The organism is Massilia sp. H6 (assembly GCF_024802625.1).
GTDB lineage: Bacteria > Pseudomonadota > Gammaproteobacteria > Burkholderiales > Burkholderiaceae_D > Telluria.
On sequence record NZ_CP103371.1, the window covers coordinates 3,538,324 to 3,594,995 of the forward strand.

At 65.4% G+C, this 56,672-nt stretch carries 51 protein-coding genes and 1 other RNA gene (2 of these 52 only partly in view); 26 read left to right on the forward strand and 26 right to left on the reverse strand.

All coding sequences use genetic code 11. The features are described from left to right. Positions 1-176: the start of a methyl-accepting chemotaxis protein gene (locus NRS07_RS15940; protein ID WP_259208649.1), read on the reverse strand. The gene continues 1,117 nt to the left of window position 1, outside the view; only the first 176 of its 1,293 coding nucleotides appear in the window; the start codon lies at positions 174-176; the stop codon falls past the left edge of the window. Positions 177-543: 367 nt separating this feature from the next. On the opposite strand from NRS07_RS15940, the gene NRS07_RS15945 reads away from it, so the two are divergent. Continuing rightward, positions 544-729 carry a hypothetical protein gene (locus NRS07_RS15945; RefSeq protein ID WP_259208651.1) on the forward strand — a complete coding sequence of 62 codons (186 nt, stop codon included), beginning with the start codon at positions 544-546 and terminating at the stop codon, positions 727-729. 54 nt (positions 730-783) lie between these two features. Here NRS07_RS15945 and NRS07_RS15950 read toward each other — a convergent pair whose 3' ends face one another. Continuing rightward, the gene (locus NRS07_RS15950) at positions 784-1,101 is read right to left on the reverse strand and encodes a hypothetical protein (RefSeq protein ID WP_259208654.1); all 318 of its coding nucleotides are present in this window, start codon (positions 1,099-1,101) and stop codon (positions 784-786) included. Positions 1,102-1,439: 338 nt separating this feature from the next. Here NRS07_RS15950 and NRS07_RS15955 point away from each other — a divergent pair, with 338 nt between their 5' ends. Continuing rightward, complete coding sequence (locus NRS07_RS15955) at positions 1,440-3,734, forward strand: glycogen-debranching protein (RefSeq protein ID WP_259208657.1); 2,295 nt, start codon at positions 1,440-1,442, stop codon at positions 3,732-3,734. 66 nt (positions 3,735-3,800) lie between these two features. Here NRS07_RS15955 and lpdA read toward each other — a convergent pair whose 3' ends face one another. From lpdA to aceE, 3 genes are all read right to left on the reverse strand, one after another. After that, positions 3,801-5,609 (reverse strand): dihydrolipoyl dehydrogenase, encoded by a 1,809-nt coding sequence (gene lpdA / locus NRS07_RS15960; RefSeq protein ID WP_259208658.1) that lies wholly within the window; start codon positions 5,607-5,609, stop codon positions 3,801-3,803. Between the two features lie 12 nt (positions 5,610-5,621). Then, positions 5,622-7,268 (reverse strand): dihydrolipoyllysine-residue acetyltransferase, encoded by a 1,647-nt coding sequence (gene aceF, locus NRS07_RS15965; protein WP_259208662.1) that lies wholly within the window; start codon positions 7,266-7,268, stop codon positions 5,622-5,624. A 73-nt stretch (positions 7,269-7,341) separates the two neighbouring features. Further along, positions 7,342-10,047: a pyruvate dehydrogenase (acetyl-transferring), homodimeric type gene (aceE, locus tag NRS07_RS15970; protein ID WP_259208664.1), complete on the reverse strand. Its 2,706-nt coding sequence runs from the start codon at positions 10,045-10,047 to the stop codon at positions 7,342-7,344. A 293-nt stretch (positions 10,048-10,340) separates the two neighbouring features. Between aceE and folD the strand changes: the two genes are divergently transcribed. The 7 genes from folD (at position 10,341) to NRS07_RS16005 (ending at position 18,523) form a co-directional block, all read left to right on the forward strand. After that, positions 10,341-11,249 (forward strand): bifunctional methylenetetrahydrofolate dehydrogenase/methenyltetrahydrofolate cyclohydrolase FolD, encoded by a 909-nt coding sequence (gene folD / locus NRS07_RS15975; protein WP_259208666.1) that lies wholly within the window; start codon positions 10,341-10,343, stop codon positions 11,247-11,249. A 29-nt stretch (positions 11,250-11,278) separates the two neighbouring features. Continuing rightward, a complete protein-coding gene (locus NRS07_RS15980; protein WP_259208668.1) occupies positions 11,279-13,354 on the forward strand; it encodes a M3 family metallopeptidase in 2,076 nt (691 codons plus the stop codon). 56 nt (positions 13,355-13,410) lie between these two features. Then, the gene (locus NRS07_RS15985) at positions 13,411-13,836 is read left to right on the forward strand and encodes a DNA polymerase III subunit chi (RefSeq protein WP_259208669.1); all 426 of its coding nucleotides are present in this window, start codon (positions 13,411-13,413) and stop codon (positions 13,834-13,836) included. Further along, positions 13,833-14,213, forward strand: coding sequence for a hypothetical protein (locus NRS07_RS15990; protein WP_259208672.1), 381 nt, complete (start codon positions 13,833-13,835; stop codon positions 14,211-14,213). Before NRS07_RS15985 ends, NRS07_RS15990 begins: the two co-directional genes overlap by 4 nt. A 64-nt stretch (positions 14,214-14,277) precedes the next feature. Beyond that, positions 14,278-16,416, forward strand: coding sequence for an NHL repeat-containing protein (locus NRS07_RS15995; RefSeq protein WP_259208674.1), 2,139 nt, complete (start codon positions 14,278-14,280; stop codon positions 16,414-16,416). Between the two features lie 170 nt (positions 16,417-16,586). Beyond that, positions 16,587-17,312 (forward strand): SIMPL domain-containing protein, encoded by a 726-nt coding sequence (locus NRS07_RS16000; RefSeq protein ID WP_259208675.1) that lies wholly within the window; start codon positions 16,587-16,589, stop codon positions 17,310-17,312. A gap of 80 nt (positions 17,313-17,392) precedes the next feature. Next, positions 17,393-18,523, forward strand: a complete 1,131-nt coding sequence (locus tag NRS07_RS16005; RefSeq protein WP_259208677.1) for a branched-chain amino acid ABC transporter substrate-binding protein — start codon at positions 17,393-17,395, stop codon at positions 18,521-18,523. A 65-nt stretch (positions 18,524-18,588) separates the two neighbouring features. Here NRS07_RS16005 and NRS07_RS16010 read toward each other — a convergent pair whose 3' ends face one another. After that, the gene (locus tag NRS07_RS16010) at positions 18,589-18,897 is read right to left on the reverse strand and encodes a c-type cytochrome (RefSeq protein ID WP_259208679.1); all 309 of its coding nucleotides are present in this window, start codon (positions 18,895-18,897) and stop codon (positions 18,589-18,591) included. Between the two features lie 174 nt (positions 18,898-19,071). On the opposite strand from NRS07_RS16010, the gene NRS07_RS16015 reads away from it, so the two are divergent. The 3 genes from NRS07_RS16015 to lgt all read left to right on the forward strand — a co-directional run bounded on the left by NRS07_RS16015 (position 19,072) and on the right by lgt (position 21,080). Further along, positions 19,072-19,296 carry a TIGR04438 family Trp-rich protein gene (locus NRS07_RS16015; RefSeq protein WP_259208683.1) on the forward strand — a complete coding sequence of 75 codons (225 nt, stop codon included), beginning with the start codon at positions 19,072-19,074 and terminating at the stop codon, positions 19,294-19,296. A 78-nt stretch (positions 19,297-19,374) separates the two neighbouring features. Continuing rightward, the gene (locus NRS07_RS16020) at positions 19,375-20,268 is read left to right on the forward strand and encodes a LysR family transcriptional regulator (protein WP_259208685.1); all 894 of its coding nucleotides are present in this window, start codon (positions 19,375-19,377) and stop codon (positions 20,266-20,268) included. 2 nt (positions 20,269-20,270) lie between these two features. Continuing rightward, positions 20,271-21,080, forward strand: a complete 810-nt coding sequence (gene lgt / locus NRS07_RS16025) for a prolipoprotein diacylglyceryl transferase (RefSeq protein ID WP_259208687.1) — start codon at positions 20,271-20,273, stop codon at positions 21,078-21,080. Between the two features lie 12 nt (positions 21,081-21,092). Here the strand turns inward: lgt and NRS07_RS16030 are convergent, their stop codons facing one another. The 3 genes from NRS07_RS16030 to NRS07_RS16040 form a co-directional block, all read right to left on the reverse strand. Then, positions 21,093-23,258 carry an ATP-binding protein gene (locus NRS07_RS16030; protein WP_259208690.1) on the reverse strand — a complete coding sequence of 722 codons (2,166 nt, stop codon included), beginning with the start codon at positions 23,256-23,258 and terminating at the stop codon, positions 21,093-21,095. A gap of 84 nt (positions 23,259-23,342) precedes the next feature. Further along, entirely contained in the window at positions 23,343-23,690 is a 348-nt protein-coding gene (locus NRS07_RS16035; protein ID WP_259208692.1) for a hypothetical protein, read from the reverse strand. A gap of 102 nt (positions 23,691-23,792) precedes the next feature. Then, positions 23,793-24,248, reverse strand: a complete 456-nt coding sequence (locus NRS07_RS16040; RefSeq protein WP_259208694.1) for a DUF305 domain-containing protein — start codon at positions 24,246-24,248, stop codon at positions 23,793-23,795. Between the two features lie 197 nt (positions 24,249-24,445). Between NRS07_RS16040 and NRS07_RS16045 the strand changes: the two genes are divergently transcribed. From NRS07_RS16045 to NRS07_RS16065, 5 genes are all read left to right on the forward strand, one after another. Next, on the forward strand, positions 24,446-25,741 hold the full coding sequence (locus NRS07_RS16045; protein ID WP_259208697.1) for a cytochrome c: 1,296 nt from the start codon (positions 24,446-24,448) through the stop codon (positions 25,739-25,741). Then, on the forward strand, positions 25,738-26,229 hold the full coding sequence (locus NRS07_RS16050; protein ID WP_259208699.1) for a (2Fe-2S)-binding protein: 492 nt from the start codon (positions 25,738-25,740) through the stop codon (positions 26,227-26,229). The genes NRS07_RS16045 and NRS07_RS16050 overlap by 4 nt, the downstream gene beginning before the upstream one ends. Continuing rightward, positions 26,226-28,430 (forward strand): molybdopterin cofactor-binding domain-containing protein, encoded by a 2,205-nt coding sequence (locus tag NRS07_RS16055; RefSeq protein WP_259208702.1) that lies wholly within the window; start codon positions 26,226-26,228, stop codon positions 28,428-28,430. Before NRS07_RS16050 ends, NRS07_RS16055 begins: the two co-directional genes overlap by 4 nt. Positions 28,431-28,568: 138 nt before the next feature. Then, entirely contained in the window at positions 28,569-29,438 is an 870-nt protein-coding gene (locus tag NRS07_RS16060) for a hypothetical protein (RefSeq protein ID WP_259208704.1), read from the forward strand. Further along, positions 29,435-30,010, forward strand: coding sequence for a hypothetical protein (locus tag NRS07_RS16065; protein WP_259208706.1), 576 nt, complete (start codon positions 29,435-29,437; stop codon positions 30,008-30,010). The genes NRS07_RS16060 and NRS07_RS16065 overlap by 4 nt, the downstream gene beginning before the upstream one ends. A 48-nt stretch (positions 30,011-30,058) precedes the next feature. On the opposite strand, the gene NRS07_RS16070 is transcribed toward NRS07_RS16065, so the two are convergent. From NRS07_RS16070 to NRS07_RS16090, 5 genes are all read right to left on the reverse strand, one after another. Further along, positions 30,059-30,862 carry a sulfite exporter TauE/SafE family protein gene (locus NRS07_RS16070; protein ID WP_259208708.1) on the reverse strand — a complete coding sequence of 268 codons (804 nt, stop codon included), beginning with the start codon at positions 30,860-30,862 and terminating at the stop codon, positions 30,059-30,061. Beyond that, positions 30,862-31,332 carry an EVE domain-containing protein gene (locus NRS07_RS16075; RefSeq protein ID WP_259208709.1) on the reverse strand — a complete coding sequence of 157 codons (471 nt, stop codon included), beginning with the start codon at positions 31,330-31,332 and terminating at the stop codon, positions 30,862-30,864. The genes NRS07_RS16070 and NRS07_RS16075 overlap by 1 nt, the downstream gene beginning before the upstream one ends. Positions 31,333-31,408: 76 nt before the next feature. After that, a non-coding RNA gene (ssrS, locus tag NRS07_RS16080) (6S RNA) lies at positions 31,409-31,590 on the reverse strand. Positions 31,591-31,634: 44 nt separating this feature from the next. Then, positions 31,635-31,946: a cell division protein ZapA gene (locus NRS07_RS16085; protein ID WP_259208712.1), complete on the reverse strand. Its 312-nt coding sequence runs from the start codon at positions 31,944-31,946 to the stop codon at positions 31,635-31,637. Continuing rightward, positions 31,943-32,227: a hypothetical protein gene (locus tag NRS07_RS16090; RefSeq protein WP_259208714.1), complete on the reverse strand. Its 285-nt coding sequence runs from the start codon at positions 32,225-32,227 to the stop codon at positions 31,943-31,945. The genes NRS07_RS16085 and NRS07_RS16090 overlap by 4 nt, the downstream gene beginning before the upstream one ends. A 361-nt stretch (positions 32,228-32,588) precedes the next feature. On the opposite strand from NRS07_RS16090, the gene groES reads away from it, so the two are divergent. From groES to NRS07_RS16120, 6 genes are all read left to right on the forward strand, one after another. After that, positions 32,589-32,879, forward strand: coding sequence for a co-chaperone GroES (groES, locus tag NRS07_RS16095; protein WP_091872698.1), 291 nt, complete (start codon positions 32,589-32,591; stop codon positions 32,877-32,879). A 54-nt stretch (positions 32,880-32,933) separates the two neighbouring features. Next, positions 32,934-34,580: a chaperonin GroEL gene (gene groL / locus NRS07_RS16100; RefSeq protein ID WP_259208719.1), complete on the forward strand. Its 1,647-nt coding sequence runs from the start codon at positions 32,934-32,936 to the stop codon at positions 34,578-34,580. Positions 34,581-34,677: 97 nt separating this feature from the next. Next, on the forward strand, positions 34,678-35,103 hold the full coding sequence (locus NRS07_RS16105) for a hypothetical protein (protein WP_259208722.1): 426 nt from the start codon (positions 34,678-34,680) through the stop codon (positions 35,101-35,103). Positions 35,104-35,145: 42 nt separating this feature from the next. Beyond that, positions 35,146-35,709 (forward strand): YdeI family protein, encoded by a 564-nt coding sequence (locus tag NRS07_RS16110; protein WP_259208725.1) that lies wholly within the window; start codon positions 35,146-35,148, stop codon positions 35,707-35,709. 66 nt (positions 35,710-35,775) lie between these two features. Further along, positions 35,776-36,246, forward strand: coding sequence for a hypothetical protein (locus tag NRS07_RS16115; RefSeq protein ID WP_259208729.1), 471 nt, complete (start codon positions 35,776-35,778; stop codon positions 36,244-36,246). After that, the gene (locus NRS07_RS16120; protein ID WP_259208730.1) at positions 36,243-36,677 is read left to right on the forward strand and encodes a hypothetical protein; all 435 of its coding nucleotides are present in this window, start codon (positions 36,243-36,245) and stop codon (positions 36,675-36,677) included. The genes NRS07_RS16115 and NRS07_RS16120 overlap by 4 nt, the downstream gene beginning before the upstream one ends. Before the next feature lie 73 nt (positions 36,678-36,750). Here the strand turns inward: NRS07_RS16120 and NRS07_RS16125 are convergent, their stop codons facing one another. After that, on the reverse strand, positions 36,751-38,388 hold the full coding sequence (locus tag NRS07_RS16125) for an alpha-glucosidase family protein (protein WP_259208733.1): 1,638 nt from the start codon (positions 38,386-38,388) through the stop codon (positions 36,751-36,753). Positions 38,389-38,647: 259 nt separating this feature from the next. On the opposite strand from NRS07_RS16125, the gene NRS07_RS16130 reads away from it, so the two are divergent. Continuing rightward, positions 38,648-40,228 (forward strand): oligopeptide:H+ symporter, encoded by a 1,581-nt coding sequence (locus NRS07_RS16130; protein ID WP_373889831.1) that lies wholly within the window; start codon positions 38,648-38,650, stop codon positions 40,226-40,228. 5 nt (positions 40,229-40,233) lie between these two features. Continuing rightward, entirely contained in the window at positions 40,234-42,960 is a 2,727-nt protein-coding gene (locus tag NRS07_RS16135; RefSeq protein WP_259208734.1) for an alpha-1,6-glucosidase domain-containing protein, read from the forward strand. Between the two features lie 18 nt (positions 42,961-42,978). Here NRS07_RS16135 and NRS07_RS16140 read toward each other — a convergent pair whose 3' ends face one another. From NRS07_RS16140 to NRS07_RS16185, 10 genes are all read right to left on the reverse strand, one after another. After that, positions 42,979-43,281 carry a hypothetical protein gene (locus NRS07_RS16140; protein ID WP_259208737.1) on the reverse strand — a complete coding sequence of 101 codons (303 nt, stop codon included), beginning with the start codon at positions 43,279-43,281 and terminating at the stop codon, positions 42,979-42,981. 89 nt (positions 43,282-43,370) lie between these two features. Next, complete coding sequence (locus tag NRS07_RS16145; protein WP_259208739.1) at positions 43,371-44,126, reverse strand: ABC transporter ATP-binding protein; 756 nt, start codon at positions 44,124-44,126, stop codon at positions 43,371-43,373. Positions 44,127-44,133: 7 nt separating this feature from the next. Beyond that, positions 44,134-44,898, reverse strand: a complete 765-nt coding sequence (locus NRS07_RS16150) for an ABC transporter permease (RefSeq protein WP_259208741.1) — start codon at positions 44,896-44,898, stop codon at positions 44,134-44,136. After that, positions 44,895-45,317 carry a cupredoxin domain-containing protein gene (locus NRS07_RS16155; RefSeq protein WP_259208744.1) on the reverse strand — a complete coding sequence of 141 codons (423 nt, stop codon included), beginning with the start codon at positions 45,315-45,317 and terminating at the stop codon, positions 44,895-44,897. Before NRS07_RS16155 ends, NRS07_RS16150 begins: the two co-directional genes overlap by 4 nt. Next, positions 45,314-45,925: an SCO family protein gene (locus tag NRS07_RS16160; RefSeq protein ID WP_259208746.1), complete on the reverse strand. Its 612-nt coding sequence runs from the start codon at positions 45,923-45,925 to the stop codon at positions 45,314-45,316. The genes NRS07_RS16155 and NRS07_RS16160 overlap by 4 nt, the downstream gene beginning before the upstream one ends. Next, positions 45,922-46,950: an ABC transporter substrate-binding protein gene (locus tag NRS07_RS16165; RefSeq protein ID WP_259208747.1), complete on the reverse strand. Its 1,029-nt coding sequence runs from the start codon at positions 46,948-46,950 to the stop codon at positions 45,922-45,924. Before NRS07_RS16165 ends, NRS07_RS16160 begins: the two co-directional genes overlap by 4 nt. A gap of 16 nt (positions 46,951-46,966) precedes the next feature. After that, positions 46,967-48,826, reverse strand: a complete 1,860-nt coding sequence (locus NRS07_RS16170; protein ID WP_259208748.1) for a glucokinase — start codon at positions 48,824-48,826, stop codon at positions 46,967-46,969. Positions 48,827-48,957: 131 nt separating this feature from the next. Beyond that, positions 48,958-50,634 (reverse strand): alpha-amylase family glycosyl hydrolase, encoded by a 1,677-nt coding sequence (locus NRS07_RS16175; RefSeq protein WP_259208749.1) that lies wholly within the window; start codon positions 50,632-50,634, stop codon positions 48,958-48,960. Positions 50,635-50,662: 28 nt separating this feature from the next. Continuing rightward, the gene (locus NRS07_RS16180; protein WP_259208750.1) at positions 50,663-52,303 is read right to left on the reverse strand and encodes an alpha-D-glucose phosphate-specific phosphoglucomutase; all 1,641 of its coding nucleotides are present in this window, start codon (positions 52,301-52,303) and stop codon (positions 50,663-50,665) included. A 104-nt stretch (positions 52,304-52,407) separates the two neighbouring features. Next, on the reverse strand, positions 52,408-53,757 hold the full coding sequence (locus NRS07_RS16185) for an MFS transporter (protein ID WP_259208751.1): 1,350 nt from the start codon (positions 53,755-53,757) through the stop codon (positions 52,408-52,410). Between the two features lie 223 nt (positions 53,758-53,980). Between NRS07_RS16185 and NRS07_RS16190 the strand changes: the two genes are divergently transcribed. Further along, positions 53,981-54,871 carry an alpha/beta hydrolase gene (locus tag NRS07_RS16190; protein ID WP_259208752.1) on the forward strand — a complete coding sequence of 297 codons (891 nt, stop codon included), beginning with the start codon at positions 53,981-53,983 and terminating at the stop codon, positions 54,869-54,871. Between the two features lie 76 nt (positions 54,872-54,947). Here the strand turns inward: NRS07_RS16190 and NRS07_RS16195 are convergent, their stop codons facing one another. Then, positions 54,948-56,672 carry the 3' portion of a DEAD/DEAH box helicase gene (locus tag NRS07_RS16195; RefSeq protein ID WP_259208754.1) on the reverse strand. 42 nt of this gene lie beyond the right edge of the window, so only the last 1,725 of its 1,767 coding nucleotides appear in the window; its start codon lies beyond the right edge, outside the window; the stop codon is at positions 54,948-54,950.

A 56,672-nucleotide genomic window follows, 5' to 3' on the forward strand; every position in this document is an offset into this window, starting at 1 on the left:
CGCAAATTGATCGCATAGCGCTGCTTGACGCTGGTGATGTTGTTAATGTGGTCGAGCGCGCGCTCGATCTCTCCCACCCGGCCGATTGCCAGGGCGGACAGGACGATTATCAAAAGTATAAAGCTGCCGCAGCCAAACGCCAGGCGGGCGCCGATGCTCAAGGGCGTTGTGATCATATTTAATCAGGCTCGAAGTCAACTGCCGAGTCGGCAAACGCAGCACAAGCGGCGCATTTATTGCCTTGCGGCAATTCTTCGACTATAGCATGGCGCCTGTGGCAATTGTCGCGACGACCACATCAAGCGGACGAAATCCGGCAGCACTGTTGCGTGGTTTCCAACAACACTGCCGGAAACACCACGATGCATTTACACGCCAGCTTCTTGCTGGGCGGCTAACATCGTTTAAGCGCAGCACGTCTAGAGGGGATTGCGTGCGCCATCGCACCGACCCCCTGCTGTGTTTCGTGTCACTCTGACATCCATCACAGGAGAATGTCATGAACAATAAAACGACAGCGGCGCTTGGCCGCGAGGAGGCAGCATGAGCAAGGCTTCACGCTACGAATGGCGCGACCAGCAAGCATCGCTGCAAGAGCGCATGAAAGGCTTCATGGAAAATCCGGGCACCGAACAACTCCAGGCCGTTCTCACCGAGATGCATGCCTACGCTGCCGCGGCGCAGGATGGGTCGATCGACATCCCAGAACGGTTCATCGCATTTAGCTGAAAGATCCGACCCGAACAATGCCGCCCCGCGCAAGCCGGGCGGCATGTTTCATTTTCAGGGCCGTGTTTCAGCCGGTGCAGGCGGTGCGTGGTGCGATTCGAAATCGAACAGGCGGCTGAGGCAATACACCTTGCGCGGAGCGCGGTGGCGTTCGTGGATCTCGCGGGTAATGACTTCGACCCGGCGCGGCTGCAGCGCCACCTGGCGTGGATCGATGGCGTTCGGCCCCTCGCCGAAACGCGCCGCCAGCTGTTGGGAAATGCTGCCATGCACGAGCAAGGGCTCGCCGTGGACCACAGTTCGGAGCTCGAAGGCGCGGGATTCGGGCAGCACGAACACCGTGCCGACGTATTCATTGCCGTGTTCATACATAGCAGTTTCTCCTGGCATTGCACGACCGGCGGCAAGTGGGCTTGCCGCCACACTGCCCCATCATAGCCGGTCGGTTCGAACACGGGCGCTGCTCACGATTGCAGGTGTTGCAGGCCCCTTGCCGCACCCGGCACAGAGCTTGCGTACTAAAACTACGACGACACAGTTGACTTACTTATGCGTCAGGAGTAGCTTCGCCTCGGTGTACTGATGAGCTACTCATGAGAGGTAGGCGAAGTACACGAAAGCTGATCAGCCGCGCATGCATGGGCTCTTACCGGGGGCAAGTACTGCACAGACTGGTTGCATATAAAACAGATCGATTTCGGAGACAAACAATGAAACTGCATCAACGCTTGCTGGCCGCCTGCATCGCCGGCGCCCTGCTCGGTGCGCCGGCCTGGGCCGCCATCAATCCAACCAAGCTCGGCGCTGCCTACGACGCCACCAAGGCCAATGTGACGTTCAAGGTGTACTCGAGCAAGGCCACCCGCATCGAACTCTACCTGTACAGCACCGCCACCGGCACTGCCGAGAAGGCACGCTATACACTGACCAATTCCGGCGGCACCTGGAGCGTGACGATTCCTACTGCAACCCTCGGCTCCCAAGGGCTGGGCGGCACGCTCTACTACGGCTACCGTGCCTGGGGCCCGAACTGGCCCTACAGCGCCAGCTGGACCAAGGGGTCGGGCACCGGTTTCGTCAGCGACGTCGATGCCGCCGGCAACCGCTTCAACCCCAACAAGCTGCTGTCCGATCCGTATGCGCTCGAACTGAGCCACGATCCGACCACGGCCACGATGACCAACGGCACCATCTATGCCAGCGGCGCCACCTACCGCAACATCGACAGCGGCACCTCGGCGCCGAAAGGCATCGTCCTGGCTGGCGACACCCAGTCGTTCGGCACCAAGCCGACGCGCGCGCTCAAGGACGATGTCGTCTACGAGGCGCATGTGCGTGGCCTGACCATGAACGACACGGGCATCGCCGCCGCCTACCGTGGCACCTACAAGGGCGCGGGCCTGAAGGCGGCCTGGCTGGCCAGCCTGGGCGTGACCGCCATCGAATTCCTGCCGGTGCAGGAAACCCAGAACGATACCAACGACAACGACCCCAACAGCAACACCGGCGACAACTACTGGGGCTACATGACCCTGAATTATTTTGCGCCGGATCGCCGCTATGCCTACGACAAGACGCCGGGCGGCCCCACCCGCGAATTCAAGGAAATGGTCAAGGCCTTCCACGACAATGGCATCAAGGTGCTGGTCGACGTGGTCTACAACCATACCGGCGAAGGCGGCGCCTGGAGTCCGACCGACAAGACCACGTATAACATCACCAGCTTCCGCGGCCTGGACAACGCGACCTATTACAGCCTGACCTCGGACATGCAGAATTCCTGGGACAACACCGGCGTCGGCGGCAACTACAATACCCGTAACACGGTGGCGCAGAACCTGATCATCGACTCGCTCGCCTACTGGCGCGACAAGCTCGGCGTTGACGGCTACCGTTTCGACCTGGCCTCGGTACTGGGCAACACCTGCCAGCACGGCTGCTTCAATTTCGACAAAATGGACGCAGGAAACGCGCTCAACCGCATCGTGGCAGAACTGCCGCCCCGCCCCGCCCTGGGCGGCAGCGGCGTCGACCTGATCGCCGAACCCTGGGCCATTGGCGGCAATTCCTACCAGGTCGGCAACTTCCCGAGCGGCTGGGCCGAATGGAATGGCAGCTACCGCGACGTCGTGCGCCAGGCGCAGAACAAGCTGGGCAGCGCGACTATCACGACCGGGCAAATGGCCAGCCGCTTTGCCGGCTCGAGCGACCTGTATGGCGACGATGGCCGCAAACCCTGGCACTCAGTCAACTTCATCACCGCCCACGACGGTTTCACACTCAAGGATTTGTACAGCTGTAACAGCAAGAACAATAACCAGGCCTGGCCATGGGGTCCGAGCGACGGTGGCGAGGACAACAACAACAGCTGGGACCAGGGCGGCATTGCGGCAGACCAGCGCAAGGCGGCGCGCAACGGCATGGCGCTGATGATGCTGTCGGCCGGCGTGCCCATGATCGTCGGTGGCGACGAGGCCTTGCGCACCATGAACTGCAATAACAATCCCTATAACCTGGATTCTTCGGCCAACTGGCAGGGCTGGACCCGCACGGCAGACCAGACAAATTTCGAGAACTTCTCGAAAGCGATGATGGCCTTCCGCAAGGCGCATCCGGCCCTGCGTCCAGCCAATTTCTACTCTAGCGTGGACAACAACGGCAACGTGATGGAGCAGCTGCGCTGGTTCAAGCCCGATGGGGGCGTCGCGGATACGGCCTATTTCAACAATACCGCCAACCACGCGATCGCCTGGCGCATCGACGGCTCCGAGCTTGGCGATCCCGCTTCGGCAATCTATGTGGCCCACAACGCATGGAGTGCGCAGGTCAACTTCACGCTGCCGTGGCCAGGTGCGGGCAAGACCTGGTACCGCGTCACCGATACCTGCCCATGGGCCGAAGGCGCGTCGCAGGTCAGGGCGCCGGGCGCAGAAGACCTGGTCGGTGGAGAGAACACCAGCTACGGCCTGTGCGGGCGCGGCACGCTGGTGCTGATCGCGAAGTAACTCTCTGCACAAAATGAAACGGGACCCGCGAGGGTCCCGTTTTTCATTACACCGCCATCGGGGCGATCACTTCTTCTTCACTGGCGGCATATCCGTACAAACCCCCTTGTACACTTCAGCTGCCATGCCGATCGATTCGCCCAGCGTCGGGTGCGGGTGAATGGTCTTGCCGATGTCCACGCCGTCCGCGCCCATTTCGATGGCCAGCGCCACTTCGCCGATCATGTCGCCGGCATTGGTGCCGACAATCGTGCCGCCGACGATGCGCTTGGTCTCGGCATCGAACAGCAGCTTGGTAAAGCCCTCGTCGCGGCCGTTGGCAACCGCGCGGCCGCTGGCATTCCACGGGAAGTGGCCCTTCTCGACCTTGATTCCCTTCTGGCTGGCTTCGTCCTCGGTCAGGCCGACCCATGCCACTTCCGGATCGGTGTAGGCCACCGACGGAATCACCTTGGCGTCGAAGTACGCCTTCTCGCCGTGCGCCGCTTCGGCCGCCACATGGGCCTCGTGCACCGCCTTGTGCGCCAGCATCGGCTGGCCCACCAGGTCGCCAATGGCGAAGATGTGCGGCACATTGGTGCGCATCTGCCTGTCCACGTCGATGAAGCCGCGCTCGCTCACCGTCACGCCGGCCGCATCGAGCGAGAGCTTCTTGCCGTTCGGGCTGCGCCCGACAGCCACCAGCACCAGGTCGTAGACCTGCGCTTGCGGTGCGGCCGCGCCGGCTTCGGCGGCCTCGAAGGAAACCTTGATGCCTTCTGGCAGCGCTTCCACGCCAACCGTCTTGGTCTTGAGCATGATGTTGTCGAAGCGGTGGGCGTTGTACTTCTGCCAGACCTTGACGGCCTCGCGGTCGGCGCCCTGCATCAGGCCATCCATCATCTCGACCACGTCGATGCGCGCGCCCAGGGTCGAGTACACGGTAGCCATTTCAAGGCCAATGATGCCACCGCCGATGACCAGCATGCGCTTCGGTACCTGGCGCAGCTCCAGCGCGCCGGTCGAATCGACGATACGCGGATCTTCCGGCACGAACGGCAGCTTCACCACGCTCGAGCCGGCGGCGATGATCGCTTTTGCGAACTTGACTACCTTCTTGCTGCCGTCGGCGCCCGTCACCTCGAGGTGGTTCGGGCTGAGGAACTGGCCCACGCCCTGCACCACATTGACCTTGCGCGCCTTGGCCATGAAATTCAGGCCGCCAGTCATCTTCTTGATGACGCCATCTTTATAGGCGCGCAGCTTGTCGATGTCGACGTCGGGCTTGGCAAAGCTCACGCCAAGGTCCGCCATGTGCGCGGTTTCGTCCATGATGTGCGCCACATGCAGCAGCGCCTTGGACGGGATGCAGCCGACATTCAGGCACACGCCGCCAAGGGTTGCGTACTTCTCGACCAGCACCACGTTCATGCCGAGGTCGGCCGCGCGGAAGGCGGCCGAATAGCCGCCGGGACCGGCGCCGAGCACCATCAGCTCGCATTCGATGTCGACCTGGCCGCCATAGCTGGCCGCGCCCGGTGCCGGGGTCGCCGCCGGGGTAGCCGCCGGGGAAGCCGCAGGGGCAGCCACTGCGGCAGGAGCAGGAGCGGCAGGAGCAGGAGCGGCAGGCGCCGGCGCCGGGGCGGCCGCACCCGCGGCGGATTCCTCGAGCGTCAGCAGCAGCGAGCCTTCGTTCATCTTGTCGCCCACCTTGACTGCGATGTCCTTGACCACGCCCGCATGGGTCGATGGAATCTCCATGCTGGCCTTGTCCGATTCGACCGTGATCAGCGACTGGTCGACCTTGATGGTGTCGCCAGGCTTGACCAGCAGCTCGATCACTTCGACGTCCTTGAAGTCGCCGATGTTCGGGACCTTTACTTCAACAGTGCTCATACTCGGCGCTCCTTACAGAAGGGTCTTGCGCAGGTCGGCCAGCACCTCCGCCAGGTAGGCGGCAAAGCGCGCAGCGCCCGCGCCATCGATCACGCGGTGGTCGTAGGACAGCGACAGCGGCAGCATCAGGCGCGGCTGGAATGCCGCACCGTCCCATACCGGCTTCATCGCCGACTTCGACAGGCCCAGGATCGCCAGTTCGGGCGCATTGATGATCGGCGTAAAGGCCGTACCGCCAATGCCGCCCAGCGACGAGATGGTAAAGGTCGCGCCCTGCATCGCCGTCGGCGGCAATTTGCCGTCGCGCGCCTGCGCCGAGAGCTCGCCCATTTCGGTCGCGATCTGCGACACCGTCTTCTTGTCGGCCTCTTTCACCACCGGAACCACCAGGCCATTCGGGGTGTCGGCGGCGAAGCCGATGTTGTAGTACTGCTTCAGGATCAGCGCCGCGCCGTCTTCGCTGAGCGAAGCGTTAAATTGCGGGAACTTCTTGAGCGCGGCGACACTGGCCTTGATGACGAAGGCCAGCATGGTCAGCTTGACGTTCGATTTCTGCTTGGCCAGCGCGGCGTTCGACTCGACGCGGAACTGCTCCAGGTCGGTGACGTCGGCTTCGTCGAACTGCGTCACGTGCGGGATCATGACCCAGTTGCGGTGCAGGTTGGGGCCAGAGATCTTCTTGATGCGCGACAGCGGCAGCAGTTCGGTCGGGCCAAACTTCGAGAAGTCGAGCGACGGCCATGGCAGCAGGTCCAGCCCGACGCCGGAACCGCCCGCCTTGCCCGGCGCGGCCGCTGGCGCAGCCATCACGCCCTTGACGAAGTTCTGCACGTCGAGCTGGGTGATGCGGCTCTTCGGGCCGGTGCCCGGCACGCGCGCCAGGTCCACGCCCAGTTCGCGGGCGAACTTGCGGATCGACGGCGATGCATGGGCCTTGGAGCCGGTGACGCCCGCTGCGGCAGCGGCGGCAGGCGCCGGCGCCGGCGCGGCGGCCGCAGCCGGGGCTGGGGCGGCGGCAGGCGCCGGCGCAGCAGCAGGAGCAGCAGGAGCAGCAGCAGCAGCAGCAGGGGCAGCAGCAGGCGCATCGCCACTGGCTTCGATCATCAGCACCAGCGTGCCCTTGGCCACCTTGTCGCCCACCTTGACCTTGACCTCCTTGACCACGCCGGCATGGCTGGACGGGATCTCCATGCTCGCCTTGTCCGATTCGACCGTCATCAGCGACTGGTCGACCTTGATCGTGTCGCCCGGCTTGACCATCATCTCGATGACTTCGACTTCCTTGAAGTCGCCGATGTCCGGCACGGTGACTTCGACGATGCCGCCCGAGGCAGCAGCAGGTGCGGCGGCAGCTGGTGCGGCTGCGGCTGGTGCGGCTGCGGCTTCGGCGGCTGGAGCAGCCGCAGGAGCGGCCGCGTCGCCGGCTTCTTCCAGCAGCAGCATCAGCGATCCTTCGGCAACCTTGTCGCCGACCTTGATCTTGATTTCCTTGACCACGCCGGCATGGCTCGACGGGATTTCCATGCTCGCCTTGTCCGACTCGACCGTGACCAGCGACTGGTCGACCTTGATCGTGTCGCCTGGCTTGACCATCAGTTCGATCACTTCCACTTCCTTGAAGTCGCCGATATCCGGGACTTTGACTTCCACAATGCTCATAGTGTTAGCTCCGTTCTTATTTGAGTTAGCGCCTGCGCCGCCATCCCCGCAAGAAGATGGCGGCATCGAGCATTTACTGGGTCACAGGGTTTGGCTTGTTCTGGTCGATCCCGTACTTGGCAATCGCCTGCGACACGATCGCGCGTTCGATCTTGCCTTCGTCGGCCAGCGCGCGCAGGGCGGCGACGGTGACGTAGTAGCGGTTCACCTCGAAGAACTCGCGCAGCTTGACGCGCGAATCCGAGCGGCCGAATCCATCGGTGCCCAGCACCTTGTAGCTGCGGTCTTTCGGCATGAAGGCGCGGATCTGCTCGGCGAACAGGCGCATGTAGTCGGTGGTCGCGATGATCGGGCCCTGCGTGTCCTGCAGCAGCGAGGTGACATACGGCACGCGCTGCTCGGCTTCCGGGTTGACCATGTTCCAGCGCTCGCAGTCCTGGCCATCACGGGCCAGCAGCGTCAGCGACGGCGCCGACCAGACGTCGGCATCGACGCCCCAGTCGTTCTTGAGCAGCTCGGCGGCGAAGATCGACTCGCGCAGGATGGTGCCGCAGCCAACCAGCTGGACACGCGGTGCAGCCTGTTCGGCAGCCGGTGCGCCTTCCTGCAGCAGGTACATGCCCTTCAGGATGCCCTCTTCCTGGCCGGGCTTCAGGCCAGGATGCGCGTAGTTCTCGTTCATGATGGTGATGTAATAGAACACGTCTTCCTGTTCCGTCACCATGCGGCGCAGGCCGTCGTGGATGATCACCGCCACTTCGTGCCCGAAGGTCGGGTCGTAGGGCAGGCAGTTCGGGACCGTGGCGGCGATGATGTGGCTGTGGCCATCTTCGTGCTGCAGGCCTTCGCCGTTGAGCGTGGTACGGCCGGCGGTGCCGCCCATCAGGAAGCCGCGCGCGCGGATGTCGCCCGCCAGCCATACCAGGTCGCCGACGCGCTGCATGCCGAACATCGAGTAGAAGGTGTAGAACGGGATCATCTGGCGGTTGTTCGACGAGTACGAGGTCGCCGCTGCAATCCACGAGCTCATGCCGCCCGCTTCGTTGATACCTTCCTGCAGGATCTGGCCGGCCTTGTCTTCACGGTAGTACATCACCTGGTCGCGGTCGACCGGCTCGTAGAGCTGGCCCTGCTGGTTGAAGATGCCGATCTGGCGGAACAGGCCTTCCATGCCGAAGGTGCGCGACTCGTCGACCAGGATCGGTACGATGCGCTGGCCCAGGCTCGGGTCTTTCAGCAGGCTGGTAATCACGCGCACATAAGACTGGGTGGACGAGATCTCGCGGCCTTCCGGGGTTGGGTCGAGCACGGCCTTGAACGATTCGAGCGGCGGCACCACCAGGGTTTCGTCGGCCTTGGAGCGGCGCTGCGGCAGGTAGCCGCCCAGCGCCTTGCGGCGCTCGTGCAGGTACTGCATTTCGGGCGCGTCGTCAGCCGGCTTGAAGAACGGGATTTCGGCCAGCTTATCGTCTGGAATCGGAATATTGAAGCGGTCGCGCATCTCGCGGATCGCCGCGTCGTCGAGCTTCTTGGTCTGGTGCGCGGTGTTGCGCGCCTCGCCCGATTTGCCCATGCCGAAGCCCTTGACCGTCTTCACCAGCAGCACGGTTGGCGAACCCTTGTTCTCCTGCGCGTTCTTGAACGCGGCATAGATCTTGTGCGGGTCGTGGCCGCCGCGGGTCAGGCGCCAGATATCGTCGTCGCTCATGTTGGCGACCATCTTGAGCAGCTCGGGGTGCTTGCCGAAGAAATGCTTGCGCACGTAGGCGCCGTCCTTGGCCTTGTAGTTCTGGTATTCGCCGTCCACGGTTTCCATCATGACGCGCTGCAAGATGCCGTCCTTGTCTTTCGAGAGCAGCGCGTCCCACTGCGAACCCCAGATGACCTTGACCACGTTCCAGCCGGCGCCGCGGAAGTCGGCCTCGAGCTCCTGGATGATCTTGCCGTTGCCGCGCACCGGGCCGTCCAGGCGCTGCAGGTTGCAGTTCACGACCATTACCAGGTTGTCGAGACGCTCGCGCGCGGCCATGCCGATCGCGCCCATCGATTCCGGCTCGTCCATCTCGCCGTCGCCGCAGAACACCCAGACCTTGCGCGCCTCGGTGTCGGCGATGCTGCGGGCGTGCAGGTACTTCAGGAAGCGCGCCTGGTAGATCGCCATCAAGGGCCCCAGGCCCATCGACACGGTCGGGAACTGCCAGAAGTCCGGCATCAGCTTCGGGTGCGGGTAGGAAGACAGGCCCTTGCCGTCGACCTCGCGGCGGAAATTGAGCATCTGCTCTTCGGTGATGCGGCCTTCAAGGTAGGCGCGCGCATAGATGCCGGGCGAGCTGTGGCCCTGGATGTAGAGCAGGTCGCCGCCATGCTCTTCGGTCGGGGCATGCCAGAAGTGATTGAAGCCGATCCCCAGCATGTTCGCCAGCGAGGCGAACGAGGAGATGTGGCCGCCCAGGTCGCCGTCGGCGCGGTTGGCCTTGACCACCATCGCCATCGCGTTCCAGCGCATCCACGAGCGCAGGCGCTCTTCGTATTCCAGGTTGCCCGGGCAGTTCTGGTTCAGGTGGGCCGGGATCGTATTAACGTAGGCGGTGTTGCTCGAAAACGGGATGTGGGCGCCGCGGCGACGTGCCAGGTCGACCATGCGCTCCATCAGGTAGTGCGCGCGGTCGGTGCCCTCGTGTTCGATCACCGCTTCGAGCGCGTCCAGCCATTCCTGGGTTTCGAGCGTGTCCGGATCATTGGCGGCTTGCGCCGTCAACTGGTCGAGTTGAGCTGACATTAATGCGTCTCCTTAGAATTGCGCCCCACCCGATCAGTCGATATGGCTGGCGGCGATTTTGGTGAAATTTCACATGTCTGAAAATAAACCGTTCGATTCTACCAGCGGGTCTGGACTTTTTCAAATTGCGATATGTCATTCCACATAATGAAATTCTATGCTGCAACTGCACATCCGCAGAGCGGACAATATGACAATGCCTGGCTGGGCGCGGCGCGCGGTATGCCGGGCAAGATGGGAGAGTAATCCCGCGTGGGCCTTATAATTTCGGTTTTGCCCCTAACGAGCCGACCATGCCTGCCCAACCGATCGACGGAATCCTTCTTTCCCAACAACTGCGCGGCGAGATCGCCGAGCGCGCCGCCCGGCTTAGCGCCGCCGGCAGGCAGCCCGGCCTGGCCGTGATCCTGGTCGGCGAAGACCCTGCCAGCCACGTCTATGTGCGCAACAAGGTCAAGGCCTGCGGCGACGTCGGCTTTCATTCGGTGCTCGAGAAGTACGAGGCCGATTTGTCCGAAGCCGCCCTGCTCGACCGTATCGCCGCCCTCAACGCCGACCCGTCGATCCACGGCATCCTGGTGCAGATGCCGCTGCCGCGGCATATCGACCCGAGCAAGGTGATCGAAGCGATCGCCACCAGCAAGGACGTGGATGGCTATTCGGTGCTGTCGGCCGGCGAGCTGGTCGCCAACCTGCCGGGCTTTCGTCCCTGCACGCCCTACGGTTGCATGAAACTCATCGACAGCACCGGCGTCGATTTGCGTGGCAAGCATGCAGTCGTGATCGGCCGCTCCAACACTGTTGGCAAGCCGATGGCCCTGCTGCTCTTGCAAGCCAATGCTACCGTCACCATCTGCCATAGCGCGACGCCGGACCTGGGTCTGTATACCCGCCAGGCCGACGTGGTGGTTGCCGCCGTGGGCCGGCGCAATACCCTTACGGCCGATATGGTCAAACCCGGCGCGATCGTGATCGACGTCGGCATGAACCGCGACGACGCCGGCAAGCTGTGCGGCGACGTCGACTTTGCCGGGGTGCGCGAAGTGGCCTCCTACATTACCCCGGTGCCGGGCGGCGTCGGACCGATGACGATCACGATGCTGTTGATGAACACCGTGGAGTCGGCCGAGCGCGTGCATCGCAGCAGCCAGGACTGCCCGACGCAAGCGACCGGAATGGAACCGACACCCGGCCTTGCATAAATCCGGAACCTATTCAGGAAGAGACGACCATGAACTTTGACACCAGCAATCCCCTACTCGAATTCTCCGGCCTGACCCGTTTCGACGCGGTCAAGCCCGAGCATGTCACGCCGGCCATCGACCAGCTGATCAAGGAAGCAGCCGAGGTCGTGGCCCGGCTGGAAGCACCGGTAGCGACGGTGAGCTGGGACAGCTTCGTGGTGCCGCTCGAAGAAGCCACCGAACGCCTGGGCCGCGCCTGGGGCGTGGTGAACCACCTGAACAACGTCATGGACACGCCCGAACTGCGCGCGGTCTACAACGAAAACCAGCCCAAGGTCACCGAGTTCTGGACCGCACTCGGCCAGAACGAGGCGCTGTTCGCCAAGTACAAGCAGCTGCGCACGGGCGACGACTACGACAGCTTGAGCCCGGCGCGCAAGAAGATCGTCGACAACGCGCTGCGCGATTTCCGCCTGGGCGGCGCCGAGTTGCCAGAAGCCAGCAAGCAGCGCTTCGCCGAGATCCAGGAACTGCAGGCCGCCACCTCGACCCGCTTCTCGGAAAACGTGCTCGACGCCACCAACGACTACAAGCTGCTGGTCGAGAGCGAAGCCGAGCTGGCCGGCGTGCCGGACGACGTCAAGGCGGCCGCCCGCGCCAGCGCCGAGAAAGACGGCAAGGCCGGCTGGCAGTTCACGCTGCATTTCCCGTCGTACTATCCGCTGCTGCAGTTCTGCGACAACCGCGCCTTGCGCGAGACCATCTACCGCGCCAGCGCCACCAAGGCGTCGGATGTCGGCCTGGTGTTCAGCGAGCTGGAAAAATGGGACAACTCGGCCAACATCGTCAACCTGCTGCGCCTGCGCAACGAAGAAGCCAAGCTGCTCGACTACGGTAATTTTGCCGAAGTCTCGCTGGTGTCGAAGATGGCGCAAAGCCCGCAGCACGTGATCGAGTTCCTGGAAGACCTGGCCAGGCGCGCGCGTCCGTTTGCAGAAAAAGACCTGGAAGAGCTGCGCGCCTTTGCCCGCGACGAGCTGGGCATCCCGGACATGCAGTCGTGGGACGTGGCCTATGCCTCGGAAAAGCTGCGCGAAAAACGCTATGCTTTCTCTGAAAAAGAGGTCAAGCAGTACTTCCCCGAACCGAAGGTGGTGGCCGGCCTGTTCGCCATCATCGAGGAGCTGTTCGGGGTCGCCATCGGGCCCGACCAAGCACCGGTATGGCACCCGGACGTGCGCTTCTTCCGCATCGAGCGCGATGGCGAACTCATTGGCCAGTTCTACCTCGACCTGTACGCGCGCGCCGGCAAGGGCCAGGGCGCCTGGATGGACGACGCGCGCGGCCGGCGCCTGGCCACGGGCGGCATCGTGCAGACGCCGATCGCCTACCTCACCTGCAACTTCACCCCGCCGGCAACGGTCGATGGCAAGCTGCAGCCTTCGCTGTTCACGCACGACGAAGTCATTACCCTGTTCCACGAATTCGGCCACGGCCTGCACCACATGCTGACCGAAGTCGAAGAGCTGTCGGTGTCGGGTATCTCGGGCGTGGAGTGGGATGCGGTGGAACTGCCTTCCCAGTTCATGGAGAATTTCTGCTGGGAGTGGGACAAGCTGCAGCAGATGACTGCGCATGTCACGACCGGCGAGCCGCTGCCGCGCGCGCTGTACGACAAGATGCTGGCCGCAAAGAACTTCCAGTCAGGGATGGTGACCTTGCGCCAGGTCGAGTTCTCGCTGATCGACATGCACCTGCACTACGACTTCGATCCGGAAAGCCAGCACACCGTGCAGGACCTGATCAACGAGGTGCGCGAGAAGTTCTCGGTCCTGATTCCGCCAAGTTTCAACCGCTTCCAGCATGCGTTCGGCCACATCTTCTCGGGCGGCTATGCGGCCGGCTACTACAGCTACAAGTGGGCCGAAGTGCTGTCGGCCGACGCCTATGCGGCCTTCGAGGAAGCGCTCGAAGGCGGCAACCTGGCCGAAACCGGCAAGCGCTTCCAGCGCGAGATCCTGGCCATGGGCGGTTCACGCCCGGCACTGGAATCGTTCAGGGCCTTCCGCGGCCGCGAGCCATCGATCGATGCGCTGTTGCGCCACAGCGGCATGAGCCGCTGAGCGACATTTGAATCGACCCCAGGGCGGCCAGGTGCCGCCCTGTATATTGCTACACCATGACGCGCATCGACTTCCATACCAATATCCCCGACAAGCTGGCCTATGCCTGCCGCCTGGTGCGCAAGGCCCATGCCGCCAAGGCCAAGGTCGTCGTGCTGCTTGAAAATGCCGAGCAGGCCGCAGCGTTCGATGCGGCGCTGTGGACGCTATCCGATACCGACTTCATTGCCCACGTGATGGCGCACGACCCGCTGGCAGCGCTCACGCCGGTAATCGTCACCTTCGACGAAGCGGTGGCGCTGCCGCACCACGACATGCTGGTCAACCTGACGCGCCGCACGCCCGCCGGGCTGGCGCAGTTCGCGCGCGTATTCGAGATCATCTCCCTTGACGAAGACGATGCGGCGGCCGGCCGCCAGCGCTATGCTGCATACAAGAAGCAGTCCTATCCCCTGACCCACTTCGTCGCAGGAAAGTCATGAACCAACATTCCGCTTTTGATGCGAGCATCCCGGTGCTGACCGAAGTCGTGAGCGAGCCGGCCGCCGTCGCTCCGGTTCAAGACGCTGCCATCGCCCCCGAGGCCGAACAGCTCGAACGCCGCGCGCTCGAACGCTGGACCGGCGAGCAATGGAGCGTGCTGGAACGCCGCGTGACCGAACGCGTGCTGCAGCAGTTGCAGGGCCGCGTCGATTTCGTGCTCGAGGGGCGGGTACGCGATGCGATGGCCGACGCGATGCAGCGTTCGCTGGAGCGCTTCAGTGCAGAGCTGGGCGAGGGCCTGCAGGCGGCGCTGGGAGAGATCGTCAGCCAGGCGGTGGCGCAGGAAATCACCTACCTCAAGACGCTCGACGGATAAACGGCGCAGCTACTTTCCGTGCATCGGCTAAGATGACAGCCTCTGTCATCGTTGGGCGGCTCCTGTGAACCGAAAGATCCTGATCGCGGCGCTTGCGGGCGCGGGCATTGTCCTGGCGGGCAGCGCCATCGTTTTCACCGACCGGGTCGAACCGCAGCCGGGCGCCCCCATCGTGCTCACGCCAAAGGCGGCGGCAACGACGCCGTTCTGGTCCGCGCGTGTCACCGCGCTGGCCGGCGACGGCATTCCGGGCACACTGGACGGCCCGGCTGCAGGCAGCCGCTTCAGCGACCCCTTCGGCGTCGCCTTCGACAGCCGCGGCACGCTCCATGTCGCCGACGCCGGCGACAGCAACCGCATCCGCACCCTTGCCCCGGATGGCACCGTGGCCACCTTGGCCGGTGGCCGCGAAGGCTTCCGGGATGGCGCCGGCACGGCGGCCAGCTTCCATACCCCGTCCGCACTCGCCTTCGACCACGCCGGCAACCTGTACGTGGCCGACACCGGCAACCACGCCATTCGCAAAATCGCCCCCGGCGGGGGCGTCACCACGCTGGCCGGCAACGGCATGCCCGGCGGGCTCGATGGCGTCGGGCGCGCGGCCAGCTTCCATGGCCCGGTCGGGATCGCGGTGGACGCCGCCGGCACCGTGTACGTGGCCGATACCTATAACGACCGCATTCGCCGCATCGCCCGCGACGGCAGCGTCAGCACGGTGGCCGGCTCCGGCCAGCCGGGCATGGCGGACGGCCTGGGCACGGCGGCCAGCTTCGACACCCCGAGCGCCATCGCGGTGGCCCTCGACGGCACGCTGTACGTGGCCGATACCGGCAACCACGCGATCCGCAAGATTGCACCGGACGGCGTGGTGAGCACGATCGCCACCCCGCCCGAAGGCGAGCGGCGCCCGGTATTGCGCCGTCCGGTCGGCCTGGCGCTCACGCGCGACGGCTACCTGTACATTGCGGCCAGCTCGGGCGGGCGCATCGTGCAGCTTGCGCCAACCGGCCAGTACCACGCCCTGCTCGACGCCGACGTACCGGCCGCGCAAGACGGCTTCGGTCCCGACGGCACCGTGCAGCTCTACGGTCCGCGCGGCATTGCCGTCGACCGCGACGGCAGCCTGGTGGTGGCCGATGCGCAGGCGCACCGGCTTGAGCGGCTGGCGCCGCCACGCGCTGGCGCCGCGCCCCTGGCGCGCCCGCAGCCGGTGGCGCTGCCGCGCACCGGACCGATACCCTGGCCGGTCGGGCCGCAGGACATGGCGCACGAGGTGGTCGGCGTGATGGGCGAAGTGCGCGGCAGCTATAACGGCGACAGCCGCGACCATTTCCACGCCGGCCTGGATGTACGCGCCGACGTCGGCGCGCGGGTGCTGGCCGTGCTGCCGTCGAAGGTGTCGGACCCGTTTGCCAACTGGGGCTTCGGTTCGCTCAGCGAAGGCATCAGCCTGGGGCCGCTGTCGTACATCCACATGCGGGTCGGGCGTGACGCCCGCGGCAAGGCGCTCGATGCGCGTTTTCTGATGCAGCTCGACCAGCGTGGCAAGGCCGAGCGCGTGCGGGTGCCGCGCGGGACCCGCTTCGCCGTGGGCGACCCGCTCGGCACCATCAATGCGATGGCCCACGTACACCTCGATTATTACCAGGGCGGCGCGGTGGTCAATCCGCTGACCCTGCCCTTCGCCGGATTTATCGACACGGTGGCGCCGCGGATCGACAGCATCGCGCTGTTCGACAGCAGCGGCAAGCGCCTGCGGGCAAACAAGGGCGAGCCGCTGCGGGTAGCGCGGGCGCTGGGCGAGGTCACGATCGTGGCCGATGCCTGGGACCAGGTCAACGGCAACCTGGCGCGCCGCCGCCTGGGCCTGTACCAGCTCGGCTACCAGCTGCTGCGCGCCGATGGCACGCCGGTGGCCGGCTACGAGCGGCCGCGCATCACCCAGGTATTCGACCGTCTGCCGCGCAATCCGGATGCGGTCAAGCTGGTGTACGCGCCATCCAGCGGCATCACCGTGTACGGCAGCAAGGCTACGCAGTTCGCCTACACTGTGAGCAACCGCCTGCGCGATGGCCGGGTGTCAGCCGGGAGCTGGCAGGTCGGTGCGCTGGCACCGGGCGACTATATCCTGCGCATCCACGCGGCCGATTTTGCCGGCCAGGTGGCGCTCGAAGGACGCGACCTGCTATTGCGCATCGAGTAAGCCGGGCTGGTCGACTCCACCGACCGCCTGTTCGGCTTCATCACCGCAGACAGGCTGTTCTATGAGCCATGGATAATGCAGTTCGTCGAGAGGAGAATTTTGTAGACATGAATGTCTAGATGATTTATTGTCGAGCTGCCCCTTCACTCATCGACAAAGGTTCGACACCGATGCTCACACGACTGCTCACCCACCTTGGCGCGGCCCTGCTGCTGGCTGCCACCGCCCTTCCCTGCCTGGGCGCGGACCTGCCCAGTTATCCTTTCATCCATGTCAGCGCCGCCGCCAGCATCGGCATGCGGCCCGATACCGGCGAGATCGACTTCGAGATCGTCTCGGCCGACGCCGACGCCGACAGCGCGTGGCAGCAGGTCACGCAGCAGCTCGAGGCGAGCCGGGCGCTGTTCGCCAGCCACGGCATCGCACCGGACGATGTCAACGTGCAGGACATCCTGCGCCGCTCGCGCAAGACCGAAGTGGCGGGCGACGCCGCGCCGCAGATGGACACCCGGGTCGCGCTCAAGGTCACGGTCCGCAACATGGAGGCCTGGTCCGCCATGATGCGCAGCTTGATGGCGATGCCGAAAGTGGAATCGCTGGCCGTCGCCTTCAGCCGCAGCGACCGCGACAAGATCGAAGCCGAACTGGTGACCAAGGCCCTGGCCAATGCCAGGGGCAAGGCGCAGAACATGGCGCGCGGCATTGGCGCCAGGCTTGGCGCGGCCAGCGGCGTCTCGCTGGGCGCACTGAAGAACCTGTCGAACTCGATGGGAATGGCGCTTGAACCCAACGGCCGCTACACCGACGGCGGCCCCGATGCGGCAACCGACCTGACCCTGGTGGCGGCCATCACCCTGGTGCAGGGCGTGGATGTGATCTACCGGATCGGACGCTAAGCCTGCGGTTTGTCGGGTGGCGCTGCGCCAGTGTGCGCTACCGTTCGAGGTGCGATCTTGTTTCCTCTGCGGAGAACCCCATGCACCTCGCTTGCAAGCTGTCGATCCTCGTTTGCGCGGCAACCGCCGCCAGCACCCATGCGCAGCAGCTCGTCAGGATCGGCCATGCCGGGCCGGTCTCCGGTCCCCATGCCCATCTCGGCAAGGACAACGAAAACGCCGCGCGCATGGCGATTGACGAACTCAACGCCCGTGGCTTCACCATCGCCGGCCAGAAGGTCAAGCTGCAACTGCTGGCCGAAGACGACGGCAGCGACCCCGGGCAAGGCAAGGCAGTGGCGCAGAAACTGGTCGATGCCAGGGTGAACGGCATCATCGGCCACCTCAATGCAGGCACCACGGTGCCAGCGTCGAAAATCTATCACGATGCCGGGCTGGTGCAGATCTCGCCGGCCACCACCGCAACCCAGTACACGCGGCAGAAATTTCCGGGTGCCTTCCGCGTGGTGGCGAACGACGCCAAGCTTGGCAGCGCCCTGGCCAGCTACGCGGTCGAGACCCTCAAGGCGAAGAAGATCGCCATCATCGACGACCGCACCACCCACGGCCAGGGCGTCGCGGCGCACTTCGCGCGCAGCTTGAAGGGGCCCGGCGTGCGCATCGTCGCCAAGGAATTCACCAGCGCCAGCGCCACCGACCACACCGCCATCCTCATGGCGATCCGGGCCAGCAAGCCCGACCTGGTGTTCTTTGGCGGCACCGATTCGGTGGCCGGCCCGATGCTACGCCAGATCAAGGCGCTCGGCATCGAGGCCACCTTCATGGGCGGCGACGGCATCTGCACCGCGGCCCTCGGACACCTGGCCGGCCAGGCCCTCGGCGAGGGCAAGGTGGTGTGCGCCGAAGCGGGCGGCGTGGAGGGCCTGCAAGAACAAAGCATGGCCGACTTCCGCGCGCGCTTCAAGCGCAAGACTGGCGCCGAAGTCCAGCTCTATGCGCCCTACGCTTATGATTCGGTGATGGTAATGGCCACCGCGATGCGCAACGCCAAGTCGGCTGAGCCGGCGAAATACCTGCCCGAGCTCAAGAAAATCCGCTACGCGGGTGTCACCGGCATCATCGAGTTCGACCCGTCGGGTGACATCCTCAAGGGCGCGCTCACGCTGTTTACCTATCAGGGTGGCAAGCGCACCCGCATCGGCGTGATGTAAGCAGCGCCAATAAAAAAGCGCACCATGCTCGACGCAGGTGCGCTTGTTACACGAACAGAGCCAACTTACTTTTGCGCCAGCACCCATTTCACCAGGCTGCGGGCTTCGGCCTCGCTCACCTGTGGATTGGCCGGCATCGGGACCGGGCCCCACACGCCAGCGCCGCCCTTGATGACTTTCTGCACCAACTTGTCTTCGGCGTTTTTCTGGCCGGCGTACTTGGAGGCGACATCCTGGTAAGAAGGTCCGACCAGCTTGTTGGCGACCGCGTGGCAAGCCATGCAATTCTTGGCCTTGGCCAGGTCGGCTTGGGCAAACGCGCTGGTGGACGCGAAGGCCGACATCACCATACACAACAACAAAGACCTTTTCATTTGTTTCTCCAGGTTCATGACCATCTTATTTTACCGTGATTCCTGACAAGGTCACGCAGGGATACACTCTGTAACGAGTGCACAACGGCCGGGCTTGACGAACTCACAATGCTCGTGCGAATTTTTCCACTCGGCATCATTTTGTTTGTACTATGGGGGTCGAAGGAGTCTTCCATGCCGCTGATTTTGCTGATTATTGCCCTGTGCGGGCTGCGTTTTTTTGAAGTTTGGCGCTTCGCCGACCTGTCCTGGTGGTATATCGTCGGCTTGATGGTATTCGCCTTTGTCTGGTTCGAGTTCATCGAGAAAATGCTTGGGCTCGACAAGAAGAAAGACCATCGCTTGCAGTCGAAGCAGCGCGCCGCGCGCGTCAAACAAGCGTTCGACAAGCGCCGCTGAGCTGGCGCGCGATCGCGCAGGATGTTGTGTGATATGTTCAGCATATCACTCGGCCCAATCCATACATCCTGCATATCAATGACTCCTGAACTGCGCCAGCTGCGCCATTTCGTCGCCGTCGCCGAAGAACTGCATTTTGGCCGTGCCGCCGAACGGCTGCACATGACCCAACCGCCCCTGTCGCAAAGCATCGCCGGCCTCGAAGAGCTGCTCGGCGCCCCGCTATTCTTGCGCAACCGCCGCCAGGTGGCGCTCACGGCCCCCGGCCACGCACTGCTGCCGGAAGCGCGCCGCATCCTCGACGACGCCGCCCGGCTGCCGGATCTGGTGCGCCGGGTCGCCGGCGGCGAAGCCGGACGCCTGACGCTGGCTTTTGTCTCCACCGCCGACTACAGCGTGCTGCCTGCCATCTTGCAGCGCTACCGCGCCGCCTTCCCGGCGGTAGCGCTGGTGCTGCGCGAAGCGACCTCGGACGTGCAGGCCGACGAACTGCTGCACGACCGCATCGACGCCGGCTTCGTGATCCCGCCGCTGCCCGGCAAGATGGACAGCGCCATCGACTACATCAAGCTGCTCGAAGAGCCGCTGATCCTGTGCGCGCCTGCAGGCCTCGATGCGCTCAGGCGCGCCGGCCCGGTAAGCCTGCGCGAGCTGCCGCCGCTGCCGCTGGTGATCTTTCCGCGCGCGGTGGCGCCGAGCCTGCACGACGCCATTCTGGGGTGCTTTCGCGCCGCCGGCATCACGCCGGTCATCGGCCAGGAAGCGATCCAGATGCAGACCATCGTCAGCCTGGTTTCCGGAGGCATGGGATTGGCACTTGTGCCACAATCGGTGTCGAACCTGATGCGTGCGGGCGTAGAATACCGGGCCCTGGTCGAGCCCACGCCGCTGGCCGAAACCGGCCTGGCCTGGCGCCGCGACAACCCGTCGCCCGTGCTCGGGGGCTTTTTGGATTTAATAAGGAAGAACTGATTATGCTAGTACACCCGAATCCGGACCCGGTTGCCTTTTCGATCGGGCCGGTGGCCATCCACTGGTATGGCCTGATGTATGTGGTGGCCTTCGGCCTGTTCCTGGCACTGGGCCGCCTGCGCATTCGCCAGCCGCATATCGCCGCGCAGGGCTGGAAAGCCGAAGATCTCGACGACATGCTGTTCTACGGCATGCTCGGCGTGGTGGTGGGCGGGCGCCTGGGCGAAGTGCTGTTCTACCAGCCGGCTTATTTCTTCGCCAATCCGCTCGACATCTTCAAGGTCTGGCAAGGCGGCATGTCCTTCCATGGCGGCTTCCTGGGCGTGCTGGTGGCCATGTCGCTATGGGCGCGCAAGTCCCGGCGCAACGTGCTCGACGTGTACGACTTCATTGCGCCGATGGTGCCGCTCGGTTACGCCGCTGGCCGCCTGGGCAATTTTATCAACCACGAGCTGCCCGGGCGCCTGGCCGACCCGAGCCTGCCATGGGCCATGCTGTGGCCGGGCGTCGACGGCCCGCGCCATCCGTCGCCGCTGTACCAGATGCTGCTCGACGGGATCGTTGTCTTCATCCTCCTGTGGCCGTATGCGCGCAAGCAGCGCCCGCGCCTGGCGGTGGGCTCCATGTTCACGCTGCTGTACGGGTGCGCGCGCTTCACTACCGAATACTTCCGCGTGCCGGACTGGGAAATCGTGGTGGCCGGCATCCCGGTCACCTCGGGCCAGGTGCTGTCGCTGCCGATGATCATTGGCGCCCTGCTGATGCTGGCCTGGGCTTACCGCCAGGCGCCCGGCCGGCCGGTGCACGCCTGATCCTGGCTCGCTTCAAGCGGGCGTGAGCGCCCGCTGCAAGTCTTCCAGCGTAGCCGGCTTGGTCAGGTGCAGGTCGAAGCCCACGCCAAGCGCCTGCGCCACATCGGCCTTCTGGCCGTAGCCGGTCAGCGCCACCAGCCGCAGCGCCGGATCAATCCGGCGCAGCTGCGTTGCCAGTGCATATCCATCCATGTCGGGCAGGCCGATGTCCAGCACGGCCACGTCCGGCGCCTGGCGTCGGGCTTCGGCCATCGCCGCCGCCGCGGTGCCGGCCACGCTGACCGCGTGTCCCATGTGCTCGAGCAAGGCGCCGGTCGCCGCCGCGGCGTCAGCGTTGTCGTCCACCAGCAGCACCCGCAGGCGCCCCGGCGCAACCACGCTCGCCCCTTGCGCGCGGGGCTCGGCGGCCGCCCCGAGCGGCAGCACCACTTCGAAGCGGCTGCCCCTGTTCTCGCCCTCGCTGAATGCCGCCACCGCGCCGCCATGCAGTTCGACGATCCTGCGCACGATCGCCAGGCCCAGTCCCAGCCCGCCGGTATGGCGCGCCAGCGGCTGCGGCGCCTGGAAAAAGGGATCGAATATGCGCTCGAGCATGGCCCGGCTCATGCCCACGCCATTGTCGCTGACCACCAGGCGGGCACTGGCACCGTCGGCCGTAAGCACCACCCGCGTAGCGTCCTTGCCGAAGCGCGCCGCGTTCGACAGCAGGTTGTTGAGTACTTGCGTCAGGCGGCTTTCGTCGCCGCTCACCCATACCTCGCCAGGCGCGGCCGCGTCGACCGGGGTGCCGGGAAACGAGGCCACCACATGGCGCACCACCTCGGCCAGGTTGACCGGCCGCAGCTCGATCTGCAGCTTGCCACTGGTGATGCGCGAGACGTCGAGCAGGTCGTCCACCAGCCGCTTGAGGTGGTTGGCCTGGCGCCGCAAGATGGTACGCTCGCGCACGTTCGATGCTTCGCCGCGCAAGTCCATCAGGTCGAGCGAGGTGACGATGGGACTGAGCGGGTTGCGCAGTTCATGCCCGAGCATGGCGAGGAATTCATCCTTGACCCGGCTGGCGGCGCGGCTGTCTTCCAGCGCGCCCTCGAGCGAGGTCAACAACTGCGAGCGCTCGGCCTCGTGCGCGTCGCGCTGGCTTGCCGCGGCCTGCAGCGCCGTTTCCATCTGCTCGATCTCGGTAATGCGCGACGGCGCCACCGTCACCGGCAAGCCGGCGCCCAGCGCGGTGGTGCCCTGCTGCAGGCTGCGAAACGAGCGCGCGATGCGCCCTGAAAGCAGGGTGGCGATCAGCGCGCAGACCAGTAGCGAAGCCGCCAGGCCAGACGCGTACAGCACAATGCCGGGCAAGGCGGCCTGCGCCAGTGCCGAAATTGGAATGCCGACCGCAACAGACCATCCATAACGCGAACGAACATATGCGGAAGCCACCTGCTCGCCCGTGGGCGAGGTAGTCTGGCCGACCGCTTCGGGGCCGCCGTCTTGCATCAGCCGCTGCAGCGTCGGGTGGGGCGCCTTGCCGACTGCGCTTGCCTGCCTGATCGAACGCGCCACGATTTTTCCATCGCCATCAAGGATGGCGATCACGGACTCGGGCGGGATTTTCTGGCGTTCGATCACGCGCAACATCCGGCCCGGCTCGATGATGGCGGTAAGAATGTAGCGCTGGCCTTTGGTGCCGGTAATGGGAATGCGCACCGGGAAGGCGGCGCGGCCGCCCCAGCTCACCATGATATGTCCGGCTACTGGCTGGCGGCTGTCCTGCGCCAGGCGCAGGCTGGCCGGATCGGCAGCCGGCGCGCCCGGGCTGCCATAGGGCGTAGCGGTACGGAACACGATGGCGCCATTGGCGTCGGTCAGGACGACAGCCAGCCATTCGGGCTCGGCGGCGACCTGGGCGCGGGCGACATCGTAGAAGCCACGCAGGTCGCCCACTTCGAGTGCCGGCGTACGTGCGATGCTGGTCAGGGTCGAGACCGCACCATCGAGCTCGGCGTCGACGGCGCTCGACAACGCACGCGCCAGATCGATCAGCGAGCGTTGCTGCTCGCGCTGCTGGTACTGGCTGACCAGGTGCAGGCCCCAGACGCCCATCAGCGCCAGCGGCAGCAGGCCGACGGCGGCCAGCAGCACCAGCAGGCGCCTGAGCGAAACGGTAGAGCGCTGGCGCTGCAGCATGGGTACCTTATGTCAGAACAGACATGCCAGGCATGAGTCGGAAAACCTGAGCTCGACGACGGGCTCGGCCCGGCAAGCAGGTGCTTATTCGTCGAATTCTTCGGCCAGATTCTTCCAGCCACGGCTCTTGGCGAAGGCGGCGAATTCTTCGGGCGCCTCGAGCACGATGGTCTTGCTCTCTTGCAGGCCCGGGTCGCTCGGGCCGAAATCCGGCCCATGGTAGCCTAGCGTACGCAGTCGTTCGACGATCTGCCCCGTGAGCACGGTGTCCTTGTAGGCGCCAGGGTCGAGCTGGGTCTTGAAGTCCACGTAGACGTCGATGATTCCGTAGCCCTCGTCGAAGATGCGGATCGCCTTGACGTCAAGGGTGCGGCCGTTGCCATCCCTGGCCTGGAAGGCGCCGGACAGCTCAATGTCGGTATCGGTAGTCATGACGCAAGCATACCACTGCGGCGCGATCGGGGCATCCCTAATGCGGGCGCTCCGGCAGCGCTGCATTGGCATTGCGGGCTGCCAGGCACGACCCGCGCAGGGTCACGGCTCGCTACGGTCGAGATCAACGATCAGCGCTTCCATCTCGCCGATCTCCTTGCGCTGGGTAGCAATGATGGCGTCTGCCATCTCGCGCACGCGGGGATCGCGAATGTGCGCCCGCTCGCTGGTCATGATGGCAATCGAATGGTGTGGGATCATGGCACGCATGTAGGAGACATCGTCGACCGTTTCCTGGCTGCGTACCAGCCAGAGCGATGCAGCAATCACGATGGCTGCGCCGATAAAGATGGCCGCATTCGCTTTTTTGTTCTTGTACATGTGCCTCATGAATCCGAGCATGATGATGGCCATAGCAGCCCCCATCAAGAGCGCCATCCAGGCACGTGTCTGGCTGAAGTAGATGTGCGCCGCCTCGTAGGTCGTCAGGTAAGTGAGCGCATACATGACCAGCGTCGAACTCAGGATCATCAAGCCGAAACGTGCGTAAGCATTCATTTTTTTCTCCCACTATCCATGAAATGTTTTTCGGACCCTGCATGATGTCCGTTTTAAACAAAGCGTGGCGCAGGCAAGGGGCCGAAAGCAGATGACGCCGGACCTCGCACGCTGGCCGATTGTCGCGTTCGCCCATGCTATCCTGCGCCGAACGAGGCAGGCCTGCCTGCCTTCCATGAACCAGGAGAGAAGTGGGGATGAAGCGGCAAAACCGATGGTGGCTCGCGCTGGCAGGATTGGCCGTGCTGGCGCTCACCGCACTCTGGCTTGCGTGGCATCCCGCCTTGCCACCACTGGATGCGCCCGCCCGCATCGACACCGCCCTCGTCGAGCGCGGCGCCAACCTGGCGCGCCTGGGCATGTGCGCGTCGTGCCACACCGCCGACCCGGCACGGCCTTTCGCTGGCGCCCTAGCGCTGGCCACCCCGTTCGGCACCGTCTACAGCACCAATATCACGCCCGACGCGCGCACCGGCATCGGCGCCTGGAGCGAGCAGGCGTTTACCCGCGCCATGCGCCAGGGCGTCGCGCGCGACGGCCACCTGCTCTACCCCGCCTTCCCCTACAACCACTACGCACAGCTGGCGCAGGACGATATCCGCGCGCTGTATGCGTTTATCATGACGCGGCCGGCGCTCACTGCCCCCGCCCGCGACAACGACCTGCACTTCCCGTTCGGCTTCCGTCCACTCGTGGCTTTCTGGAACCTGCTCTACCTCGACGACGCGCCCTGGCAGGCCGACTCGCGCCAGTCTGCCGAATGGAATCGCGGCGCCTACCTGTCCAACGCGCTGGCCCATTGCAGCGCGTGCCACACGCCGCGCACGCTGCTCGGAGGCCTCGACCTGGAGCGCCAGCTAGGCGGCGGAGAATCCGGCGGCTGGTACGCGCCGGCGCTGAATGCTGACGCGCCTTCTCCCATGCCCTGGACGCATGAACACCTGCTGCGCTACCTGCGTACCGGCATCGCACCCGGCCATGCAATCGCCGCCGGACCGATGCAGGACGTGGCGGCCCAGCTCGGACAATCCGATCCGCAAGACGTGGCCGCCATCGCCACCTACATCCACGGTTTCCTGCGCCAGGCGCCCGCGCGCGCCACGCCGGCGCCCAAGCCCGGCGCCCTGCCGGTCCCCGCTGCCGGCGGCCCGGATGCGGCGCAGATGCGCCTCGGCTACCAGGTGTATGCGATGGCGTGCGCGCGTTGCCATGGCGCTGGCCGCGGCGCCAGTTCCGGCAGCGCCCTGCCGCTGCAGCAAGCCAGCGCGCTGTACCACCCCGACCCGCGCAACCTGCTGCACATCGTCCGCCAAGGCATCGCGCCACCTGGCGGCGAGCCGGGACGCGCGATGCCGGGCTTTGGCGCGCTGCTCGACCACGCGCAGCTGACCGCGCTGGCGGCTTACCTGCGGCGCTACGGCGCCGGGGCCGAGCCATGGCCGAAACTTGCGAATGGCGTAGAGGACTCGATCCAGGAAGCGAAACAACCATGACCACTTACCGCCTGCAGGTCAACGGCAAGCCGCACACGGTCGATGTCGATGCGGACACCCCGCTGCTCTACGTGCTGCGCAACGACCTGAAGCTCAATGGCGCGAAATTCGGCTGTGGACTCGGGCAGTGCGGGGCGTGTACGGTGATGCTCGACAAGGCGCCGGTGCTGTCCTGCCTGCTGCCGGTGTCGCTGGTCGGCACGCGCGCCGTGCGCACGGTGGAAAGCCCGGGCACGCGCTGGGTTCCGAGCGTGGTGCTGCAGCAGGCCTTCATCGACGAGCAGGCGGCGCAGTGCGGCTACTGCATCGCCGGCATGATCATGCGCGCCACCGCGCTGTTCGAACGGGTGGCCGCGCCGACCGATGAGCAGATCCGCGACTGGATGCAGCCCAATTTGTGCCGCTGCGGCACCCACCTGCGCATCCTGCGCGCGGTGCGGCGCGCCGCCGACGTGCTGGCGGCCCAACCGGTACGCAAGCTGCGATGAACACACTCCCCACACACCCGGGACGGCGCCGCTTTCTTGGCGCTAACGGCTACCTGATGCTGTCGTTCGCGCTGCCATCGCAGCTGCACGCCCAGGGCGCCGGGCTGCCGGGTAGCCTGCAGCAGACACCCTGGCTGGACGCCTGGATCCGGGTCGGCGCCGACAACCGCGTCACCGTCTTTACCGGCAAGGCCGAGCTGGGCCAGGGCATCAAGACCGCGCTGCTGCAGGTGGCCGCGCACGAACTGCAAATCGATCCCGGACGCCTCTTGATGGTCACCGCCGACAGCGACCGCACCCCCGACGAAGGCTATACCGCCGGCAGCAATTCGATGCAGCACAGCGGCACCGCACTGCGCCATGCCGCGGCCCAGGTGCGCGCCCTGCTCTTGCTGCGCGCGGCCACCCGCCTGGCGGTGCCGGCCGCGGCCCTGGTGCAGTCCAACAGCGTGTTTCGCGCGCCCGATGGCCGCCGCGTCAGCTTCGGCGAACTGGTGGCCGGCGCCCAACAGCATGTGCGCGCCACCAGCGCCCTGCCCCCGCGCCAGTCCGGTGCCCCGCGCTATGCCGGCGTGACGCTGGCGCGCATCGACATTCCCGGCAAACTCAAGGGCCAGCTCGCCTACGTGCACGACCTGCGCCTGCCCGGCATGGTGCATGCGCGCGTGGTGCGCCCGCAGTCGCCGTCGGCGCGGCTGCTCGCGGTCGATACCGCGCAGGTGGCGCGCATGCCCGGCGTGCTGGAGATCGTGCGCGACGGCCGCTTCCTGGCGGTGGTGGCCGACGAGGAGTGGCGCGCAGTGAAGGCGGCGGCGGCGCTGGCGCGCGCCGCGCGCTGGGAGCAGCTCGATTTGCCGCTGGCCGGCAAGGACGTGGCCTCGCTGGTGCGCAGCCTGCCGTCGCAGCCGCGGCAAGTTCTCGCACGCGGAACAGCCGGCGCGGCCGGGACCACCCTGCGCGCCAGCTATACGCGTCCGTTCCAGCTGCATGCCTCGCTCGGCCCATCCTGCGCCGTCGCGCAACTGGAACAAGGCCGCTATACCGTCTGGACGCATTCGCAGGGCGTGTTCCCGCTGCGCGCGGCGCTGGCCGAACTGCTCGGGGCGCCCGAGGAAGCGATCCGCTGCGTCCACATGGAGGGCTCCGGCTGCTATGGCCATAACGGCGCCGACGACGCCGCGGCCGACGCGGTGCTGCTGGCGCGCGCCTTTCCCGGCAGCCCGGTGCGGGTGCAGTGGATGCGCGAGGAAGAGCATTGCTGGGAGCCCTACGGCCCGGCGATGCTGGCCGAGGTGCAGGCCACGCTGGACGCAGCCGGCAAGATCGTCGACTGGCAATACGAGGTCTGGAGCCAGCCGCACAATACGCGTCCCGGCAAGGCCGGCAACCTGCTGGCGGCCACCCACCTGGCACGGCCGTTCACGCCGCCGCCGCCGCAAGCGATCCCGCAGCCGCAGGGCGGCGGCGACCGCAACGCCATTCCGTATTACACGCTGCCGAACGCGCGCGTGACCCACCGCTTCCAGGCGGCCGGGCCAGTGCGCACCTCGGCCCTGCGTTCGCTCGGCGCCTACTGCAATGTGTTCGCCATCGAGAGCTTCATGGACGAACTGGCGCGCGCCGCCAGGGCCGACCCGGTAGCCTTCCGCCTGCGCCACCTGCAGGATGCACGCGCGATCGAGACGGTGCGGCTGGCGGCCGCCAGATTCGGCTGGGACGGCTACCAGAAGACGGCCCGGCGTGGCCGCGGCTTCGCCTTCGCCCGCTACAAGAACCTGGCCGCCTACTGCGCGATCGCGCTGGAGGTCGAGGTGGTGCTCGACACCGGCCTGGTACGCATCACGCGCGCGGTCGCCGCCGTCGACTGCGGCGAGATCGTCAGCCCGGACGGGGTGCGCAACCAGATCGAGGGCGGCATTCTCCAGGCGTGCAGCTGGACCCTGCTCGAAGGCGTGCGCTTCGACGCCAGCCGGGTGCTCACGCAGGACTGGGCGAGCTATCCGATCCTGCGCTTCAAAGGCGTGCCGGACCGGGTCGAGGTGCACCTGCTGGACCGCCCCGGCCAGCCATATCTCGGTACCGGCGAAGCCGCGCAAGGCCCGGCCGCCGCGGCGCTGGCCAATGCGGTGGCCGATGCCGTGGGCGTGCGGGTGCGCGACCTGCCGCTGGATCGGGCGCGCATGCGCACCCATGCCGGATAGGGCTGACGGCGCGCTGCTACCCATGCCGCATGACTTGATGCTTTTGCACCCCGCAGCTGTCTTGACAGGCCGTCTGCGCGTTTAGAATGGCGGCGCCTGCCTGATGCGGCAGGCCAACGACAACGACTAGGGAGCAACATGCTGAAGAAGACAATGGTGGCCGGCGCGGTTGCGCTCGGCCTGGCCGGCTGCGCGGCGCCGACGCGCATACCGCTCGATGCCGCGGCACGCGACAAGCTGGCGCAGGTCCGGGTGGTGCACGCACTGGCCCAGGATGAAATCGTGGTGCGCGCTCCGGCGGCCGGTGCCAGCGCCGCAATGGGTGGGGGCTTGATCGCTGCCATCATCGATTCGAAGATCGGCGAGGTGCGCCAGAACAAACTGCAAGGTACGCTAGCGCCCTTCTATGCCTCGGTGGACGATTTCAACTTCCGCTCGCTGTTCGCTGGTTCCCTGGAAAGCAGCCTGCGCGAAGAGAAGACCCTGCGTTTCGGCGCCATCGAGCATGCCGCACAAAACCTGCTGCATGCCGAAGCCGAGGCGCAGCGCAAGGCGCTCCCGGAAGGCCAGGGACTGATGCTCGGCACCACCTCGTATACGTTCTCGCCCGACTTCAGCCGCTTGAGTGTAGCGACCCAGGTCCAGCTCAACCAGTCGGGCAAGGAAGACCCGGTCTTCAAGAACACCTATTTCTACCAGTCGGCGCCGGTGGGCGCCGGCGAGGCAGAGTCCCTTGCACTGTGGGCCGACAAGGACGGCGCGCGCTACCGCGAGGCTGCACGGGAGAGCGTCGTGCAAATCCTGAAGATGCTGCGCATGGACCTCGCCGCAGGCGCCGCCGACGCTGCGCCGGGACCGCAGCTTGCGCTGACGGCGCTCGGGACGCCGGTCAACGTTGCGGTCAAGGGACCGGCACTCGAGGACGGCGCCAACCGCGCCATCGTGCGCCACACCGACGGCACACTGTATTCGCTGCCGCACACCACCACCGGAGGACTGCCGCAATGAACAAGCACATCCTTATTGCCGCGGCATCGTCGGCATTCGCCCTGGGCGCCCTGCCCGCGCTGGCCGCCCAGGAAAAGACGCCGCTGGTGTTCGACGCAAGCGTCAGCGACGCCACGCCCGCATTGCGCAAGGACGCCTGCAAGCTCAATATCCTGGGCATCAGCGACGAGCGCTTTTCGAAGGGCGGCATTGGCGCCGATTCGCCGGTGGCCACCGATGCGCCGCAAGCATGGGTCGGCACCGGGCTGGAATCGCTCAAGGCCTATGGCTACACGGTCGGGCGCAGCAGCGCGCCGGTAGCGGGTGCGCTCAATCTCGACGTGCGCCTGATCCGTGCCTACACCTGGCTGGGCCACATGCGCATCAACGGCATGGTGGCGGCGGACGTCACGCTGGTGTCGCCATCGGGCAGCCGTACGCGCAAGTTCCGCGCCAGCGGCAGCAAGAGCAATATGATGAACGCGAACTCGGAACACGTCACCGCGCTGAACTACGCCTTCAACCACATGGTGCACCAGATGGCGGCGGGACTTTCCAGCGAGTGCGCCGGCGCCACGATCGCGGCGCGCTAGCAGCCATCGCCTCACCGGCCGGACGGCCGGTGAGGCTCCGGTGCATTGTCAGTTCACGGCTTTCCAGAACATGTAGGCCGCCAGCGCATACAGGATCACCGCAAAGATCTTCTGCAGCCGGCGCACCGGCATCTTGTGCGCGGTGCGCGCGCCGAGCGGCGCCATGGTCACGCTGGCCAGCGCGATGATCGCCAGTGCCGGCAGGTAGACGAAGCCGAGCGAATACGCCGGCAGCCCGGTCTCGCCCCAGCCGTGATAGACGTTCGAGATGGTGCCCGACAGCGCGATCGGAAAGCCCAGCGCGGCGCTGGTGGCCACCGCATTCTGAATGCGTACGCCGCACCAGGTCATGAAGGGCACCGACACGAAGCCGCCGCCCGCCCCCACGATGCCCGACAGGGTGCCGATCACGCCGCCCGCCGCGAACATGCCCGGCGCGCCCGGCAGCGCGCGCGCGGCCGCCGGCTTTTTCCCGATCAGCATCTGGGTCGCCGAAAAGGCGACGAACACGCCGAAGAACAGCGCCAGCACCGGGGCCTGCATCTGCTTGCCGATCCAGGGCCCGATCCAGGAGCCCAGCAAGATGCCGGGCGCGAGCTGCCTGACCACCGGCCACAGCACCGCGCCATGCTGGTGGTGGGCGCGCACCGACGACAGCGAGGTAAACAAGATGGTGGCCAGCGAGGTGGCGATCGCCATGTGGATCGTCAGTTCGGGGGAGAAACCGCGCGCGGTGAAGATCATCGTGATAAAGGGCACCAGCACCATGCCGCCGCCGATGCCGAGCAAGCCGGCCGCGAAGCCTCCGAACGTTCCCATCGCCAGCAGCGCCAGGATCAGGCCGATGTCCATCAGCGCTTCCCTTCTCTTGACAGGGCGACGATGGTGTTCCACTGCGCGCTCGTGACCGGCGAGATCGACAGCCGGCTGCCCTTGCGCAGCAATTCCATGTCTTCGAGTGCCGGATAGGTGCGCAGTTCGGCCAGCGGCAGGTAGCGTCCGGCCTCGACCGCGCGCACATCGACCGAGATCCAGCGCGGCTGCTCGGGGGTCGCCTTGGGATCGTGGTAGCGCGAGGCGGCGTCGAACTGGGTCGCGTCCGGATACGGGCTGCTCGCCACTTCGGCCAAGCCCGCCACGCCCGGCAGCGCGCAGCTGGAGTGATAGAACAGGATGCCGTCGCCGACCGACATCGCGTCGCGCATGAAGTTGCGGGCCTGGTAGTTACGTACGCCGTACCATGCCACGGTGCTTGCCGGCGCGGCCAGCACGTCATCGAAACTGACTTCGTCAGGCTCGGATTTCATCAACCAATAGCGCACCGCGCCTCCATAGAACCAATGCGCCGGGCGCACAAAAAAAAACGGCTGCGTACCAAGGTGCGCAACCGCTCGTATGTAGTGCCCCGCCTGTGCCGTTATTGCCGGCATCCCGAACCAAAAGGCTCAAGGTGGTCGCAGTCAGCTCAATTTCGGGTTCGTCAAACTAGTGACGATCGCGCCCACCAAGCATTGTTCCACAACCTATGCGAAAGAATGGTTCAAGGAATATATGGCAAATCTCGAACACCGCAGGGTAGACGCCAGTTTACTACGATGGACTGCGAAGTCAAACGAATTCAGGCTCAGCCGAGATTTTCCTGCGGCGCCAGCGCGCCGTCGAGCACCGTGTGCATCACTTCGAGTTTCTGCTTGACTTCCAGGATCGACATGTCCGACAACGGCCCCTGGGGCGACTTCACTGACAGGAATTCGGCGGCGACGCTCAGCGCCGCCATCACGGCGATACGGTCGGTTCCCTTGACCTTGCCCGAGTCGCGCAGCGCGCACATCTTACCGTCGAGGTAATGGACGGCCTCGCGCAGCGTGCGCTCTTCGCCATCGCGACAGGCCAGCCGATACGACTGGCCCATGATGGTGCAATCGAGATGGATCATTGGGTGGCCTCGCTGTCGTGGGGAGCCTGCGCGGAGCTCGCTTGTGGAGCGTCGGGCGCAGCGCCGTCGGCGTCAGCGGCCTGCGCCTCTGGTGCCGGGAACTGCTCGAGCAGGGCTTCGACGCGGCTCTGGGCCAGCAGCATGCGCTCCTTGAAGCTGAGGTTCTCGGCGCTCAGCAGGCTGTTGGCCTGGCGCAGCAGGTAGTTCTCGGCACGCAATGACTGGGTCAATTGGGCGAGCCTGTCGATTTTGTCGGAGAGGTCTTGGAATTCGGAAATCATTCAACACTATAGGTCTGAGAAGGTTTTTCAGTCAACCGTATTGCGCGCAGCCGGGGCGCGGGCAAAAGGACTGGCGCGATGCGCGCGGCAACAGCGCGCCATGCAGTGTACCCTGCCGGGCTGTTGTCTGCGACACCACACACCGGAGGGGCATAGTTCCCGGATTATTGCGGTTTCACAAATAAGTCCCCTGCCCCTGCCACATTGAGTCTTGAAATAGGGGGTTATCGTCCCTATAATTAGCTCTCGTTAGCACTCGTTGGTAGAGAGTGCTAACAACCGCAGTTACCAATTCCAGCCGACGCCGACAGGCGGCGGCGCCGAGTAGCTAGTCAAACCACTGAAAAACAAGGAGTTTTGCATGAACCTTCGTCCTTTGCACGATCGCGTAATCGTGAAGCGTCTCGACCAGGAAACCAAGACCGCGTCCGGCCTGATCATCCCTGATGCAGCCGCCGAGAAGCCGGACCAGGGCGAAATCCTCGCCGTCGGCAACGGCAAGGTGCAGGACAACGGCCAGCTGCGCGCGCTCGAAGTGAAAGTCGGCGACCGCGTCCTGTTCGGCAAGTACTCGGGCCAGGCCGTCAAGGTCGATGGCCAGGAGCTGCTGGTCATGCGCGAAGAAGACATCATGGCCGTCGTGGCCCTGTAATCGTTCCCGCATTTCCCCCGCAATCCATTCACGAAATCATTCGGAGAAATACACATGGCAGCTAAAGAAGTAATCTTCGGCGACGCAGCGCGCGCCAAAATGGTCGAAGGCGTCAACATCCTGGCCAATGCAGTCAAAGTCACCCTGGGCCCGAAAGGCCGCAACGTCGTGCTGGAGCGCTCGTTCGGCTCGCCGACCGTGACCAAGGATGGCGTCTCGGTCGCGAAAGAGATCGAACTCAAGGACAAGCTCATGAACATGGGCGCGCAGATGGTCAAGGAAGTCGCTTCCAAGACCAGCGACAACGCCGGTGACGGCACCACCACCGCGACCGTGCTGGCACAAGCCATCGTGCGCGAAGGCATGAAGTTCGTTGCCGCCGGCATGAACCCGATGGACCTCAAGCGCGGCATCGACAAGGCAGTTGCTGCCACCGTCGAAGAGCTGGCCAAGATCGCCCGTCCATGCACCACCACCAAAGAAATCGCCCAGGTCGGCGCGATCTCGGCCAACTCCGACTACTCGATCGGCGAGCGTATCGCTGAAGCGATGGACAAGGTCGGCAAGGAAGGCGTCATCACCGTCGAAGACGGCAAGTCGCTGAACGACGAACTCGATATCGTGGAAGGCATGCAGTTCGACCGCGGCTACCTGTCGCCTTACTTCATCAACAACCCGGACAAGCAGGTCGCCGTTCACGAGAACCCGTTCATCCTGCTGTGCGACAAGAAGATCTCGAACATCCGTGACCTGCTGCCGATCCTGGAGCAAGTCGCGAAAGCCGGCCGTCCGCTGGTGATCGTCGCCGAAGACATCGAAGGCGAAGCGCTGGCGACCCTGGTGGTCAACAACATCCGCGGCATCCTCAAGACCGTCGCCGTCAAGGCACCGGGCTTCGGCGACCGCCGCAAGGCCATGCTGGAAGACATCGCTGTCTTGACCGGCGGCCAGGTCATCGCCGAAGAAGTCGGCCTGACCCTGGAAAAGGTCACGCTGGCTGAACTGGGCCAGGCCAAGCGCGTCGAAGTGGGCAAGGAAAACACCATCATCATCGACGGCGCCGGCGCCGCTGAAACGATCGAGGCACGCGTCAAGATGGTGCGTATCCAGATCGAAGAAGCGACCTCGGACTACGACCGCGAAAAGCTGCAAGAGCGCGTGGCCAAGCTGGCCGGCGGCGTTGCCGTGATCCGCGTCGGTGCAGCCACCGAAGTCGAGATGAAAGAGAAGAAGGCCCGCGTCGAAGACGCACTGCACGCCACCCGCGCTGCCGTGGAAGAAGGCATCGTGCCAGGCGGCGGCGTTGCCCTGCTGCGCGCGCGTTCGTCGATCAACGTCCAGGGCGACAACCCTGACCAGGACGCTGGCATCAAGATCGTCCTGCGCGCCATGGAAGAGCCGCTGCGCATGATCGTCCAGAACGCCGGCGATGAGCCGTCGGTCGTGGTCGCAGCCGTGATCGCCGGTACCGGCAACTACGGTTACAACGCTGCCAACGGCACCTACGGCGACATGGTCGAAATGGGCGTGCTCGATCCAGCCAAGGTCACCCGCTCGGCACTGCAAAATGCAGCGTCGATCGCCGGCCTGATGCTCACCACCGATTGCATGGTGTCGGAACTGGCCGAAGACAAGCCAGCCGGCGGCATGGGCGGCATGGGTGGCATGGGCGGCATGGGCGGCATGGACGGCATGATGTAATGTGCCGGAAGGCGCCGCCCTGGCGGCGCCTTCCAGTCCTGCCCCAAAAGCCTGCCTGGTTCACGCCTCGCAGGCTTTTCTACTTCTTGGAGGATGCATGACGACTGTGGATGTCAACGAACTGGAAGACGCCGTACTGCTGGTGAGCGACCCAGAGCATGGTGCGCGGGCATGGGTTGGCCTCGACACGGGCAGCGTGTACGTGCGCGCCGGCGGCATCGATCCCGACGCGCAGCCCCTGCCGGAAAATATCGCCACCTCGGACCGCTACACCCGGGTGCCCGGCTCGTGCAGCCTCGACCTGGGACAGGTAGTGGTGTTCGACTTCGTCCAGGCCGAGATGCCCGAACAATACGACCACGTCCGACGAATGTTCGAGCGCCAGGCTGCCTACCGCCATTTTGGCAAACTGGTCGACGAGCGTGGCCTGCGCGAGCGCTGGCATGCGTTCCGCGATCAACGCACGGTGGCGGCCTTGCGCGGCTGGTGCGAAGCAAACGGCTTGCAGCTGAGCGTGCGCTGACCGAATGACAGCCTCGCTGGTATCACCACCACCTTCACCTTCATGATCCGCCCGACATTCTTCACCGACGCCCCGGCCTTTCGCAGCTGGCTCGCAGCCAACGCCACCACCGCCACCGAGCTGCTGGTCGGTTTTTACAAGCCCGGCAGCGCCCAGCCCTGCCTGTCGTTTCCGGAATCGGTCGACGAAGCGCTGTGCTTTGGCTGGATCGACGGCCGCCGCAAGCGCATCGACGACGACAGCTACGTGATCCGTTTCACGCCGCGCCGGCCGGCATCGGCCTGGAGCACGGAAGACATCGCCAGGATCGACCGGCTGCGCGCCGAAGGCAAGATGCTGGCGGCCGGCGAAGCGGCGTTTGCCTTGCGCATGGCGGCCAAACCCGTCGTGCATGCGCCAGAAAAAAAAGAGGCCGCCCAGCTCGCGCCCGACGAACGCGCAGCCTTCCAGCGCAATCGCGCGGCCTGGGACTATTTCCAGGCGCTTCCGCCTGGCTACCGGAACGCCATCCTGCACTGGGTTACCAGCGCGCGCAAGGAGCAGACCCGCACGGCGCGGCTGGCTGGCTTCATCGCGGCCTGCGCGGCCGGCGATCGGCTCGCGTAGGGCGCGCTCATATTGCCGGAAAAACACGCATGGTTTAGACTGCCCCCTCACCCAACGAGGCCTTCCATGTTCACACGCGCCGCACCCCGTCCTTACCTAGCCCTGCTGGCCATCTCGCTGGCCGCGGCCCTGGCGCTCGGCGGCTGCAAGCGCAGCGAACCCGAGGCGCCCAAGCCGGCTGCTGCCCCGGCCACGGCCAAGCAGGCGCCCACCCGCACCAGGGAGCAGGCGATGATCGCCCTGCTGGCAGTGCCCGAACTCAAGGCCAGGTCGGCGCAGATCGAAAAGCGCTCGAAGGGCAAGGCGCACGGCGCTGTCATCGAGGACGATCCCGAGCCGCGCGAAATCAATGGCCGCAAGTACTACCAGCTCAGTTTTGTCGAAAACCGCGCCAACGAGGTGCGCCGCGGCGAGAGCTTCCTGGTGGCGCTGCAGGGCGACGACATCCTGGTGGAAGACACCGAAACCGATACCCTGCGCACGCTGCAGGAATGGCGGCGCGATATCAAGCGCGTGGACTTGAAGAGCGCGGATTGACCCGCCTGGCGCAGCTCATCGGCCAGTCCAGCAAGCGCCAACTGGCCGGCTTGTCGTTCGTATTCGTGTGGTTCTTCGTCGGCGGCATCCTGCACTTTGTCGCCACCGATATCGAAGCCAGTATTGTTCCACCCTATATCCCGTGGCCGGTGGCGGCGGTGCTGGTGAGCGGCGCCTTCGAGCTGCTGGGCGCGGCCGGCATCGTATTGCCGTCGACCCGCCGGGCCGCGGGGATCGGCCTGTTCCTGCTGACGCTGGCCGTGACGCCCGTGCACGTGTACATGCTGCAGAATCCGGAATTGTTCGGGGTGCCGCTATGGGCCCTGTGGCTGCGCCTGCCGGTACAGGTGGCCTTGCTATGGCTGATACTCTGGAGCACCTGGAAACCCAGGCCGCGTCACATCGTCAAGCCTTCGACAGTAGCTCCATGATGAACTGCCCGTTTGCTCGGGCGGCGCCGATGTCGGCCGGTGGGCTTGGGCCGCCCCCCCGGCCGATCGCCGACTAGGCGGCAGGAATGCTGCCGAACCAGGCGCCGTAAGGCGGCAGGGTCACGCGGCCACCCGCGGCGCTGCCCGGCAGGCCGAAGCTGTCCAGTGCACTGGCGTGCGCACTCGGCGCCCAGTCGAAGCTGACCGGGTCGGGCCCCAGGTTGAAGGCGGCCAGCACGCTGTCCATGCCGTCGGCGTCGCGGCGCAGCGCCAGTACCGGTTCCGGCGCATCGAAGAACACGATGTCGCCGCGGGTCAGTTGCGGCATCGTGCGGCGCCACGCAATAAAGCGGCGCGCAAAGTTCAGTGGCGAAGCCGGATCGCTTTCCTGGCGGTCGACCGCGACCGCCGCGTGCGGCGCGGCCACCGGCAGCCAGGGCTGGCCGCTGGTAAAGCCGGCCTGCGGCGCATCCGCCTGCCACGGCATCGGGGTGCGGCAGCCGTCGCGTCCCTTGAACTCGGGCCAGAAGGTGATGCCATACGGGTCTTGCAGCAGCTCGAAAGGCACGTCGGCTTCTTCCAGGCCGAGTTCTTCGCCCTGGTACAGGCAGGGCGTGCCCTTGAGCGTGAGCTGCATGGCCAGCACCAGCTTGGCCATGGCGGGCGTGGGCTTGCCGTCGCTCCAGCGGGTCGCCACCCGGATGGCGTCGTGGTTACTCACCGACCACGAGGCCCAGCCGTCCTTGACGCGCTCGTTGAACTCTTCGACCTGGGCGCGGATATGCGCTGCGGTATGCACCGGCGTGAGCAGGTTGAAGCTGTAGGCCATGTGCAGCTTGTCGCCGCCTGCGGTGTATTCGGCCATCTGTTCGAGCGCGTCGTCGGAGCTGACTTCGCCGATCGAGACCGCGCCGAACTCGTTGAGCTGGGCGCGCACCCGCTGCAAAAAGGCGATGTTCTCCGGCTGGGTCTTGTCGTAGAGGTGGGCCTGCATGCCGTAGGGGTTCACATCCGTGACGGTCGAGGTATCGCGCACCAGCGCCGGCGGATTGCTGCGCAGCTGGCGGTCGTGGAAATGGAAGACGCAGGCGTCCATGCGTACCCCGTCGACGCCGCGTTCGAGCCAGAAACGCTGCGCGTCGAGGTGGGCCTGCTGCACTTCCGGATTGTGGAAGTTCAGCTGCGGCTGGCTCACCAAAAAGTTATGCATGTAGTACTGCTTGCGGCGGGTGTCCCATTGCCAGGCCGAACCGCCGAACACCGACAGCCAGTTGTTGGGCGGGCAGCCGTCGGGCAGCGGGTCGGCCCACACATACCAGTCGGACTTCGGGTTGTCGCGGCTCTTGCGGCTTTCGACGAACCAGGCGTGGGTGTCGGCGGTGTGCGACATCACCTGGTCGATCATGATCTTCAGGCCCAGGCTGTGGGCCTTGGCCACCAGCGCGTCGAAGTCGGCCAGTGTGCCGAACAGCGGGTCGACGTCGCAATAGTCTTCGATGTCGTAGCCGAAGTCCTTCATCGGCGAGGTAAAGAAAGGCGAGAGCCAGACGATGTCCACGCCCAGGCGCGCAATGTAGTCGAGCTTGCTGGTAATGCCTGCCAGGTCGCCCACGCCGTCGCCATCGGTGTCGAGGAAGCTGCGCGGATAGACCTGGTAGATGATGGCGTCGCGCCACCAGTTCGGGTTATCGGTTGTCGAAGTGGGGGTCATGGTGGCTCATCCAAAATTTTTGAGAATTCTAGGCAATATACAGCAGGAGAATTAACTTTACAATCATGCAAAAGACCTGCAGCCAACACATAATTTCATGTAATTCAATGACTTACAATATCTTCGTGGTTTCGGTGCATTCATAAAAAGTAGCTAAACTACGGCGGCTTTGTAACTCCTTTGTTTCAACGCAATATTTTTATTGCAAGTAGCGTGGTGTCGTCATAGGATCGCGTTTGTTTCGATTTTCGAGGAAGCCATGACTTCTCCAGCAACGACGGACGCCGCCAGCACCGGCCGCATGCCGCGCCAGATCCCCTACATCATCGCCAACGAAGGCTGCGAGCGCTTCAGCTTCTATGGCATGCGCAACATCCTGACGCCTTTCCTGATCTCGACCCTGCTGCTGTTCGTGGCCGAATCCGAGCGCACCGGCCAAGCCAAGGATGTGTTCCACACCTTCATGATGGGCGTGTATTTCTTCCCGCTGCTGGGCGGCTGGCTGGCCGACCGCTACTTCGGCAAGTACAACACCATCTTCTGGTTCAGCCTGATCTACTGCGCTGGCCATGCCTGCCTGGCCATCTTCGAAGATAGCGTCAATGGCTTCTACTTTGGCCTGCTCCTGATCGCCTTTGGCTCCGGCGGCATCAAGCCGCTGGTAGCCAGCTTCGTCGGCGACCAGTTCGACAAGACCAACAAGAGCCGTGCGAAGGTCGTGTTCGACGCCTTCTACTGGATCATCAATTTCGGCTCCTTCTTCGCCTCGCTGCTGATGCCGCTGCTCCTGCGCGACTACGGCCCCTCGATCGCCTTCGGCGTCCCGGGCATATTGATGTTCATCGCCACCATGGTCCTGTGGAGCGGCAAGAAGAAATACGTGCACGTGCCCCCGAGCCCGAGCGACCCGCACTCTTTCCTGCGCGTGGTGCGCACGGCGGTGCTGGCGCAGCGTCCCGGCGCCGGCCGTCCCGGCTTGATCGTCGCCATCCTCGGCTTGGTCGGCGCCGCCTACTCGCTGGCGCGCGCTCCAGACTGGGGCTTCGTGATCGCCGCCTGCCTGGCGCTGGTCATCGTGATCGCCTTCGTCGGCCTGGGCGCCTCGATGCAGCTCGAGCGCGCCCGCGGGGTGCACCCCGACCTCGCCGTCGACGGCGTGCGCGCGGTGCTGCGCCTGCTGATCGTGTTCGCCCTGGTGACGCCGTTCTGGTCGCTGTTCGACCAGAAGGCCTCGACCTGGATCGTGCAGGCCAATGCCATGACCACCAACGTCAGCCTGCTGGGCTGGAGCTACGACGTGCTGCCGGCCCAGATGCAGGCGCTGAACCCGCTGCTGGTGATGATCCTGATCCCATTTAACAACCTGGTGCTGTTCCCGGTGCTGAGCAAGATGGGCTTGCAGCCCACGGCGCTGCGCCGCATGACCGCCGGCATCGCTTTCTCGGGCCTGGCCTGGATCGTGGTCGGCTACCTGCAGGTGCAGCTCGATGCGGGCGATGCGGTCTCGATCGCCTGGCAGATCCTGCCCTATGCCTTGCTCACGCTGGGCGAAGTACTGGTCTCGGCCACCGGCCTGGAATTCGCGTACAGCCAGGCACCGGCCGCAATGAAGGGCGTGATCATGGCGCTCTGGTATCTGGCGGTCACGGTCGGCAACCTGTGGGTGCTGATCGTGAACTCGGGCGTCAGGAACCCCACCGTCATCGCCCACATCGAAAGCTCGGGCGTGGGCTTGATGGCCTTCCAGATGTATTTCTTTGCGGCCTTCGCCATGCTGGCGGCGCTGGTCTTCGGCCTGTACGCCAGGCGCTACAAGATGGTCGACAACTACCGCGGATGATCAACATGACCCGACTTCACAGCGCCGCCCTTGCGGCCGCCGCCCTCGCCTCGAGCGCCCATGCCGCGGCGCCGCTCGAGGCCTGCAATCACGACGGCTTCCAGATAGTCCTGAATGCTTCCAGCGCCACGCTCGACGCACGCGCCGTCTGGCTCGACCGGCGCCTGGTGCAATGGCCCGGTGTTGAAACCGGTGGCCGTTACCGCCTCTACCACTCGGCCAGCGCAGCCATCGTCGCCAAGCCGGGCGCGCGCGTTGCAGGTGCCGACGGCGCGCTGGCGCTCGAGCCCTTCACCGGAACAGTTCCCGCCTCGGCCGCGACGCGCTTCAAGTGGGTCGGCGCCGGCCCGGTGCTGTCGCTGCGCGCGGCCGACCAGGCCCGCATGAAGCAACTGCACCGCGGCCAGCTGGTGCTGGTGCACGAGGCGCCAGACGGATTGGTGCGCGCCGCGACCCGCATCCAGGTGGCCGGCGCGCTCGACGACCTGTACGCGGCGGCCGATGGCATCGCCGACCTCGGCGCGACGCCCAAGCCAGGCCGCACCGGTTTTCGCCTGTGGGCGCCGACCGCCCGCGCCGTGGCGCTGTGCACCTACGATAGCGGCAGCGGCCGCGCCACCGCGGTGCACCAGATGGCCCTGGACGCGCGTACCGGCGCCTGGCAAGCCAGGCTCCCGCGCGACCTGTCGGGCAGCTATTACAAGTACGCGGTGGACGTGGCGGTCGACGGCATGGGCCTGGTACGCAACCTCGTCACCGATCCGTATTCGGTGAGCCTGACGGTCGATTCCAGGCGCAGCTATATCGCCGACCTGGGCGCGGCAAACCTCAAGCCCAAAGGCTGGGACGCCACCCGCGCGCCCGCCACGGTCAAGGCGCAGACCGACATGGTGATCTACGAGCTGCACGTGCGCGACTTCTCGATCAACGACCCGAGCGTGCCGGCGCCCAAGCGCGGCAAATACGCGGCCTTTGGCGAAGCCAACTCGAACGGCATGCGCCACCTGAAGGCACTGGCCAGGGCCGGCATGACCGACATCCACCTGTTGCCGGTCTATGACCTGGGCAGCGTGCCCGAGAAAGACTGCGCAGTACCGGCGCCGGCGCCGGGCGCCGCGCCCGATGGCCAGGCCCAGCAGGCATTGACGCGCGAAACCGCCCATACCGACTGCTTCAACTGGGGCTACGACCCCTACCACTACAACGCGCCCGAAGGCAGTTACGCCAGCGATCCGGCCGACGGCGCGCGCCGCATCGTCGAATTGCGCCAGATGGTCATGGATCTGCACCGCGCCGGCCTGCGCGTTGGCCTCGATGTCGTCTACAACCACACCTTCATCGCCGGCCAGGCCGAGAAATCGGTCCTCGACCGCGTGGTGCCGGGCTATTACCACCGCCTTGACGCGACCGGCGCCATCGAACGCTCGACCTGCTGCGACAACACGGCCACCGAGAACACCATGATGGCCAAGCTGATGATCGATTCAAGCGAGCTCTGGACGCGCCACTACAAGATCGATTCCTTCCGCTTCGACCTGATGGGACACCAGCCGCGCGAAGCGATGGAACGCCTGCAGCGGCGCGTGAACCAGGCCGCCGGGCGCCACGTGCAGCTGATCGGCGAAGGCTGGAACTTCGGCGAAGTCGCCGATGGCGCCCGTTTCGTGCAGGCTTCGCAGCTGTCGCTCAATGGTTCCGGCATCGGCACCTTCAGCGACCGTGCACGCGACGCCGTGCGCGGCGGCTCCTCGGGCGACGCGGGCGAGGCGATGGTGCGCCAGCAGGGCTATATCAACGGCTTGCTGTATGACCCGAATGGATCGCATGGCGGACACAAGGCGACCGACCTGCTGCGCGCGGCAGACATGATTCGCGTGGGCCTGGCCGGTTCGCTGCGCAGCTATCGGCTGCAGACTTTCGACGGCCAGGTGCGCAAGTTAGAGAACATCGCCTACGGCAACCAACCCGCCGGCTATGCGAGCGAGCCGGGCGAAGTGGTGAATTATGTCGAGAACCACGACAACCAGACGCTGTACGACATCAACGTGCTCAAGCTGCCGGTGGATACCTCTACCGCCGATCGGGCCCGGGTGCAGGTGCTGGGCATGGCGATCAATGCCTTCAGCCAGGGCGTGGCTTATTATCATGCCGGCATTGACACCCTGCGCTCGAAGTCGCTGGACCGCAACAGCTTCAATTCGGGCGACTGGTTCAACCGCATCGACTGGACCTACCAGGACAATTACTACGGCACCGGCCTGCCGCAATCGGACGACAACGGCAAGGACTGGCCGCTGCTCAAGCCCTACCTAGCCAACGCCGCGCTCAAGCCGGCACCCGCCGACATCGCCTTCGCGCGCGACGCCTTCCGCGACCTGCTGGCGATTCGCGCCAGCTCGACGCTGCTGCGCATGCGCACGGCCGCCGACATCGTGCAGCGGCTGCGCTTTTTCAATACCGGTCCGGATGCGGTGCCGACCGTGCTGGCGGCGTCGATCGACGGCAAGGGCTATCCGGGCGCGACCTTCGCCACCCTGAGCTACCTGGTCAACGTGGACAAGGTCGAGCAGCGCGTGACCGACCCGGCCTTGCGCGGCAAGCGCTTGACGCTGCACCCGGTGCACACTGGCGCCGATGCGGCCGACAAGCGCGCGGCGCAGGCGCGCTTCGACAGCGCCAGTGGCAGCTTCACGGTGCCGGCGCGCTCTGCGGTGGTGTTTGTCGCCGAATAAGGCGGCCGGACCAGGCCTTCAGCGCAGGCGCGCGATCTCGACCGAGCCTTTTTCGTCGAAGATCGGGCATGCCTCGGCGATCCCCACGGCGTCGTTGAAGCTCGACGCCGCAACGATCGAATAGCCCGACAACGCACTGCTCGACAGTTTCGGCCCGAGCAGGCGGCTCGGCACCTCGATGCTGCCATGGCTCATGGCGCCGCGGTCGAGCAGTGACGATCCCAGCGACTCGAACCAGGCCTCCCAGCGCGCGGGGTCATGCTCCGGGCCTTCGGTCTCGTCGATGGTCGATCCGCGGAAAACGAACAGGTAGGGTTCCATGCCGGCTCCTTCAGGTAATGTTGGCTAAAACCTTAACAGAAGCGTTGTGCGAAGGACGCACGGCTAGGGTGGGCGCGGCGCCACCCCGCCTACAGCCCCAGCTGCTCCAGGATCGCGTCCTTGATCTGCTGCAGTTCCGGCAGCGACACCTTGCGCGGATGGGGCTGGGCGATCGCAAATACCGAGGCAACCCGGGTCGGGCGCGGCGACAGCACGACGATGCGGTCGGCCAGGTAGATCGCTTCTTCCACGTCGTGCGTGATCAGGATGATGGTGTGGCGCTCTTCGCGCAGCACGCGCAGCAGTTCGATCCGCATCTTCAGCGCGGTCAGCGCGTCCAGCGCCGAGAAAGGCTCGTCCATGAACAGGATGTCCGGCTTGACCGCCAGCGCCCGCGCGATCTCCACACGCTTGAGCATGCCGCCCGAGAGCTCGTGCGGATAGGCTTTCTCGAATCCCTTCAGACCCACCATCTCGGCGTAATGGTCGGCGCTCGCCAACTGCGCGGCGTGCTCCATGCCGCCCAGGCCGAACATCAGGTTCTCGCGCACCGTCAGCCACGGAAATACCGAGCCATGCTGCGAGATCACGATGGCGTTCGGCGTTGGGCGGCTGACCGGCACGCCGTCGATCATGACGGCGCCGCTGTCGGGCTGCTCGAAGCCGGCCAGCAGCTTTAACAGGGTCGACTTGCCGCAGCCCGAAGGGCCGACGATGGCGACGAACTCGCCCGCTGCCACCGCCAGGTCGAGGCCGTCGATCACCTGCAGCGATTTGAAGCCCTTGCGGACGGCGCGCACGCCCACCTTCGGCACCGGGGACGTGCTTGCGTCGGCTGCATTCATGTTGACCTTAGCGTGCATAGCGCCACCTTACCCACTTGAGCCCTTCGAGCCGGCGCATCAGGGCATCGAGCCCCAGGCCGATCAGTCCGATGATGATCATGGCCGCCACCACCAGGTCGTAGCGGTTGCCGGCGTTGCGCGCATCCATGATCAGGTAGCCCAGGCCGGAGCGCCGCACGATCATTTCGGCGGCCACCACCACCAGCCAGGCCACCCCGAGGCCGATGCGCATGCCGGTAAGAATTTCCGGCAGCACCGCCGGCACGATTACCTGGCGCAGCAGCCTGGCGCGCGAAACCCCAAAGTTCTCGGCCGCGCGCAGGTAGCGCGCCTCGATGGCGTGCACGCCGGCCGAGGTCTGCACGATCATCGGGAACACCGAAGCCAGAAAGATCAGGAATACCGGGGCCAGGTCGCCCACCCCGAACCACAGGATCGCGATCGGGATCCAGGCAATCGGCGAGATCGGCCGCAGGATCTGGAACAGCGGGTTGAGGGTGCGATAGGCGCCGTCCACGCGTCCCATCCACAGGCCGAGCGGCAGCGCGCACGCCAGCGCCAGCAAAAATCCGGTGGCCACCCGCGCCAGCGAGGCCACGATATGCTCCCACAGCGTGCCGTCCCTGGCCAGTTCCAGCGTACCGGCGGCGACCTGCAGCGGCGACGGAAAGATCACGCTGCCGCTTTGCTCGATGACGATCCCCCACAGCGTCACCAGGGCCGCGATCACCAGCAACGGCGGCCAGATGCGCTTGAATCGATCGGCCATCATGCTGCACCATCCAGGATCGCGTGCAGGCGCCAGCGCAGGCGCGCCAGTCCGGCCGCGGGCGCATCGACGACCAGCACCGACATCTTGCCGCTGGCGTGGGCGGTACAGTCGAAGGGGTGTTCGCCGGCCTGGCCGAAGGGCAGGCGGAAATCCTGGCCCGGCATGATCAAAACCGGGCCGAACATCTGCGGCACGGTGTCGCTGTTGCGAAGCAGCAGCACGTCGCGCACGCCCAGGGTCAGGGTGATCTGCTCCGGCAGGACGCTGGCGGTGTCGCCTTTCATGCGGCGCTCCCAGGTACCCGGGGGAATCTCGAACAACTGGTCGCGCGATGCCGCCTGCAAGGGCGCGAACGCGGCCCAGGCCATCGACCCGGCCAGCAGTACCAGCAGTGCCACGCCAGCGATTCGCCGCTTCATTCGGCCGCCAGCAGGTTCACGTCGTGCACGATCTCATCGAACGGGCGGCCGAAAGGCAGCAGCGCGCGCAGCATGCCCTTCTTGTCGATGAAATAGAGATAGGACGAATGGTTCACCTGGTAGGCGCTGCTGCTGCCGCCGAGCGGGTGCCGGGTCGCGCTGATGCCGTAATCCTTGCGAATCGCCGCCATCTGCTGCGGCGTGCCGGTAATGCCGATAAAGCTCTTGTCGAACTGGGCCAGGTAGGTCTTGAGACGCGCCGGGGTATCGCGCTCCGGGTCCACCGAAACGAATACCACCTGCATCCGGTCGGCGTGCGGCCCGAGCTTCTGGCGCGCGGCCGCCAGCGAGGCCAGCGAAGCCGGGCACACGGCCGGGCAATGGGTGAAGCCAAATTCCAGCACCACGACCCTGCCGCGCAGCGCGGACAGGCGAAACTCGCTGCCATCGAGTGCCTTGAGGGCGATCTCCGGCGCCATGCGCGCCGGCGAGAACACGCCGGATTTGAACGCCGGTGCGGCCGTGGCCACCGATATTGGCAACGACAGCGACAACAACAGCGGCAACAACATCGCGCGCAGCAGCGCGTTGAGCAGGCGGCGCGTCATAAGGCTACCTTGACCGGGCGGATATTTTTCACGAAGCTGTCGTCCACATACTGTTCATAGGGCACCGGGCGCTTGAGCGTGCCCGCCTGTACCGACAGTTTCATCAGCTCGTCGAATTCCGGGCGCAGCATGCGCAGGTCGCCATAGGTCACCCGGTCGGACGGATTGTCCATGACAAACTTGATGATGTTCGGGTCCTGGTTGAAAAACTTGCGGTGGGCGGCGATGTGCGCCGCCTTGCTGCGGTTAAGCGCGCTGGCATCGAGCCAGGTGCCGGCCGCCTGCACGTAGTTGACCAGTTCCTGCACCAGCGGGCGATTCGTCGCGATCAGCTCTTCGCGCACGGTCAGCACGCAGCAGATGTAGTTGCGCCACTCGTTGCGCGTCATCGACAGCGGCCGCGCATAGCCGGCGCGCTGGGCGGCGGCGCCGAACGGCTCGCCGGTGCAATAGCCGTCGATGGCCCTGGCGTACAGCGCCGCCGGCATGTCGGGCGGCGCCATCTCGATGACTTCAAGGTCCTTGGGCGACATGCCCTCGCGCGCCAGCATCTTGCGCAGGAACAGGTAGTCGACCGCGAAGCGGCTGGGAATGGCGATGCTTTTCCCGCGCAGGTCGGCGAACTTCCGGTAGGGCGAATCGGTACGCACCATGATCACCGCGCCCGAGCGATGACCAAGCGAGACGATCTTGAGCGGAATGCGCCAGTCGGTCAGGTCCATCACCAGCGGCGCGAGCATGTAGGCGGCCTGGATGCGGCCGGTCATCAAGGACTCCTTGATCTCGGGCCAGCCCGAGAACTTGGTGTACTCGAAGGCGGTGAACGCGGCATCCGGCCGGCCGTCGGCGGCAGCCTTGGCCTTGCAGGCAATCGGCAAGGTCAGGTTGCAGGTAACCGGCAGGCCGCCGACCTGCAGCGGCAAGGACGATCTTGCCGGCGCTGCAGCGGCAGCGCCCATGCCGATCAGCGGCAGGCTCAGGGCGCCGCCCAGCAGCTTGCGGCGGTAGCGCGAATGCTCGGCCATGGAAACGACCATACGTTCAGATATCGAGGTGGGAAATGAGCAGCTTGCGCTGTTCGGCATTGCCCTCGCCAGCCGCCTCGCTCTGGTTTCCGATGGAAATACCCACCGACATGATGTCGACCAGGAGCAGTTGCAGGATGCGCGAGATCATCGACAGGAAGCTGGTGCTGTCTTCGCTGTGGTCGACCGCCAGGCAGACGCTGGCCTTCTTGGCCAGCGCCGACTTGCTGCTGGTGATGGCGATGACGTCGGCGCCGCCGGCGCGGGCGATGTCGACCGCGGCCAGGAGCTCGGGCAGCTGGCCCGCGGTAGAGATCGCGATCACCACGTCGCCCGGCCCGAGCAGGCCGGCGGCCAGCGTGAACAGGTGCGAGTCGCCGTACAGCGCGGCCGGGATGCGGAAGCGGAAGAACTTGTGCTGGGCATCGAGCGCCACCGCCCGCGCATTGCCCATCGCGTAGAACTCGACGCGGCGCGCGCGGCGCAGCAGTTCGATGGCGCGGTCGATGCCGTGCACGTCGAGCTGGTCGCGGAATTTCAGGATGGCCGACACGGTGTTGTCGATCACCTTGGCCGACAGGTCGTGCGTGCTGTCGCTCATGCGCACCTGGCTGTGGCGCACGGGAATGGTGCCGGTCAGGCTGCCAGCGAACTTGAGCTTGAACTCGGCCAGTCCCTGGAAACCGAGCGAGCGGCAGAAACGGATCACGGTCGGCTGGCTGACATCGGCCAGGCGCGCGATCTCGGCGATGGGCTCGCCCAATACCTTGCGCGGATGCTCCAGCACCAGGGCGGCGACGCGCTGCTCGGCCGGCGACAACTCGTGGCGCAGCTGCTGTACGCGGTCCATCAGCGTATTGGCGCCGCTGCGTCCGCGCAGGTGTTCGGACAGGATCTTGGACACGCCATGCAGCGCCGGGTTCGGCGTCATGATGACATAGGTCGGAATCTGCGCGATGTAGTCGGTGAAGCGGCCCTTGGCCTCGAAGCGCGCGCGAAACGGCGAGCTGGCGAACCATTCGGCGATACGCGGCACGATGCCGCCGCCGATAAAGATGCCGCCAAATGCGCCCAGCGTGACCGCCAGGTTGGCCGCCGCGCCGCCGAGCATGCCAGCGAAGGTCTCCAGGGTTTCTAGGCACAAGGCGTCGTGCTCGTCGAGCGCGGCGCTTACGATCTCGGCGGTGACGCGCGGAGGCGCCACGACGCCGTTGCGGCGCGCCAGCGCGCGGTAGATCAGTTCGATGCCGGGGCCGGAAATCAGGCGCTCGTTCGAGACGTGCTGCCACTCTTGCCAGGCGTATTGCAAGATTGCGAATTCGCGCTCGTCGCTCGGGGCGAAGTTGACATGCCCGCCCTCGCTGCCGAGGGTAATGAAACCATCGATGGTCGGGATCACGCCCGACACGCCCAGGCCGGTGCCTGGCCCGAGCACGCCGGCCACCGCGTGGCTCTGCGGCGCGCCGCCGCCGACCTGCATCAGGTCTTGCGGCTTGAAGCCCGGCAGCGCCATCGCCAGCGCGGTAAAGTCGTTGACGATCAACAGCGTCGACAGGCCAAGCTCGCGCCGCACCTCGTCGGTCGAGAACTGCCAGTCGCGGTTGGTCATGCGGATGAAGTCGCCGCTGATCGGATTGGCCAGCGCAAAAGCCGCGTGGCTGATGCGCGCGCCGCCCGCCTGCGCCAGGTAGGCATGCAGCAGCGGCACGATGCCGCTGTATTCGTCGCAGCGCAGCACCGCCACCTGGCGCAGCACGCCGGGCGCGGTCTCGAGGCCGAAGCGCGCATGCGTGGCGCCGATGTCCGCGAGCAGGCGCGGGCCGTCGGCAAAGGCGGCGCGGGGAGCTTTCAATTCGGTAGCAGGTTCAACAGTCATTGCGATCCAGTTCGATCGGGACATCGGTCCCGGACCGCGCTAGGATACCATTGATCGATTGGCAAAAATACGGGGAGGTGTCGCCTCGTTGCCGTACCCGCCATACAGCGGGTACAGCCACGCGTGCTCGGTTAGTCTTGCGCGATCAGGGCCACCGGCGCGGCGGTATCGAAGCGCACCTTGCCGCCACTGACCACGGCCGATTTGCCGGTATACCAGTCGCGCACCGTCTGGCCGTCGGTGAACACGCCGGCCACCGAAATCGGCACTGGCTTGTCGCCCGGCAGGTCGAGCGCAACCACCACGCGGTCGCTCACGCCCTTGCCTTGCCAGGTGCGCTTGAAGGTGTACGGACTGGCAGCGAGCATCTGGTGCACGCCCGCCCCCACGGCCGGGTGGGCGGCGCGGAAACGGCCCAGCCTGGCCCAATGTTCGCGGATCTCGGCCACGCGGTGGGCGCCGCGCGGCGCATTCGACGCCAGCTCATCCCAGTTCATGAAAGAGCGCAAGGTAGCATCGCCTTGCGCACCGTCGACCTTCAGGATGCGCGCGGTTTCGTCGCCATAGTAGATCTGGGCCGAGCCCGGGGCCAGCATCAGCTTGTTCGCCGATTCGTAGGGGCGCAGGCGCAGCGGGTCGAACGGACTGCCGTCGTCGTGCGAGCTGACGTAGTTCAGCACCGAATAGCCTTTCATCGGACCTTGCAGCGCCGCCGAATAACTCGAGAACAGCTTTTCATAGTCCTGCGCCGCATCGGTCTTCATGCTGAAATTGATCATGCTGTCGAAGCCATTGGCCAGGTAGTCGACCTTGGTGCCGCCGCCCATGTCGTAGCTGCGCCCGTGCTCGATCGCATAGCCGTAGACTTCCGAGGTCATGAAAAATGGCAGGTCGCCCAGGCGCTTGTCGGGATTGGCGCGCTTCCATTCTTCGTAGGCCAGGCTGGCCTCTTGCTTGAGCTCTTTCCAGACTTCGGGTTCGGTGTGCTTGACGGTGTCGGCGCGGAAGCCGTCCACGCCATACTTGCGCACCCAGTCGGTGTTCCACTTGATCAGGTAGTAGCGCGGGGTGCGCGGATAACCGGTGCGCGCGAAGAAGGTGTCGAGTTCTTTCACCTCGCGCTGGTAGCGCCCTTCTTTCTTCCACTTCTTCACCAGCAGCGGCGGCAGCGCGACCTCGGTCTTGCTGCCGGTGCGGAAGTCCGGCAGATTCTCGACCAGGGTGCAGTCAATGGTGGTGGGAGCGTCCTTGAAAGCGCACTTGGGACCGGTGCGGACCCAATCCGACGGCCACACCGGGTCTTGCTTGGTCACCGGGCCGGTGTGGTTCATCACCACGTCGAAGATCACGCGGATGCCGTTGGCGTGCGCAGTCTCGACCAGGGTACGGAAGTCCTGTTCGGTGCCCAGGTTGGCGTCGACGGTGGTGAAATCCTTGGCCCAGTAACCGTGGAAAGCGTAACTGCGGCCGGTGCCCTCGTCGGTCGCGCCGTGGATCTGCTCGGTCGGCGGCGTGAGCCAGATGGCGGTCACGCCCAGGTCCTTGAAATAGCCGTCGCGGATCTTGGCCGTGACGCCGGCCAGGTCGCCCCCCATGAAGCCGCGCAGCAAGGCTGCGTCATGCTTGCGGCCGTAGGCGTGGTCGTTGGACTTGTCGCCGTTGTTGAAGCGATCGGTCAGCAGGAAATACACGGTGGCGTTTTCCCACACGAAGGGCTTGCCGGCAGGCTGGCGCGGTACGGTATGGGCGCCTGCATTGGCAGCGCCAAAGGCGAGCAGCATGGCGGCGGCAAGGACGGGAAGTTTCATGTGGGTTCCTGTGGATGGGAGTGGAAGGTCAGGTAATCACGGTCGGGCGCTCGCGGCCGGTGTAATGGCGCAGGCCCGAGATGCTGTGGGCAATGTCGATCAGTTCGGCCAGGGCAAGCTGGGGTTCGATGTCGTGATGCGCCGGATCGGCCTCGTAGCGTTCGAGGTAGAGGCGTATGGTCGCGCCTTCGGTGCCGGTGCCGGACAGGCGCAGCACGATGCGCGAGCCGTCCACCATCGCGATGCGGATGCCCTGGCGCGTGGCCACCGAATGGTCGACCGGGTCGGTATAGACGAAATCGTCGGCCAGCGCCACGCGATAGCGGCCGAACGACTGGCCCGCCAGGTCGGGGAGCTTGTCGCGCAGCGCCGTCATCATGGCGTCGGCGGCGACGGCATCGACCGCTTCGTAGTCGTGGCGCGAATAATAGTTGCGCCCGAAACGCGCCCAGTGCGCGCGCACGATCTGCTCGACCGATTCGCCGCGCACCGCGAGCAGGTTGAGCCAGAACAGCACGGCCCACAGGCCATCTTTCTCGCGAATGTGGTGCGAGCCGGTGCCGTAGCTTTCTTCGCCGCACAGTGTCACCAGGTTGGCGTCCATCAGGTTGCCGAAATACTTCCAGCCGGTCGGCGTCTCGAAGCAGGAGATGCCCAGCGCGTCGGCCACGCGGTCGGCCGCCGTTGATGTGGGCATCGAGCGTGCAATGCCCTTGATGCCGCCGGCATAGCCCGGGGCCAGGCTTGCATTGGCGGCGATGATGGCCAGGCTGTCCGAGGGCGTCACGGCAATGCCGCGGCCGACGATCATGTTACGGTCGCCGTCGCCGTCGGAGGCGGCGCCGAAGTCGGGCGCGTCCACGCCTTCCATGTGGGCGATGAGTTCGGCCGCGTTGACCGGATTGGGGTCCGGGTGGCCGCCGCCGAAGTCTTCGAGTGGTTCGCCATTGACCACCGTGCCGGCCGGCGCGCCCAGCAAGCCTTCGAGAATGGCGCGCGCGTACGGTCCCGACACGGCGTGCATGGCGTCGAAACGCATCCGCAAGCCTCCCGCGAACAACGCTGAAATCGCCTTGAAGTCGAACAGGCGCGCCATCAGTGCGGCATAGTCGGCAACCGGGTCGATGACCTCGACCACCATGTTTTCGATGCGGCTGGTCCCAAGCCGGTCGAGCTCGACCGGGCCGCCATCGCTGATGCGGTACGAGGTGAGCGCCTGGGTATGCGCGAACATCGCCTCGGTGATGCTTTCCGGGGCCGGTCCACCGTTGCCGATGTTGTACTTGATGCCGAAGTCGCCGTCCGGACCGCCCGGATTGTGGCTGGCCGAGAGCACGATGCCGCCAAAGGCGGCGTGCTTGCGGATCACGCAGCTCACCGCGGGCGTGGACAGGATGCCGCCTTGTCCGACCAGCACCCGCGCCACGCCGTGGGCGGCTGCCATGCGCAGGATGGTCTGGATTGCTTCGCGGTTGAAATAGCGGCCGTCGCCGCCGACGACAATGCTGCGGCGCTCGCTGGCTGGCGCGTCACCCAGGGTCAGGAAGATCGCCTCGATGAAATTCTCGAGATAGCCGGGCTGCTGGAACTGGCTGACCTTCTTGCGCAGCCCCGACGTGCCGGGCCGCTGCCCGGCGAAGGGCGTGGTCGCAATGGTGTGGATGCTCATGCTTGGCTCCTGTCGTAATGAGGTCTTGCAACATCGCGCCGGCAGGCGCCGGATGTTGATAAAACGCTACGATACGACAGGCGCGAATTCACTGGCGCGCGGGCTTAGTCGGCCACCTTGAGCGCCGACTTGACCGGTGCGGCGCGGTCGGAGACGAACAGGGTCAGCACGGCGGCGATCAGCATGCAGACCCCACCCAGCACCAGCGTCTGCACGGTCTGGCCGCCAAAGAAATGCTTGGTCACGCCGCCCAGCAGCAGGCCGCTGCAGATCTGCGGGATCACGACGAAGAAGTTGAACAGGCCCATGAAATAGCCCATGCGCTTGGCTGGCAGCGCGCCCGCCAGGATCGCGTAGGGCATGGTCAGGATCGAGGCCCAGGCCAGGCCGACGCCGATCATCGGCAGCAGCAGGTGCTCCTTGTCGGTGATGAAATAGATGCTGGCCAGGCTCAGGCCGCCGATGGCGAGGCAGGTGGCATGCACGGTCTTGCGGCTGGTGGCGCGCGCGAACACCGGCAGGATGAACGCGGCCAGCGCCGAGACGCCGCTGTAGACTGCAAACATGATGCCGACCCAGCTGCCGGCCGCCTGGAACGCGGAAGATTGGGCATCGACCGTGCCGAACACGTTCTCAGCGATCGCCGAGCTGGTGTAGATCCACATCGCGAACAGCGCGATCCAGGTAAAGAACTGCACAAAGGCCAGCTGCACCATGGTCTTGGGCATCTTGGCAAAGCCGCCGATGATTTCACGCAGCGCCACCTTGATGCTGCGGGCATGCTTGCGTTCGGCGTTGAAGGCATCGAGGTCGGCAGGCGGCTGTTCGGTGGCGGTGAGCACGGTCCAGAGCACGGCCAGGAAGAAAATGGCGCCACCCGAATAGAACGAATAGCGCACGGTGTCCGGAATCATGCCGCCCACCGCTTCGTTCGATACGCCCATCGATTCGAAGAAGGTCGGCAGCAGCGAGGCGATCACCGCGCCGCAGCCGATGAAGAAGGTCTGCATCGCGTAACCGGCGGTCTGCTGCGAGACGTCGAGCTTGTCGCCCACGAAGGCGCGGAACGGCTCCATCGAGACGTTGATGGCGGCATCCATCAGCCACAACACGGCCACGGCCATCCACAGCACCGAAGAATTGGGCATCAGGAACAGGGCAATGGCGGCCAGCACGGCGCCGATGAAGAAGAACGGGCGGCGCCGGCCCCACTTGGGGTGCCAGGTATTGTCGCTCAGGTAGCCGATAATCGGCTGCACCAGCAGGCCGGTGACCGGCGCTGCCAGCCAGTACAGGGCCAGGTTGTCGGGGTCGGCGCCAAGCGTCGAGAAGATGCGGCTGGTATTGGCGTTCTGCAGCGCGAAGCCGAACTGGATGCCGAAAAAGCCGAAGCTCATGTTCCAGAGCTGCCAGAACGACAGGCGCGGCTTGATGGCGCCGGTGTGCATATCCATGATGTCCCCAATCTGGCCCGAAAGATGCCGGGCTCTTGTGTGATGCCGGAAGGCTGAAACAGGTCAGCCTAACCCGACCGTTTGACTAAAGCTGTAGCAAAATAACATGGGCAGTTAGGAGTGTCAATCGAAGAGCTGTCATAGTAGAATCGCCACAACACCGGGGCCGAAACAGGCCAATTCTGTAGTCAAACAACAAAAGAATTCGATCAGGAGACACCCCATGCCATTGCCGCACCGCCCTGCCCTTGCCCTTGCGTTGACCATCATGCTGGGCGTACCGGCCATGACTGCCATTGCTGCCGACGCCGCCAGCGCAGCGGCCAGGGCGTCGACCGCCCTGCCCGGCGTGAGCCTGTTCGCGCCACTGGAGATGCCGGGCCTGGATCGCAAGCGCCAGGTGCGGCTGTACCTGCCGCCGGGCTATGCGGCCTCGGGTAAGCGCTATCCGGTGCTCTATATGCACGACGGCCAGAACCTGTTCGACAACGCCACCGCCTATGCCGGCGAGTGGGGCGTGGACGAAACGCTCGATGCGCTGGCCAGGCAAGGCAAGCTCGAACTGATCGTGGTCGGCATCGACAACGGCGGCGACAAGCGCATGACCGAGTTGAATGCCTGGAACAGCGAACGCTTTGGCGCTGCCGAAGGCCGCGAGTACCTTGACTTCATCGTCAAGACGCTCAAGCCGCAGATCGACCAGCGCTACCGCACCCTGCCCGGGCGCGAACACACGGCCATCATGGGCAGCTCGATGGGTGGCCTGGCCTCGCATTACGCGCTGGCCCAGTACCCCGAAGTATTTAGCAAGGCGGGCGTGTTTTCGCCAGCCTACTGGACCGCCCAGCCCGTGTTTGGCTTCATGGCAGGCAAGCCGCTGCCGAAGGACGCGCGGGTGTTCATGCTGATGGGAGAAAAAGAAGGACCGCAGATGGTGGCGGACGTCCAGCGCATGGCCGACGTGGTGGCAAAAAGCGGCCATCCGGCGGCCAGCACGGTGCTCAAGATCGTGCCGGGCGCGCAGCACAACGAAACGTTCTGGGCCAGCGAATTGCGCGAAGCGCTGCTGTGGATGTTCGCGCCGGAAACGACCCCGGCCACCGGCAGCCAATAAGGCAATGAGGAGGCAATGAGGAGGAAACGAGGCTGGTTTCGCGTGGGCGGCCTGGCCGCCCACGCGAGACTGCTCGTTAACCTTTGCGGTGCGGCTTCTTGGTGCCCGCCTTGGTAAACGACTTCTTGCGCTCGGACGGCGCCGCCGGCGTTTCACCATCGCGCGTGATGTTCAGCTGCTGGCCGGCCACCCACACGGTCTTGAGGTGGCTGACCAGGTCGGGCGGCATGTCGTCCGGCAGGTCGAGCGTGCTGAAGTCGTCGTAGATCTCGATGCGGCCGATGTACTTCGACGGGATATTGGCCTCGTTGGCGATCGCGCCGACGATATTGCCCGGCTTGACGCCATGCTGGTGGCCGACTTCGATGCGGAAGGTCGCCATGCCCGGCTCGGACTCGCGCGCCACGCGCTCTTTCTTGAAGGCGCCAGGGCCGCTTGCTTCGCGCGGGGCACGCGCCGGACGGTCTTCCCAGGTGCCGGACGCTTCGCGCGAGGCGAATTCGGCGCGTGGCTCGCGGTCGGGACGCTCGATCAACAGCGGCACGTCGCCACGGCCCAGCTTTGCCAGCGCGGCGGCGATGTCGACCGCGGGCACGTTCTGCTCGCGTTCGTATTCCTCGATCAGCGAACGGAACTGCTCCAGGCCGCCGGCCGCGAGCACCTCGGTGATCTGGTCCTTGAACTTGGCGATCCGCACGTCGTTGACGGCCTTGACGGTCGGCAGCGTCAGCTGCGACACCGGCTGGCGCGTGGCGCGCTCGATGGCTTTCAACAGGCTGCGCTCGCGCGGCGTGATGAACAGGATCGCGTCGCCGCTGCGGCCGGCGCGGCCGGTACGGCCGATGCGGTGGGTATAGCTTTCCGGGTCGGACGGCACGTCGTAGTTGATCACATGGCTGATGCGCTCGACGTCGAGGCCGCGCGCGGCGACGTCGGTGGCTACCAGGATATCGATCTTGCCGTTCTTGAGCTGCTCGATGGTGCGTTCGCGTGCCTGCTGGGCCATGTCGCCGTTGATGGCGACGGCGGCGAAACCGCGTGCCTGCAGCTTGGTCGCCAGCTCTTCGGTGCCGAGCTTGGTGCGGGCGAAGATGATCATGCCGTCGAACGGCTCGGCTTCGAGGATGCGGGTCAGCGCCTCGAGCTTCTGCATGCCCGAGACCAGCCAGTAACGCTGGGTGATGTTCTCGGCGGTGCCGGTCTTGGCCGCGACGGTGACTTCTTGCGGGTCGCGCAGGTAGGTCTTGGCGATGCGCTTGATCGCCGGCGGCATGGTGGCCGAGAACAGCGTGGTCTGGCGCTCGGCCGGGGTCTTCTTGAGGATCTGCTCGACGTCGTCGATGAAGCCCATGCGCAGCATTTCGTCGGCTTCGTCCAGCACCAGCGTTTTAAGCTTGGAGAGGTCGAGCGAGCCTTTCTCGAGGTGGTCGATCACGCGGCCCGGGGTGCCGACGATGACGTGCACGCCGCGGCGCAGCGCCTGCAGCTGCGGGCCGTAGCTCTGGCCGCCGTAGATCGGCAGCACATGGAAGCCCTTGATATGGGCGGCATAGGTCTGGAAGGCCTCTGCCACCTGGATCGCCAGCTCGCGCGTCGGCGCCAGCACCAGCGCCTGCGGCGTGGTTTGCTTGATGTCGATGTTCGACAGGATCGGCAGCGCGAAGGCCGCGGTCTTGCCGGTGCCGGTCTGGGCCTGCCCGAGCACGTCGCGGTTGGCCAGCAGCAGCGGGATGGTAGCAGCCTGGATCGGCGACGGTGCTTCGTAGCCGACGTCTTTCAGCGCCTTGAGCACGGGCGCGGA

Bases quoted from the DNA above. Each gene is read 5' to 3' on its own strand.
- NRS07_RS15945 (WP_259208651.1), top strand. From the start codon at position 544: ATGAGCAAGGCTTCACGCTACGAATGGCGCGACCAGCAAGCATCGCTG.
- NRS07_RS15950 (WP_259208654.1), bottom strand. From the start codon at position 1,101: ATGTATGAACACGGCAATGAATACGTCGGCACGGTGTTCGTGCTGCCC.
- NRS07_RS15955 (WP_259208657.1), top strand. From the start codon at position 1,440: ATGAAACTGCATCAACGCTTGCTGGCCGCCTGCATCGCCGGCGCCCTG.
- lpdA (WP_259208658.1), bottom strand. From the start codon at position 5,609: ATGAGCACTGTTGAAGTAAAGGTCCCGAACATCGGCGACTTCAAGGAC.
- aceF (WP_259208662.1), bottom strand. From the start codon at position 7,268: ATGAGCATTGTGGAAGTCAAAGTCCCGGATATCGGCGACTTCAAGGAA.
- aceE (WP_259208664.1), bottom strand. From the start codon at position 10,047: ATGTCAGCTCAACTCGACCAGTTGACGGCGCAAGCCGCCAATGATCCG.
- folD (WP_259208666.1), top strand. From the start codon at position 10,341: ATGCCTGCCCAACCGATCGACGGAATCCTTCTTTCCCAACAACTGCGC.
- NRS07_RS15980 (WP_259208668.1), top strand. From the start codon at position 11,279: ATGAACTTTGACACCAGCAATCCCCTACTCGAATTCTCCGGCCTGACC.
- NRS07_RS15985 (WP_259208669.1), top strand. From the start codon at position 13,411: ATGACGCGCATCGACTTCCATACCAATATCCCCGACAAGCTGGCCTAT.
- NRS07_RS15990 (WP_259208672.1), top strand. From the start codon at position 13,833: ATGAACCAACATTCCGCTTTTGATGCGAGCATCCCGGTGCTGACCGAA.
- NRS07_RS16000 (WP_259208675.1), top strand. From the start codon at position 16,587: ATGCTCACACGACTGCTCACCCACCTTGGCGCGGCCCTGCTGCTGGCT.
- NRS07_RS16005 (WP_259208677.1), top strand. From the start codon at position 17,393: ATGCACCTCGCTTGCAAGCTGTCGATCCTCGTTTGCGCGGCAACCGCC.
- NRS07_RS16010 (WP_259208679.1), bottom strand. From the start codon at position 18,897: ATGAAAAGGTCTTTGTTGTTGTGTATGGTGATGTCGGCCTTCGCGTCC.
- NRS07_RS16015 (WP_259208683.1), top strand. From the start codon at position 19,072: ATGCCGCTGATTTTGCTGATTATTGCCCTGTGCGGGCTGCGTTTTTTT.
- NRS07_RS16020 (WP_259208685.1), top strand. From the start codon at position 19,375: ATGACTCCTGAACTGCGCCAGCTGCGCCATTTCGTCGCCGTCGCCGAA.
- lgt (WP_259208687.1), top strand. From the start codon at position 20,271: ATGCTAGTACACCCGAATCCGGACCCGGTTGCCTTTTCGATCGGGCCG.
- NRS07_RS16030 (WP_259208690.1), bottom strand. From the start codon at position 23,258: ATGCTGCAGCGCCAGCGCTCTACCGTTTCGCTCAGGCGCCTGCTGGTG.
- NRS07_RS16035 (WP_259208692.1), bottom strand. From the start codon at position 23,690: ATGACTACCGATACCGACATTGAGCTGTCCGGCGCCTTCCAGGCCAGG.
- NRS07_RS16040 (WP_259208694.1), bottom strand. From the start codon at position 24,248: ATGAATGCTTACGCACGTTTCGGCTTGATGATCCTGAGTTCGACGCTG.
- NRS07_RS16045 (WP_259208697.1), top strand. From the start codon at position 24,446: ATGAAGCGGCAAAACCGATGGTGGCTCGCGCTGGCAGGATTGGCCGTG.
- NRS07_RS16050 (WP_259208699.1), top strand. From the start codon at position 25,738: ATGACCACTTACCGCCTGCAGGTCAACGGCAAGCCGCACACGGTCGAT.
- NRS07_RS16055 (WP_259208702.1), top strand. From the start codon at position 26,226: ATGAACACACTCCCCACACACCCGGGACGGCGCCGCTTTCTTGGCGCT.
- NRS07_RS16060 (WP_259208704.1), top strand. From the start codon at position 28,569: ATGCTGAAGAAGACAATGGTGGCCGGCGCGGTTGCGCTCGGCCTGGCC.
- NRS07_RS16065 (WP_259208706.1), top strand. From the start codon at position 29,435: ATGAACAAGCACATCCTTATTGCCGCGGCATCGTCGGCATTCGCCCTG.
- NRS07_RS16070 (WP_259208708.1), bottom strand. From the start codon at position 30,862: ATGGACATCGGCCTGATCCTGGCGCTGCTGGCGATGGGAACGTTCGGA.
- NRS07_RS16085 (WP_259208712.1), bottom strand. From the start codon at position 31,946: ATGATCCATCTCGATTGCACCATCATGGGCCAGTCGTATCGGCTGGCC.
- NRS07_RS16090 (WP_259208714.1), bottom strand. From the start codon at position 32,227: ATGATTTCCGAATTCCAAGACCTCTCCGACAAAATCGACAGGCTCGCC.
- groES (WP_091872698.1), top strand. From the start codon at position 32,589: ATGAACCTTCGTCCTTTGCACGATCGCGTAATCGTGAAGCGTCTCGAC.
- groL (WP_259208719.1), top strand. From the start codon at position 32,934: ATGGCAGCTAAAGAAGTAATCTTCGGCGACGCAGCGCGCGCCAAAATG.
- NRS07_RS16105 (WP_259208722.1), top strand. From the start codon at position 34,678: ATGACGACTGTGGATGTCAACGAACTGGAAGACGCCGTACTGCTGGTG.
- NRS07_RS16110 (WP_259208725.1), top strand. From the start codon at position 35,146: ATGATCCGCCCGACATTCTTCACCGACGCCCCGGCCTTTCGCAGCTGG.
- NRS07_RS16115 (WP_259208729.1), top strand. From the start codon at position 35,776: ATGTTCACACGCGCCGCACCCCGTCCTTACCTAGCCCTGCTGGCCATC.
- NRS07_RS16125 (WP_259208733.1), bottom strand. From the start codon at position 38,388: ATGACCCCCACTTCGACAACCGATAACCCGAACTGGTGGCGCGACGCC.
- NRS07_RS16130 (WP_373889831.1), top strand. From the start codon at position 38,648: ATGACTTCTCCAGCAACGACGGACGCCGCCAGCACCGGCCGCATGCCG.
- NRS07_RS16135 (WP_259208734.1), top strand. From the start codon at position 40,234: ATGACCCGACTTCACAGCGCCGCCCTTGCGGCCGCCGCCCTCGCCTCG.
- NRS07_RS16140 (WP_259208737.1), bottom strand. From the start codon at position 43,281: ATGGAACCCTACCTGTTCGTTTTCCGCGGATCGACCATCGACGAGACC.
- NRS07_RS16145 (WP_259208739.1), bottom strand. From the start codon at position 44,126: ATGAATGCAGCCGACGCAAGCACGTCCCCGGTGCCGAAGGTGGGCGTG.
- NRS07_RS16150 (WP_259208741.1), bottom strand. From the start codon at position 44,898: ATGATGGCCGATCGATTCAAGCGCATCTGGCCGCCGTTGCTGGTGATC.
- NRS07_RS16155 (WP_259208744.1), bottom strand. From the start codon at position 45,317: ATGAAGCGGCGAATCGCTGGCGTGGCACTGCTGGTACTGCTGGCCGGG.
- NRS07_RS16160 (WP_259208746.1), bottom strand. From the start codon at position 45,925: ATGACGCGCCGCCTGCTCAACGCGCTGCTGCGCGCGATGTTGTTGCCG.
- NRS07_RS16165 (WP_259208747.1), bottom strand. From the start codon at position 46,950: ATGGCCGAGCATTCGCGCTACCGCCGCAAGCTGCTGGGCGGCGCCCTG.
- NRS07_RS16170 (WP_259208748.1), bottom strand. From the start codon at position 48,826: ATGACTGTTGAACCTGCTACCGAATTGAAAGCTCCCCGCGCCGCCTTT.
- NRS07_RS16175 (WP_259208749.1), bottom strand. From the start codon at position 50,634: ATGAAACTTCCCGTCCTTGCCGCCGCCATGCTGCTCGCCTTTGGCGCT.
- NRS07_RS16180 (WP_259208750.1), bottom strand. From the start codon at position 52,303: ATGAGCATCCACACCATTGCGACCACGCCCTTCGCCGGGCAGCGGCCC.
- NRS07_RS16185 (WP_259208751.1), bottom strand. From the start codon at position 53,757: ATGGATATGCACACCGGCGCCATCAAGCCGCGCCTGTCGTTCTGGCAG.
- NRS07_RS16190 (WP_259208752.1), top strand. From the start codon at position 53,981: ATGCCATTGCCGCACCGCCCTGCCCTTGCCCTTGCGTTGACCATCATG.